This is a genomic window from Streptomyces sp. NPDC050674 (genome assembly GCF_040654575.1).
GTDB lineage: Bacteria > Actinomycetota > Actinomycetes > Streptomycetales > Streptomycetaceae > Streptomyces.
In genome coordinates this window covers 171,828-229,498 of record NZ_JBFAIG010000006.1, presented here as the reverse complement: position 1 = coordinate 229,498, position 57,671 = coordinate 171,828, and the positions used below count along the sequence as shown (strand labels likewise).

48 protein-coding genes and 2 tRNA genes (2 of these 50 cut by a window edge) are annotated in these 57,671 nt (G+C 70.3%); 39 read left to right on the top strand and 11 right to left on the bottom strand.

From position 1 onward, the window contains the following. Together AB0I06_RS13065 and AB0I06_RS13060 are read right to left on the bottom strand one after the other, a co-directional pair. Positions 1 to 665, bottom strand: partial view of an ABC transporter substrate-binding protein gene (locus AB0I06_RS13065; protein ID WP_363118819.1) — the 5' portion only. Its footprint begins 391 nt before the window's first position; only the first 665 of its 1,056 coding nucleotides appear in the window; its start codon is at positions 663 to 665; its stop codon lies beyond the left edge, outside the window. Between the two features lie 244 nt (positions 666 to 909). After that, on the bottom strand, positions 910 to 2,109 hold the full coding sequence (locus AB0I06_RS13060) for an ROK family protein (protein ID WP_363118818.1): 1,200 nt from the start codon (positions 2,107 to 2,109) through the stop codon (positions 910 to 912). A 448-nt stretch (positions 2,110 to 2,557) separates the two neighbouring features. Between AB0I06_RS13060 and AB0I06_RS13055 the strand changes: the two genes are divergently transcribed. Beyond that, the gene (locus AB0I06_RS13055) at positions 2,558 to 3,217 is read left to right on the top strand and encodes a biotin transporter BioY (RefSeq protein ID WP_363118817.1); all 660 of its coding nucleotides are present in this window, start codon (positions 2,558 to 2,560) and stop codon (positions 3,215 to 3,217) included. An 84-nt stretch (positions 3,218 to 3,301) separates the two neighbouring features. On the opposite strand, the gene AB0I06_RS13050 is transcribed toward AB0I06_RS13055, so the two are convergent. Beyond that, complete coding sequence (locus AB0I06_RS13050; protein ID WP_363118816.1) at positions 3,302 to 4,027, bottom strand: hypothetical protein; 726 nt, start codon at positions 4,025 to 4,027, stop codon at positions 3,302 to 3,304. Between the two features lie 194 nt (positions 4,028 to 4,221). Here AB0I06_RS13050 and AB0I06_RS13045 point away from each other — a divergent pair, with 194 nt between their 5' ends. Next, entirely contained in the window at positions 4,222 to 6,243 is a 2,022-nt protein-coding gene (locus tag AB0I06_RS13045; protein WP_363118815.1) for a serine/threonine-protein kinase, read from the top strand. An 86-nt stretch (positions 6,244 to 6,329) separates the two neighbouring features. Here AB0I06_RS13045 and AB0I06_RS13040 read toward each other — a convergent pair whose 3' ends face one another. Further along, entirely contained in the window at positions 6,330 to 7,823 is a 1,494-nt protein-coding gene (locus tag AB0I06_RS13040) for an amino acid permease (protein ID WP_363118814.1), read from the bottom strand. 279 nt (positions 7,824 to 8,102) lie between these two features. Between AB0I06_RS13040 and AB0I06_RS13035 the strand changes: the two genes are divergently transcribed. Then, the gene (locus tag AB0I06_RS13035; protein WP_363118813.1) at positions 8,103 to 8,588 is read left to right on the top strand and encodes a ribose-5-phosphate isomerase; all 486 of its coding nucleotides are present in this window, start codon (positions 8,103 to 8,105) and stop codon (positions 8,586 to 8,588) included. 187 nt (positions 8,589 to 8,775) lie between these two features. Then, the gene (locus AB0I06_RS13030; RefSeq protein WP_363118812.1) at positions 8,776 to 9,585 is read left to right on the top strand and encodes a DNA-formamidopyrimidine glycosylase family protein; all 810 of its coding nucleotides are present in this window, start codon (positions 8,776 to 8,778) and stop codon (positions 9,583 to 9,585) included. 13 nt (positions 9,586 to 9,598) lie between these two features. On the opposite strand, the gene AB0I06_RS13025 is transcribed toward AB0I06_RS13030, so the two are convergent. Then, on the bottom strand, positions 9,599 to 10,849 hold the full coding sequence (locus AB0I06_RS13025; RefSeq protein WP_363118811.1) for a GNAT family N-acetyltransferase: 1,251 nt from the start codon (positions 10,847 to 10,849) through the stop codon (positions 9,599 to 9,601). 162 nt (positions 10,850 to 11,011) lie between these two features. Between AB0I06_RS13025 and AB0I06_RS13020 the strand changes: the two genes are divergently transcribed. Then, entirely contained in the window at positions 11,012 to 12,190 is a 1,179-nt protein-coding gene (locus tag AB0I06_RS13020; RefSeq protein WP_363118810.1) for a PP2C family protein-serine/threonine phosphatase, read from the top strand. A 39-nt stretch (positions 12,191 to 12,229) separates the two neighbouring features. Then, positions 12,230 to 12,667, top strand: coding sequence for an HD domain-containing protein (locus tag AB0I06_RS13015; RefSeq protein ID WP_363118923.1), 438 nt, complete (start codon positions 12,230 to 12,232; stop codon positions 12,665 to 12,667). A 15-nt stretch (positions 12,668 to 12,682) separates the two neighbouring features. Here the strand turns inward: AB0I06_RS13015 and AB0I06_RS13010 are convergent, their stop codons facing one another. Beyond that, positions 12,683 to 13,873: an acyltransferase family protein gene (locus AB0I06_RS13010; RefSeq protein WP_363118809.1), complete on the bottom strand. Its 1,191-nt coding sequence runs from the start codon at positions 13,871 to 13,873 to the stop codon at positions 12,683 to 12,685. A 621-nt stretch (positions 13,874 to 14,494) separates the two neighbouring features. Here AB0I06_RS13010 and AB0I06_RS13005 point away from each other — a divergent pair. Beyond that, positions 14,495 to 14,689, top strand: coding sequence for a hypothetical protein (locus tag AB0I06_RS13005; protein WP_010041885.1), 195 nt, complete (start codon positions 14,495 to 14,497; stop codon positions 14,687 to 14,689). Positions 14,690 to 15,177: 488 nt separating this feature from the next. Continuing rightward, positions 15,178 to 15,408 carry a hypothetical protein gene (locus tag AB0I06_RS13000; protein ID WP_363118808.1) on the top strand — a complete coding sequence of 77 codons (231 nt, stop codon included), beginning with the start codon at positions 15,178 to 15,180 and terminating at the stop codon, positions 15,406 to 15,408. A gap of 100 nt (positions 15,409 to 15,508) precedes the next feature. Here the strand turns inward: AB0I06_RS13000 and AB0I06_RS12995 are convergent. Then, positions 15,509 to 15,582 (bottom strand) — tRNA-Gly (locus AB0I06_RS12995). A 164-nt stretch (positions 15,583 to 15,746) separates the two neighbouring features. Between AB0I06_RS12995 and AB0I06_RS12990 the strand changes: the two genes are divergently transcribed. From AB0I06_RS12990 to clpX, 5 genes are all read left to right on the top strand, one after another. Continuing rightward, positions 15,747 to 15,823, top strand: a tRNA-Pro gene (locus AB0I06_RS12990). Between the two features lie 194 nt (positions 15,824 to 16,017). Beyond that, positions 16,018 to 17,406 (top strand): trigger factor, encoded by a 1,389-nt coding sequence (gene tig, locus AB0I06_RS12985; RefSeq protein WP_363118807.1) that lies wholly within the window; start codon positions 16,018 to 16,020, stop codon positions 17,404 to 17,406. A gap of 334 nt (positions 17,407 to 17,740) precedes the next feature. Beyond that, positions 17,741 to 18,346 carry an ATP-dependent Clp protease proteolytic subunit gene (locus tag AB0I06_RS12980; RefSeq protein ID WP_192234658.1) on the top strand — a complete coding sequence of 202 codons (606 nt, stop codon included), beginning with the start codon at positions 17,741 to 17,743 and terminating at the stop codon, positions 18,344 to 18,346. A gap of 145 nt (positions 18,347 to 18,491) precedes the next feature. Next, entirely contained in the window at positions 18,492 to 19,163 is a 672-nt protein-coding gene (locus AB0I06_RS12975) for an ATP-dependent Clp protease proteolytic subunit (RefSeq protein WP_363118922.1), read from the top strand. Positions 19,164 to 19,343: 180 nt separating this feature from the next. Beyond that, a complete protein-coding gene (gene clpX / locus AB0I06_RS12970) occupies positions 19,344 to 20,630 on the top strand; it encodes an ATP-dependent Clp protease ATP-binding subunit ClpX (protein WP_086603933.1) in 1,287 nt (428 codons plus the stop codon). A gap of 60 nt (positions 20,631 to 20,690) precedes the next feature. Here the strand turns inward: clpX and AB0I06_RS12965 are convergent, their stop codons facing one another. Continuing rightward, positions 20,691 to 21,653, bottom strand: a complete 963-nt coding sequence (locus AB0I06_RS12965; protein ID WP_363118806.1) for a hypothetical protein — start codon at positions 21,651 to 21,653, stop codon at positions 20,691 to 20,693. A 138-nt stretch (positions 21,654 to 21,791) separates the two neighbouring features. On the opposite strand from AB0I06_RS12965, the gene AB0I06_RS12960 reads away from it, so the two are divergent. The 12 genes from AB0I06_RS12960 (at position 21,792) to AB0I06_RS12905 (ending at position 37,882) form a co-directional block, all read left to right on the top strand. Further along, positions 21,792 to 24,422 (top strand): valine--tRNA ligase, encoded by a 2,631-nt coding sequence (locus AB0I06_RS12960; protein WP_363118805.1) that lies wholly within the window; start codon positions 21,792 to 21,794, stop codon positions 24,420 to 24,422. A 177-nt stretch (positions 24,423 to 24,599) separates the two neighbouring features. Next, positions 24,600 to 26,123: a cyanophycin synthetase gene (locus AB0I06_RS12955; protein WP_363118804.1), complete on the top strand. Its 1,524-nt coding sequence runs from the start codon at positions 24,600 to 24,602 to the stop codon at positions 26,121 to 26,123. A gap of 5 nt (positions 26,124 to 26,128) precedes the next feature. Further along, entirely contained in the window at positions 26,129 to 26,485 is a 357-nt protein-coding gene (locus AB0I06_RS12950) for a DUF4233 domain-containing protein (RefSeq protein WP_363118803.1), read from the top strand. Positions 26,486 to 26,550: 65 nt separating this feature from the next. Further along, positions 26,551 to 26,964 carry a nucleoside-diphosphate kinase gene (gene ndk / locus AB0I06_RS12945; RefSeq protein ID WP_363118802.1) on the top strand — a complete coding sequence of 138 codons (414 nt, stop codon included), beginning with the start codon at positions 26,551 to 26,553 and terminating at the stop codon, positions 26,962 to 26,964. A gap of 274 nt (positions 26,965 to 27,238) precedes the next feature. After that, positions 27,239 to 28,258 (top strand): rod shape-determining protein, encoded by a 1,020-nt coding sequence (locus tag AB0I06_RS12940; protein ID WP_006133575.1) that lies wholly within the window; start codon positions 27,239 to 27,241, stop codon positions 28,256 to 28,258. 144 nt (positions 28,259 to 28,402) lie between these two features. Next, on the top strand, positions 28,403 to 29,350 hold the full coding sequence (gene mreC, locus AB0I06_RS12935) for a rod shape-determining protein MreC (protein ID WP_363118801.1): 948 nt from the start codon (positions 28,403 to 28,405) through the stop codon (positions 29,348 to 29,350). A gap of 13 nt (positions 29,351 to 29,363) precedes the next feature. Then, positions 29,364 to 30,035: a rod shape-determining protein MreD gene (mreD, locus tag AB0I06_RS12930; RefSeq protein ID WP_363118800.1), complete on the top strand. Its 672-nt coding sequence runs from the start codon at positions 29,364 to 29,366 to the stop codon at positions 30,033 to 30,035. A 148-nt stretch (positions 30,036 to 30,183) separates the two neighbouring features. Continuing rightward, positions 30,184 to 32,430: a penicillin-binding protein 2 gene (gene mrdA, locus AB0I06_RS12925; RefSeq protein WP_363118799.1), complete on the top strand. Its 2,247-nt coding sequence runs from the start codon at positions 30,184 to 30,186 to the stop codon at positions 32,428 to 32,430. Next, positions 32,427 to 33,629, top strand: a complete 1,203-nt coding sequence (gene rodA, locus AB0I06_RS12920; RefSeq protein WP_363118798.1) for a rod shape-determining protein RodA — start codon at positions 32,427 to 32,429, stop codon at positions 33,627 to 33,629. The genes mrdA and rodA overlap by 4 nt, the downstream gene beginning before the upstream one ends. A 22-nt stretch (positions 33,630 to 33,651) precedes the next feature. Then, a complete protein-coding gene (locus AB0I06_RS12915; RefSeq protein WP_363118797.1) occupies positions 33,652 to 34,260 on the top strand; it encodes a hypothetical protein in 609 nt (202 codons plus the stop codon). A gap of 64 nt (positions 34,261 to 34,324) precedes the next feature. Then, complete coding sequence (locus AB0I06_RS12910) at positions 34,325 to 35,830, top strand: CYTH and CHAD domain-containing protein (protein ID WP_363118796.1); 1,506 nt, start codon at positions 34,325 to 34,327, stop codon at positions 35,828 to 35,830. A gap of 87 nt (positions 35,831 to 35,917) precedes the next feature. Then, entirely contained in the window at positions 35,918 to 37,882 is a 1,965-nt protein-coding gene (locus tag AB0I06_RS12905; protein WP_363118795.1) for a TIGR03960 family B12-binding radical SAM protein, read from the top strand. Positions 37,883 to 37,985: 103 nt separating this feature from the next. On the opposite strand, the gene AB0I06_RS12900 is transcribed toward AB0I06_RS12905, so the two are convergent. Next, entirely contained in the window at positions 37,986 to 38,165 is a 180-nt protein-coding gene (locus AB0I06_RS12900) for a DUF3767 domain-containing protein (RefSeq protein WP_363118794.1), read from the bottom strand. A gap of 389 nt (positions 38,166 to 38,554) precedes the next feature. Here AB0I06_RS12900 and AB0I06_RS12895 point away from each other — a divergent pair, with 389 nt between their 5' ends. Then, positions 38,555 to 38,839, top strand: a complete 285-nt coding sequence (locus tag AB0I06_RS12895; protein WP_363118793.1) for a DUF397 domain-containing protein — start codon at positions 38,555 to 38,557, stop codon at positions 38,837 to 38,839. Here AB0I06_RS12895 and AB0I06_RS12890 read toward each other — a convergent pair. Together AB0I06_RS12890 and AB0I06_RS12885 are read right to left on the bottom strand one after the other, a co-directional pair. After that, positions 38,824 to 39,681, bottom strand: a complete 858-nt coding sequence (locus AB0I06_RS12890; RefSeq protein WP_363118792.1) for a helix-turn-helix transcriptional regulator — start codon at positions 39,679 to 39,681, stop codon at positions 38,824 to 38,826. The two genes, AB0I06_RS12895 and AB0I06_RS12890, sit on opposite strands and share 16 nt — an antisense overlap. A gap of 453 nt (positions 39,682 to 40,134) precedes the next feature. Next, positions 40,135 to 40,824, bottom strand: coding sequence for a GAF and ANTAR domain-containing protein (locus tag AB0I06_RS12885; RefSeq protein WP_363118791.1), 690 nt, complete (start codon positions 40,822 to 40,824; stop codon positions 40,135 to 40,137). 172 nt (positions 40,825 to 40,996) lie between these two features. Here AB0I06_RS12885 and AB0I06_RS12880 point away from each other — a divergent pair, with 172 nt between their 5' ends. From AB0I06_RS12880 to AB0I06_RS12820, 13 genes are all read left to right on the top strand, one after another. After that, the gene (locus AB0I06_RS12880; RefSeq protein WP_363118790.1) at positions 40,997 to 41,494 is read left to right on the top strand and encodes a DUF2975 domain-containing protein; all 498 of its coding nucleotides are present in this window, start codon (positions 40,997 to 40,999) and stop codon (positions 41,492 to 41,494) included. Continuing rightward, positions 41,494 to 41,724: a helix-turn-helix transcriptional regulator gene (locus AB0I06_RS12875; protein ID WP_363118789.1), complete on the top strand. Its 231-nt coding sequence runs from the start codon at positions 41,494 to 41,496 to the stop codon at positions 41,722 to 41,724. The genes AB0I06_RS12880 and AB0I06_RS12875 overlap by 1 nt, the downstream gene beginning before the upstream one ends. After that, positions 41,724 to 42,191, top strand: coding sequence for a GNAT family N-acetyltransferase (locus tag AB0I06_RS12870; protein WP_363118788.1), 468 nt, complete (start codon positions 41,724 to 41,726; stop codon positions 42,189 to 42,191). The genes AB0I06_RS12875 and AB0I06_RS12870 overlap by 1 nt, the downstream gene beginning before the upstream one ends. Positions 42,192 to 42,286: 95 nt before the next feature. Then, positions 42,287 to 43,492, top strand: a complete 1,206-nt coding sequence (locus AB0I06_RS12865) for a hypothetical protein (RefSeq protein ID WP_363118787.1) — start codon at positions 42,287 to 42,289, stop codon at positions 43,490 to 43,492. 48 nt (positions 43,493 to 43,540) lie between these two features. Then, entirely contained in the window at positions 43,541 to 44,323 is a 783-nt protein-coding gene (locus tag AB0I06_RS12860) for a TIGR03936 family radical SAM-associated protein (protein WP_363118786.1), read from the top strand. 260 nt (positions 44,324 to 44,583) lie between these two features. Continuing rightward, positions 44,584 to 48,729: an Rne/Rng family ribonuclease gene (locus tag AB0I06_RS12855; protein WP_363118785.1), complete on the top strand. Its 4,146-nt coding sequence runs from the start codon at positions 44,584 to 44,586 to the stop codon at positions 48,727 to 48,729. Positions 48,730 to 48,995: 266 nt separating this feature from the next. Then, positions 48,996 to 49,316, top strand: coding sequence for a 50S ribosomal protein L21 (gene rplU, locus AB0I06_RS12850; protein WP_004931419.1), 321 nt, complete (start codon positions 48,996 to 48,998; stop codon positions 49,314 to 49,316). Positions 49,317 to 49,330: 14 nt separating this feature from the next. After that, entirely contained in the window at positions 49,331 to 49,585 is a 255-nt protein-coding gene (gene rpmA / locus AB0I06_RS12845; protein WP_003990207.1) for a 50S ribosomal protein L27, read from the top strand. Positions 49,586 to 49,688: 103 nt separating this feature from the next. After that, positions 49,689 to 51,125, top strand: a complete 1,437-nt coding sequence (obgE, locus tag AB0I06_RS12840) for a GTPase ObgE (protein WP_363118784.1) — start codon at positions 49,689 to 49,691, stop codon at positions 51,123 to 51,125. Between the two features lie 140 nt (positions 51,126 to 51,265). Then, complete coding sequence (locus AB0I06_RS12835) at positions 51,266 to 52,759, top strand: VCBS repeat-containing protein (protein ID WP_363118783.1); 1,494 nt, start codon at positions 51,266 to 51,268, stop codon at positions 52,757 to 52,759. A 167-nt stretch (positions 52,760 to 52,926) separates the two neighbouring features. Further along, complete coding sequence (locus AB0I06_RS12830; RefSeq protein ID WP_363118782.1) at positions 52,927 to 54,477, top strand: alkaline phosphatase D family protein; 1,551 nt, start codon at positions 52,927 to 52,929, stop codon at positions 54,475 to 54,477. Between the two features lie 572 nt (positions 54,478 to 55,049). Continuing rightward, complete coding sequence (locus tag AB0I06_RS12825; RefSeq protein ID WP_363118781.1) at positions 55,050 to 56,546, top strand: bifunctional cytidylyltransferase/SDR family oxidoreductase; 1,497 nt, start codon at positions 55,050 to 55,052, stop codon at positions 56,544 to 56,546. 206 nt (positions 56,547 to 56,752) lie between these two features. Further along, a protein-coding gene (locus tag AB0I06_RS12820) for a hypothetical protein (protein WP_363118921.1) crosses the window boundary here: on the top strand, positions 56,753 to 57,671 show its start. 1,160 nt of this gene lie beyond the right edge of the window; 919 of the gene's 2,079 nt are visible here — the first part of the coding sequence; its start codon is at positions 56,753 to 56,755; its stop codon lies off the right edge, out of view.

Here is a 57,671-nt window from a genome sequence, read left to right as displayed (position 1 = left end):
CGGGCGGACTTGTACTGCGTGAGGTACGCGGGCGCCTGTGTGTTGGCGAGCGGCGCGATGTCCACCTGCCCGGACTGCAGGGCGGTGAGGAACTGGTTGCTGGTCAGCGGCACCAGCTCCACGTCGTCGTAGGCCAGCCCGGCCTTCTTCAGCGCCCGCAGCAGGACGACGCCCTGAGCCTGGCCCTGGGAGAAGGCGAGCCGCTTGCCCTTGAAACCGGCGACGGTACGGATGTCGCTGCCCGGCTTGGTGGCGAAGAGGTAGTTGGGCTTGCGGGTGATGTTGATCGCCACGATCTTCGCGTCGAAGCCCTGGTAATGCGCCTGGATGGGCGGAATCCCGGCGTTGTTGGCCACGTCCAGGGACTTCGCGCGGAAGGCGTTGATGACATCGGGTCCCGCGCCGATGTTCAGCCAGCTGGACACCTTGAACGGCAGATCGCGGAACCCCGCGAGCTTGAACTGGAGTTGCTGCGCGTTCTGGTACGAGGAGATCTTCAGGCTCGTCCCCGCGGGCACCTTGGTGGCCAGGGGAGCGTCGGAGGCCGCCTCGGCTGCGGCGCTGTTGTCCGCGCAGCCGCTCAGTCCGGCCGCCGCGGCCGTCACGCCGAGCAGCGAGGTCAGGAACAGACGCCGGTCGAGACCGGGAACGGGGGGCGAGGACATGGTGGGGCTCCCTGGGTGTGGAAGGCGGCACAGCATGCGGAATTCAAGGCAGGAACAGGCCCAGGAAAAGGCCTGCAAAGGGAATTCACGCGAATGTCACAAAGAAAGGAGAAGGCGCTCCGTGAAGGGGCGCCGGGGGCGCGTCAACGGGTCAGCAACAGAAGGTGCGACAGCTCGTGAGCGGGCTCATGAACAGGATGTTCCTGGTCGGCGCCCGGCTCTGTCAACATTCCGAGTTTCTGAATTAAATAGCCTCAGGTGACGCGGCCAGCGGATCCCGGTAGAGAACGTCGAGAGCCACCGCGCCACCCGCCACGGCCAGTGCGGAATCCGGAAAACTGAGGGGTGAGACGGTCGCGGCGCGTGCGGGCCCCACCTCGTCGCGCAGCGCGGCGAGACAGTCCTCGCGGTGCATGGCCCCGATCTCCGTCACGACGACCCGCTCGGGATTGAGCACGTCGAGCAGCAGCCCCACCGCACGACCCACCTGCCGCGAGCGCTCCCGCAGCAGCCGCACGGCCACCGGGTCACCGGCCGCCGCCGCGCCGAGCACATGCATCGGGTTCGTCCCGTCGGAGACGCCCGCCGCGCGGGCCCGCCGGCACAGCGTCCGTTCGCTCAACTCGGCCTGGAGGCAGCCCGTCCGGCCGCACGCGCAGGGCTCCGTGCCGCCCGGCACCGGCAGATGGGCGATCCTCCCGGCCTGGGAACGCGGCCCGTGGTGCACCTCGTCGTGGGTGGTGAACGCGGCGTCGACCATGTTGCCCGCGAACAGGTGCAGCACACTGCCGCTGCCCCGCGCGCCCCCGAACAGCCGCTCCGCGTTCACCAACGCCCGCGCGTGACCGTCCACATGGACCGGCAGCCCGGTGCGTGTCCCGAGCACCTCACGCACCGCCACCTCGCGCCAGCCCAGCAGCGGATGCTCCACGACGGTGCCCGAGTCCCGGTCCACCCAGCCGCCCGCGGCGAACCCGACGCCCAGCACCCTGGCGGCCTCGGCCCCGGCGAGCAGCGCCGCCAGCGCGTCCGCGGCCCGGGCCAGCACCCGCACGGGGTCGGTGCCCTCGTGCTTCACCTCGCCGCGGGCCACCACCCGCCCGCGCAGGTCCAGCAGCGCGACCGTGGTGTACGGCACCGCCACATGCACGCCGCCCACCACGAACCGGGAGTCGTCCAGGTCGACCGGAAGATGCGGCCGCCCCACGCCCTTGGACCGCCGCGGCACGGCGGACTCGCGGATGAGCCCCCGCTCGGCGAACCGGGCGCAGTAGTCGGTCACCGACGCCGGCGACAGGCCGGTCAGCCGGGCGATGGTGCTGCGGGCGACGGGCCCGTGCTCCAGCACGGACCGCAGGACGACGCTCGCACTGGTGCGGCGGCGGTCGCTGTCGGCGACACGGGGGATGGGGGACGTCAGAAGGGGAGCCGCGGTACGGGGCATGGGAATCTTCCTGGAGGCCGGTCCGACACTGCGCCGTCTCGTGCGGCGAGCCGGATCCCTCCGCCCCGCCTCACACCGGGCGGCGACAGGTGGCCGTGCCCTGGCGTCGCAGGTCGACGTAGCGACGCGACGAGAAGTACCGGGCCTGGGCAACCATGTGCGTGACGCTAGCAAAACGGCCCGGGGCTGCCCAGACGGCGACCGACGGGCGAGACGGCGACGCGGAGCCTTTGGGGGAAACCTACAGACGCCCGACGACCCGGCCGCGTGGCACGCGCCATCTCATCACCGTGACCGGCATCACGCCGCCCTCGGTGTAACCGGCATCCTTTGTCAGGAGTCGACCATCCGCCGGTCCACGCCTTTGTCGGGCGCTGACGGTGATCACAGCGCGGGCGCTGGGATAGCGTCACGGAGTCCCACCGGCCCTCACCTTCGCGGAGTCCCCATGAGCACCGCTGCCGCCCCACCCGCCCTCCCCCAAGAGCTCGACTCCGCTCGTTCAGGGGGGACCCCCATCGGGCAGGTCCTCGCCGACCTGCTCCCCTCCCCCAAGCTCTCGGCGGCGCTCGAGCGGGGCGGTGCCGCCACCCGTGTCCGGGACGCGGCCCTCGTGCTCGGCGGCGCCGCGCTCACCGGTCTCGCCGCCCAGATCTCCGTGCCCGTGCCGGGCTCCCCGGTGCCGGTGACGGGCCAGACCTTCGCCGCGCTGCTCGTCGGCACGTCCCTCGGTGCCGGCCGCGGCTTCCTCGCGCTGGCGCTGTACGCCGTCGCGGGCATCGCCGGCATGCCGTGGTTCGCCGGCGCCTCCTCCGGCGTCGCCCCCTCCTTCGGCTACATCCTCGGCATGATCCTCGCCTCCACCGTCGTCGGCGCCCTTGCCCGCCGCGGGGCCGACCGCTCGATGCTGCGCATGGCGGGCGCGATGCTGGTGGGCGAGGCGATCATCTACGCCATCGGCGTGCCCTACCTGGCCCTCGCCACCGGCATGTCCGCCACCGCCGCGATCGCGGCCGGCCTGACGCCGTTCCTCGTCGGCGACGTGCTGAAGGCGGCGCTGGCGATGGGCCTGCTCCCGACGGCCTGGAAGTTCGCGAACAAGCGCTGACCGCACAGGAGTCGCGCAGAGGCCCGCCGGGGCGATGCCCCCGGCGGGCCTCTGCGCGTTCCGCACGGCGCGACAGCGGCTGGTTCAGGCCTCCTGAGCCCCCGGCCGCCGTCGCTGCGACCACCACATTCCGGCCACGCCCGCCCCGAGCAGCGACGCACCGGCCGCGCCCAGCGGCAGCAGATCACGGGCCGGGCCGGTCTTCGGCAGCTCCTTGCGGCCCGGGCCCGCCGGCTTGTTGTCCGTCCCGAGCAGCAGCGGCGTGGCCGGGGCGTCGGGCGAGGGGTTGCTCGTACCGAAGGGCACCGGGCCCTGCTGCCAGAAGGTCTTCTTCCCGTCGCCCGTCTGCACGGGCAGACAGATCTTCCCGGTCTTGCCGAGGTCGAACGTCGCGTCCACGGCGTACGACTTCGACTCACCGGCCGCGAGATTGTCGATCGGGCATGCGAATCCGCTGTTCGAACCTTCCGGAAGTGCGTTCCCGGGTATCGCCGTGCAGCCCTCGACGCCCTTGACGGCGAGCCCGTCGAATCCGACGACCAACAGCCTGATCTTCCCGCTGTCCTTGCTCCCCTCGTTCTTCACCGTGGCGGTAATCGCCGTCTTTTCCGAGTCGTTGTCGACCGAGATCTTCGCCGGCAGCAGTGTCGTGAGCTTCACTCCCGCCGGCGCCTCGTCAACCGCCTTTCCCCCCTTGCCGCTGGGCGGTCCTTCATCCTCCGCACCGGCCGTGCCGGAAAGGATCATCACCGCCGAGAAAGATGCCACGACCAGCGATCCCGTGACCGCCGCCCTACGACGAGAACTCATGTTCGGCCCCCCTTGCGTCCCCCTGGACTGCGCCTGAATTCGCAGCAATGAAAGAGGTACCACAAGATTTCACCGCCCTATCCTGGTACGGCGCGAAGTGTGACCGTTGTGTTTCACTGGAGTCGGTCACGGGGGCGTGGAGGGGGTGCAGCGGATTGCCGGGCAATGCGAACAGCGGCGGTGTTCCAGGGAAATTGGTGACGGGACGCTATCGGTTGGTCGAGAGTATCGGCCAGGGGGGAATGGGGCGGGTGTGGCGAGCCGCCGACGAAATACTCGACCGGCAGGTCGCCGTCAAGGAAATGCGGATCGACGGACTCGACGCGGAGGACAGCGGGACCCGGCGCGAACGCACCCTGCGGGAGGCCCGGGCCACGGCCCGCATCGACCACCCCAACGTCGTACGGGTCTACGACGTGGTCGACGAAGGCGAACGCCTGTGGATCGTGATGGAGTTGGTGGCGGGCCGCTCACTCGAACGGATCCTCGCGCAGACGGGCCCCCTGAGCCCCGGCGAGACCGCCCGCATCGGTCTCGGGCTGGTCGCGGCGCTGCGGCAGGTGCATGAACGGGGCGTACTGCACCGCGACATCAAGCCCGGAAACGTACTCGTGGAGCACGCGGACGGGGTGGCCGGATCCGTACGCGCCGACGGCCACGGTTCCGGCCGCGCACGACGGGTCGTCCTCACGGACTTCGGCATCGCGGCGATCCAGGACGCCAAGGCACTCACGATGGTCGGCATGCTGGTCGGCTCGCCCGACTACATGGCCCCCGAGCGCATCTCCGGCCACCCCCAGGGGCCGCCGTCCGACATCTGGTCCCTCGGCGCGACCCTCTGCGCGGCCCTGGGCGGCCGCTCCCCGTTCTCCCGCGACACCACACTCGCGACGCTGCACGCGGTCCTGTACGAGGAGCCGGAACTGCCCGTCGCCGCGGGCCCGTTGCGGACCCTTCTCGCCGCCCTGCTGGCCAAGGAACCGTCGGCCCGCCCGGATCTGGAGACCCTGGAAGCGGCCCTGGAACCGGTGGCGTTCCCGACCCCGACACCCACGATCGCGGAGATACCGCGGGCCCCGGAACCGACGGCGTCGGAGGGGGAGCGGGAAGGGGGATGGCAGCGGGAGCGGGAGCCAGAAGGCAAGCCGGAGCCGGCGCGGGAACGCCAAGAGGATCCGGAGCCCCGACGGGAGCCGGAGCCGCGACGGGATCCGGAGCCCCGACGGGAGCCCGGAGCGGAGTCGGCGTCGGGCGCGGGCGGCGCGTCCGCCCCGGGGCCGGGACCGGCATCCGCCCCTGATCTCGACACCACCCTCGGCGGGCGACCACCGGCACCGAACCCGCAGCCGCAACGGCCGCCGTCGCCGTCGCAGTCGCAGTCGCCGGGCCTCTTCCCCACGCCCCTGCAGGAGTCACCCACCCCCGCGGAAGCCACCGCCAAAACCCCACCCGCCACAGCCCGTTCCGGCAATCGGTCCGGAACCCCCCACCGCCCGAACCCCGTTTCCCTCTCCCGCGCACAGGCGCCGACCGAGCACCGGCCGGCCGTCCCGGCCACACCCCACTCCCACCCCCACACCCGCCCCCGTACTCGCGCACACCGCCGTACGGTGATCACCGCCGCTGCCGCTCTCGCCACCGCCGCCACCGTCACGGGCATCCTGCTGGCGACGTCCCCGGCCTCACCCGGTGGCGACGACGACCCCCGCGCGGGATCCTCGGCGTCCGCACCGGCCACCACCGGCGACCCCACTCCCTCGCCCACCGTCGAGGGCACCACCAGGCCGCAGACCCTGCCGCCCGGCGCGCACCGGGAGGCCGGCGGCTTCGCCTGGGCGACGCCCGAGGGCTGGCGGCGGGACGTGCAGACGGGCGCGGAGGTGCACTACACCTCCCCGGACGGCTCCCAGGAACTGGTCGGCAAATCCTCCCTCGCCCGCGGCGACCTGCTGGAGACCTGGCAGACCTCGGAGCGCAACGCCCAGCAGGGGCAGGACTACCTCAAGATCCGCCTGGAGGAGACGACGTTCCGCGGCCACCCGGCGGTGGTCTGGGAGTACGCGTTCACGCTGAAGGGCGTCCACTGGCACGCCCGTCTGCTCGGCTTCAACGTGACCGGCAAGTCGTACCAGGTCAACACCTGGTACGAGGAGGGGATCGAGCAGGAGGCGCTCGGCATGTACGAGAAGGTCAAGGACAGCTTCACGGTGCTGTAGGCAGACGAAAGGGGCCCGTGGCACGTGCGCCGCACGTCCCACGGGCCCCCGGTTTCACCGCATGCGAACGGTGACGGCCGGATGGATCAGCCGGCCGAGACCTCGCTCCGCTCCGTGTCCCGCGCCTGCGGGGCGTCGTCGAGGGCGGACCGGCCACGGCCGAGCTTCTGCCGGACGACGGCGATGACGAGCACCACCGCGGCGACGAGCAGCGACAGCAGGATGGTCTGGCGCCCGTCGTGCTCGGTGTCGGTGAGCATGTAGCCGAGGATGAACACGATCAGCGCGGCGGTCGCCCAGGTCAGATACGGGTACAGCCACATCTTCACCACGAGCTTCTCGGGCGCCTCGGCCTTGATGATCTTCCGCATGCGCAGCTGGGAGAAGCAGATCACCAGCCACACGAACAGGGCGACGGCGCCACTGGAGTTCACGAGGAAGAGGAAGACGGAGTCCGGGAACTTGTAGTTGAAGAAGACCGCGACGAAGCCGAAGGCGACGGACGCGAGGATCGCCGTGCGCGGCACGCCGTTGGAGGTCGTGCGGGCGAAGGCCTTCGGCGCGTCACCGCGCTGGCCGAGGGAGAAGGCCATGCGGGAGGCCGTGTACAGGCCGGAGTTGAGGCAGGACAGCACCGAGGTCAGCACGATGAAGTTCATGATCTGACCGGCGTGCGCGATGCCGAGGGAGTCGAGCGCGGCGACGTAGGAGCCGTCCTTGGTGATGGACTTGCTGTCCCACGGCAGCAGGCACACGACGACGGCGATCGAACCGAGGTAGAAGACGGCGACACGCCAGATGATGCTGTTGGTGGCCTTGGTGACGGCCTGCCGCGGGTTCTCGGACTCACCGGCCGCCAGGGTGGCGATCTCGCTGCCCATGAAGGAGAAGACGACGAGCAGCACACCGGTGAGGATGGCGCCGGCCCCGTGGGGCAGGAAGCCGCCGTGCGCGGTGAGGTTGCCGACCCCGGCCTGCTCGCTGTCCACGCCGGGCAGCAGCCCGAAGACGGCCAGTCCGCCGATGACGATGAACGCGGCGATCGCGACGACCTTGATGCCGGCGAACCAGAACTCGAACTCGCCGTAGGAGCCGACGGAGACGAGGTTGGTGGCGGTCAGCACCAGCATCACGATCAGGGCCCAGCCCCACTGCGGTACGGCCGGTATCCAGCCCTCCAGGATCACCGCGCCGGCGGTCGCCTCGACGGCCAGCACGACCACCCAGAAGAACCAGTACAGCCAGCCGATGGAGAACCCGGCCCACGGCCCGAGCGCCCGGTCGGCGTGCGCGGAGAAGGAACCCGAGGTCGGATTGGCGGCCGACATCTCACCGAGCATCCGCATCACCAGCACCACGAGCGTGCCGACGAGGGCGTACGACAGCAGGATGCCGGGTCCGGCGGTGGCGATACCGGAGCTGGACCCCACGAAGAGTCCGGCGCCGATGACACCGCCGATGGCGATCATCGAAAGATGCCGGTTCTTGAGTCCGGCCTGCAGCCCGGAGCCCTGGGCTCCGGGTTCTCCGTGCCCTCCGGGGTCGTTTCCGGGCTTGTTCATGGTCGGCTGCGAGGTCATGGAACGGATTTCCTTTGCGCCGGGGAGCTGTACTTCCGTACGAACCGCGCGAGCCGTGCGAACAGGGGTGTGTCGCGGCATGCCGGTGTACGGGGGGCTCGTACGAGCGGTGTACGGGCCGGTCCAGTGAATCGGAGGCGAACGGTGAGGAGAACCTTTGAATCCAGATTGTTACTTGAGGTTTTCCTGAGCTTCCGTAATGGGGCTCACATTTTCCTCGGGTTTTCCTGAGCGCCACCCCGCGCGCCTTCCCCGAAACACCCATGTCACACTCGTCCCATGCGCGTGTACCTCGGCTCGGACCATGCGGGCTACGAACTCAAGAACCACCTCGTCGAATGGCTGAAGGAGGCGGGTCACGACCCCGTCGACTGCGGCCCGCACATCTACGACGCCCAGGACGACTACCCGCCCTTCTGCCTCCGGGCGGCGGAGCGCACGGCTGCCGACCCCGACGCCCTCGGTGTCGTCATCGGTGGCTCGGGCAACGGCGAGCAGATCGCGGCGAACAAGGTCAAGGGCGTCCGCGCGGCCCTCGCCTGGAGCGAGGAGACGGCCTCCCTGGGCCGTCAGCACAACAACGCGAACGTCATCGCCGTGGGCGCGCGCATGCACTCGCAGGACGAGGCGACGAAGTTCGTGGAGACCTTCCTCGCCACCCCGTTCTCCGGTGACGAACGTCACATCCGCCGGATCGACATGCTCTCGGCCTACGAAACGACCGGCGACCTGCCCCCGATCCCGCCGCACCACCCGCAGCAGTAAGCCGCGGGGCGGCCCCCCGGGGCCGCTCGTGCGCGGGCCGACCCGTCCGCCGCGTCCGCGGGGCTCAGTGCCCGAGCCCCGCGCACGGGGAGGGCCGGAGCCCCTGACCTTTTGATCTCGGCTTCCCGAGGTGACGAAGCGAGCAGGGCGGCCGGCCGGCGAGAGGGCGACGATCACAGGAGAACCCATGCCGGAAGGCCACACCATTCACCGGCTGGCCCAGGACTACGGCACCGCCTTCCTCGGCACGAGACCGCGCGTCACCAGCCCCCAGGGCAAGTTCGCCCCCGCCGCCGATCTCCTCACCGGCACGGAGCTCACCCGCACGGAAGCCCACGGCAAGCACCTCTTCCTCGGCTTCCGCGACACCGACTGGATCCACATCCACCTCGGCCTCTTCGGCAAGGTCACCTTCGGCCCGGCCCCCGCACCGCCCCCCACCGACACCGTCCGCCTCCGCCTGGCGAACGACACCACCTACGTGGACCTCCGCGGTCCGACCACCTGCGCCCTCATCACACCCCCGGAGAAGCGGGCGATACACGACCGCCTCGGCCCGGACCCGCTGCGCGACGACGCCGACCCGGACACCGCGTACCGCCGCATCAGCCGCAGCCGCACCACGATCGCGGCCCTGCTCATGGACCAGAAGGTCATCGCCGGCGTCGGGAACGTCTACCGCGCGGAGGTCCTGTTCCGGCACCGCATCGACCCGTACCGGGCCGGCAAGGACATCACCCCCGCCGAGTGGCACGCCATCTGGACCGACCTCGTGGAGCTCATGCACGAGGGCGTGCGCAACAACCGCATCGACACCGTCCGCCCGGAGCACACCCCGGAGGCGATGGGCCGCCCGCCCCGCGTGGACGACCACGGCGGCGAGGTGTACGTCTACCGCAGGGCCAACCTGCCCTGCCACCTCTGCGGAGGCGAGATCCGCACCGCCGGTCTCGCCGCCCGCAACCTCTTCTGGTGCCCGGCCTGCCAACGTCCCTGAGCACGCCCGGACATCAGAACCCGTGGGGCAGCCACGGCGGCACCCCCACCCCGAACCCGAGCGACGCCTCCGCCAGCGCCCCGCGCCGCAGCTCCCGCACCCGCCCCGCCGCCCCCAGCGAGGCCAGCGACACCCCGCCGAGATACGCCGCGCCCAACTCCCGCACGGACAGGGCGACATCGGCCGGATCCGCCGTACGCTCGCAGGACGCCCCCTTGGTGTCCCCGCTCAGCCGCCAACGCCCCGCGTTCCAGGGGCAGAACGCGTCCTCCACCTCGAACACCACATCCACCGGGGCCTGATACGTCCGCGCCTGCAACGCGGCCCCCACCTCCACCGGCCGCACGTACAGGGCGTCCCGCAGCCGCACATTGCACCGCCGCAGGTCGGACACCAGGTACTGCCACGTGTCGTCCACCGGCCGGCCCCGCACGGTGAGCGTCGAGGTCAGGTCGATCCCGAACAGGAACCGCCACAGCGCCGCGTCCGCCGCCGGGTCCAGCGCGGCCGAATCCTCCAGGATCACCGAGCCGTTGGGCCCGGAGGGCTCCCAGCTCGGCTTCACGCGGAAGCGCGCGAACCCGACCGTCTCCCCGTCCCGCTCGGCGAGGACACACTGAAGGGGCGACGCCCCGCCCCGCTCGCTCTCCGGATCGAGCACGCCGAGCCGCTCCCACCCGGGCCGCCGCTCCAGCATTCCCGGCCGCTGCGGGACCAGCCGGGCGTACAGCGCCTCGCACACGTCGAGCACATCGGCCGGCGCCGCGTACCGCACCCGTACCTCGTCCGTGCCCTCCGGTACCGACAGCCGCACCCGGCTCGTGTCGATCTCGGCCTGCACCGAAGAGGTCGCGCCGCCGTACCCGAACCGCCCGTAGATCGCCGGCTCGGACGCCGTCAGCACGGCCAGCGGCTCACCCCACGCGCGCACGTCGTCCAGTTGCCGGCGCATCATCGAGGTCAGGATCCCCCGCCTGCGATGCGTGGCGGCCACGCTGACCATCGTGACGCCCGCGGCCGGCAGGGACGCGCCGCCGGGCACGGTCAGCCGGAAGCTGAACGCCCCGGCCGTCCCCACGCACTCGTCCCCGTCCCAGACGCCGAGCGAACGGTCGAACTCGGTCAGGGAGTTCCACAACTCCCGCTCCTCGGCGGCCTCCGGCACCCCTCCGAACCCGCGGACCAGGGTGTCGTACCACTTGTCCCAATCATCCCGCCGAAGGACCCGCAGGCCGGTCGGAGTGCCGTTCGCGTGAGTCGCCATGAGCCATGCCTACCAGGGCGTTGCGGGACGGGCGAGGCAATTTCTCCCGGGCGGCGACGGGAGGGCGCGCGGTGAAGTTCACTGTGAAGTCGGCCCTCGGACGGGGGACAAGTGGGACCTCCCGTGCCAAGGGGCTGGTCCGATGGATAGGGTCCCGAACTAATGGCATCAGGACGAGAGCGGCGCTCGGCAGCCGACACGTTCACGGCCCGGTTGAAGAAGCAGTGGCACCGGGTCCGCGTCGGCGTGCGCCGAGCCGCCGTGGACTACTTCCGGGGCAACGGCTCCGACTGGATCGCCCTGGCCGGTCTGCTCCTGATGGTTCCCGTGATCGCGGCCGCGACACTGGCGAACTCGGTGTGGTTCTCACCCGCCGCGCTGGTCCTGCCCGTCGTCGTCGGCGGCCTGCTGCTGCGCCCGGCGAGCCTGCTCGGCCTGTACGCGGCGGCGGCGACGGCGCTGATCGTGGAGTCGGTGCGGCTCGGCCCGTACACCGAGGGCCCGTCCCGGGTCACCCCGGGCACCGTGCTCGTGGTCGCCGCCTGCGGCTTCTTCGGGCTGCTCCTGGCCCAGTTCCGCAGCCGGGTCGGTGTTCCCTGGCGGCGTGGCGGCACCATGCTCTTCGACCTGCGCGAACGCATCCGGGTGCAGAGCAAGCTGCCCGACCTGCCGGACGGCTGGCACCGCGAGATGGCGCTGCGCCCGGCGGGCGGCCAGTCCTTCTCGGGCGACTTCGTGGTGGCGGCGCGCACCAACGGCGGCCGCACGCTCGAAGTCGTCCTCACCGACGTCTCCGGCAAGGGAATGGACGCGGGCTCCCGCGCCCTGCTGCTGTCCGGCGCGTTCGGCGGCCTCCTCGGCTCCCTCCCGCCGCACGCCTTCCTCCCGGCCGCGAACGGCTATCTGCTCCGTCAGGACTGGGACGAGGGCTTCGCCACCTCCATCCACCTGGTCCTCGACCTGGACTCCGGGGACTACGAGCTCTACACCGCCGGCCATCCGCCGGGGCTCCAGCTCAGCGCCGGCAGCGGCCGCTGGGAGGAGAAGGCGGCCGAGGGACCGCTCCTCGGGGTGTACGACGGGGCCCAGTTCGACCCGGTGAAGGGGTCACTGCGCCCGGGCGACGTGCTGATGCTGTTCACCGACGGCCTGGTGGAGACCGCCGACCGCGACATCGTCGAGGGCATCGACCGCCTCACCGGCGAGGCCGACCGCTATGTCGCCGGCGGCTTCCACGGCGCCGCCTGGCACCTCATCGAGGCCGTGGCCAAGGACGTCAACGACGACCGGGCGCTGCTGCTCATCTGCCGCGAGGGCCCGACGGCCGCCGCGGCCCGCTGAGGCACCCGGCACACTGGAGCAGTGACCGAGACACCCCGCATGACCTTGGACCAGGTGGAGACCACCGCCCGCGCTGCGCACAACGGCCAGAGGGACAAGGCGGGACGGCCCTACACCGAACACCTCCGGGCCGTTGCGGAGGGCGTGCGGGCCCGGGGCGGCGACGAGGAGCAGATCGCGGCGGCCTGGCTGCACGACGCGGTCGAGGACGACGCCCTCAGCGCGCAGTGGCTGCGCGACGCCGCGCTGAGCAGCCGTACCAAGGACATCGTCCTGGCGGTCACCAAGCGCGCGGGCGAGCCGCCCGAGGCGTACGCCGCGCGGATCCTCGCCACGCCCGGCGCGCTGCTGGTGAAGGAGGCGGACCTGGCGCACAACGCGGACCCGGCCCGCCTCGCGGTCCTCGACGAGGCGACCCGCACACGACTGACCGAGAAGTACGCGCGGATGCGCGCCCTTCTCGGTCTCGTCGGATGAACCCTGTCCCGTGGGTCAGGCGTTGACCTTCTCGCGCTCGCGCTCGCGCTCGCGCCGCTCGGCGCCCTGGCGTTCGCGGGCCACCTCGGCGGCGTCCCGCTTGAAGGCCCATTCCATCTTCGGCTCCATCGCGAACCGGAAGACGCGCCGCACGGGCGCGGTGCACAGCACCGTCACGACGGCGGCGGCCAGGAGGGTCACGAAGATTTCACCGGCCGGGTGGTGCAGCCAGGACGCCTCGAACCAGCCCTGGTAGTCGCCGGCCTTCACCAGGAAGCCGTGCAGCAGGTAGCCGTAGAGCGTGCCGGCGCCGAGAGCGGTGAACCACATCTGACGGCGCGGCACCCAGGCGAAGAAGCAGGCGGTCAGCACCAGCGAGCAGCCGAACATCGCGAGCACCATGACCGGACCGGTCCACCACGGGGCACCCAGCTCCTGCGCGGCGTCACGGTGGTAGAACCACGCGGTGTTCATGCGCGGCACCGCCCACCAGCTGAAGGCCAGCGCGACGGCGAACACGGGCACCGACGCGATACGCACCGCACGCGTGCGCACCATGTGGAAGTGCTCGGGCTTCATCACCAGGCCCAGCACGAAGAACGGCAGGAACTGCAGGACGCGCTGGAGGTCCAGGTCGTCGCCGATCTCCGGGGTGACGGTCGCCAGCATGGCCAGACCCAGCGCCAGGGGGAGCGGCCGGCGCACCAGGTTCCAGATGGGGGTGGTCAGACGCCAGATGAACAGCGCGACCAGGAACCAGGTCAGGTACCACGGGTCGAGGAGGCTGATCTCCTGGTGCGGGTCGTTGTCGATGACCCGCTTGAAGAGCGGATAGGCCGTCTCGAAGATGATGTACGGCACGGCGACGCCGGTGATCAGGCGCTTGAGCCGGTCGGGCCGCATGTCGAAACTGCGTGAGAAGTAACCGGAGATGATGATGAACGCCGGCATGTGGAACGCGTAGACGACCTGGTACGCCGCCTCGAGTATCCGGCTGTCGCCCTTGAGGGGCTCCCAGGCGTGGCCCATGGCCACCAGCACGATCGCGAGGTACTTGGCGTTGTCGAAGAACGCGTCGCGCTGTCTGCCGTTCTGCTTCTTCTGCGTGCTCTGCGGCGAGCGCGGGCTCGGCACTCCGTCGGCCGGCGACTGTGCCGGGGGAAGTGGCGCCCTGCGGTCGCCGTTCGGTCGCAGCGAGTTCGTCACAGACCCTCCCACCAGGAGCTGGGGGAGACGATCCGGGACCTCGCTGCGCGTACGGGGGACGAGGCAGCGTGGAACATCTGAGGCACCCTAGCGTTCCCAGCAGCTATTCGTAAAACGCCGGAAGTGATTCCTGGCTATTCGCTGCGGGTACCCCGGATTACGGGTAGTTGGCGTCACTGTCGGCGTGATGGCCAACACATGGTCCGATGGCGGATTGTGTGCACCGCCTGGGCCCCGCTTGTCATGACACTTCCGGACTAAGCGGCGCATAAGACCAGCAGGCGACTCCAGCGGATTGTCCGCTTCGCCCCTCTTCGGCGGCTGCCTGTAGGTGTGTTGGTGAGGCTGTGGCGACAATTCGAATTAGCTGCGAACGCGTTGTGTGGAGACGGAAACGATACCGCCGAATTCCCTGTGCGGGTGGCTCGTCGAATTGCCGTGCGACTGGCCGCCGTTGGCTCCGGGCGCACGGGCGGCGCGGACGACCGGGGGCGACACGGGTGTAGTCGATGTGTCACCGGCCGCATAGGCGGGCCACGTTGGTGGCACGATGGTTCTGGCGGGGGCGCGGGGTCGCGTCCCCGGGCCGGGAGTGCGGACCGACCGAGGGTGTGATCAGTTGTGGCCATTTCACTGTCTGTGGTGCTGCTGTTGGCGATCATCCTTGTGGTGTTGCTGAGAGGGGGATCCATCAAGGCAGGACCGGCGATCGTGGCCATCCTCTTCGGCTTCTTCCTCGCCTCCACCGGCATGGCCCCGTCCATCAACCGGTTCCTGAACTCGATAGCGGAGACGATCAACTCCATCAGCTTCTGACCGGCCGGCCCACGAGCCCCGGGCTCGGCGCACAGGCGGTGGAAGCGGGGCAGGCCCGCCTCCTCGCGATCGGCGCGCGCCCGGGCAGTGAAGGCGTCCGAGGCCTCCACGCCCCGTCGCCGGCGCGCCGCACCCCGGGCGTCCGCGCTCTCCCGGCCCGAAGCGGCCCCCGGACCCACGTTCAGGCGCACGCCCCGCCGAGAACGCCCGGGGACCGGCACCGCCACCTCCCGCACCGCCACCCGCCGCGCCCCCTTCGCCGTCCCGGCCCGATGCGAGACGGCCCCACTCGTCGCCGGGACCGAGCCGGACCGGCAGCACGCCGACGCTCCCCGTTGCCCCTCGCGCTCGCCCTCCGGTCGGGGGCCGGGAGCGCCCGGTCTGCGGCGACAGCCGACTGGGTATGACCACCTGGGCGGTCTTCGGCGATGAGGCCGCAGGACGCGGGTCGTGATCAGCGGCCGGGGGCGGAAAACGGGGTGGAGACCATGGGCTACATGATGACGACTGTCATGGCGGTCGTGTCCGTGGTGGCGGCCGCGGTGATCGTGCTGGTGCGCCGCGATCGGCGCCGGATGGCTGCCGGCCCGGAAGCGCGGCGCATCGAGGCGGTGGCTACGAGAGGCCTTCGCGATGCCCGTCGCCAGGCGCATGCCCATCAGCACTTCAACGATGCCGGCGGCATCAGCGCCCTGCGGGACCGTGACTCCCGTTCGTAGGGCGCCGTCAAGCGTCAAGCCGGGACGAGCCGGCTTGGACTGCGCAGCGGAAACACTCAGGGCCAGGCGGAGGAATCATCCTCTGCCTGGCCCTGAGCCATGGAGCGGGCGACGGGAATCGAACCCGCGTAGCTAGTTTGGAAGACTAGGGCTCTACCATTGAGCTACGCCCGCACAGCACGCGCCGCGGGTCGGATGACCGCGGCACTGAAGGCATCGTAGCGGGTCGTCCGCCTCCGCCGCACACCGCATTCCCGTCGCGGGCGACGCGGCACACAGCCTGTGGAAATGCGGCGGCCGCACCGTCGTGCGGCATGTACCCTACGTGTCGCACCAGACGGGGTGTGGCGCAGCTTGGTAGCGCGTCCGCTTTGGGAGCGGAAGGCCGTGGGTTCAAATCCCGCCACCCCGACCAGCCACCCGATCACCTCGTGTGATCGCCCATCCGATCGCTTCCGTGATCGCCTTTTGGGCGGTGTAGTCGCTGCCGTTACTATGCAAGCTGCACGCCCGTGTGTCTCATCGTCTGAAGTCCTCCGGGCGGCGAAATCCGCCGGGCCGCTCTGGCCCCGGCAGAAACCAAGAAGTCAGCCACAAGGAGACCGAACCGTGAAGAGCGCCGTGGAGACCCTGAACCCGACTCGGGTTCGGCTCACTGTCGAGGTGCCCTTCGAGGAGCTCAAGGACAGCCTCGACGCGGCGTACAAGAAGATCAACCAGCAGGTCACGGTGAAGGGCTTCCGCAAGGGCAAGGTCCCGGCCCGGGTCATCGACCAGCGGTTCGGCCGCGGTGCGGTTCTGGAGGAGGCGGTCAACGACGCGCTTCCCAAGTTCTACACCGACGCCGTCAACGAGGCCGAGCTCAGCGTGCTGGGCCAGCCCGAGGTCGACATCACGGAGCTGAAGGACGGCGAGACGCTGAACTTCACCGCCGAGGTCGACATCCGCCCGTCCATCGAGATCCCGGACTTCTCCGGGATCGAGGTCGAGGTCGACGCGGTCGAGGTCACCGACGAGGACGTCGACAAGGCCGTCGAGGAGCTGCGCGAGCGCTTCGCCTCCACCGCCCCGGTCGAGCGTGCCGCCGAGGACGGCGACGTCGTGACCATCGACCTGCGCGCCAAGGTCGACGGCGAGGTCCTCGAGGACGGAGTCGCCGACGGTGTCTCCTACACCATCGGCTCCGGCGAGCTGCTGGACGGCATCGACGACGCCGTGAAGGGCCTGGAGGCCGGTGGCGAGGCCACCTTCACCTCCGAGCTCAAGGGCGGTTCCGCCGCCGGCAAGGAGGCCGAGGTCACCGTCAAGGTCACCCAGGTCGCCAAGCGTGAACTGCCCGAGCTGGACGACGAGTTCGCGCAGCTCGCCTCCGAGTTCGACACCCTCGAGGAGCTGCGCGCGGACAGCCGCAAGCGCCTGGAGAACATGAAGCAGTACGACCAGGCCACGCAGGCCCAGGAGCGCGTCCTGGAGAAGCTGCTCGAGCTGGTCGAGGTCCCGGTCCCCGAGAAGCTGCTCGAGGACGAGATCAACACCCGCAAGCACAACCTCGAGCACCACCAGCTCGGCCAGATGGGCCTCGACCTCGCGAAGTACCTGGAGATCCAGGGCAAGAGCGAGGAGGAGTTCGACGCCGAGACCAAGGAAGCCGCGGTCAAGGGCATCAAGACCCAGTTCGTCCTCGACGAGCTGGTCAAGCAGGAGAAGCTGAACGTCAACCAGGAGGAGCTCACCGAGCACCTCATGCGGCGCGCGGCCTCCTCCGGCATGTCCCCCGACCAGTTCGCCCAGGCGGTCGTCGAGGGCGGCCAGGTTCCGCTCCTGGTCGGCGAGGTGGCTCGTGGCAAGGCCCTGGCCGTCGTGGTCGAGAAGGCCACGGTCAAGGACACCAACGGCGAGATCATCGACCTCGACGACGAAGAGGACGAGACCGAGTCCGCTGAGGCCTCCGCGGAGGAGACCCCGGCGGAGTCCGCCGAGGAGAAGACCGAGGGCTGAGCCCCGGTCGCGGTGAGTTCGTGAGAAGACCCTGGGGCACGCCCCAGGGTCTTCTTGTCATGGGCGGGGGGCAGCGCACCCCAGGGGCGCGGGGAACCGCGCGGGCGACCACGACGCGCCCGCAGCCGCCGATGGACGGAACCACCCCGCCGCAGCCGCGCGGCGCTACGCCCCCGGCGAACACTCCCATCTCCGGGATTCCCCGAAGGGACCCGCGCGTTAGGGTCCATGAATACGAGGGCAGTGGAGTCCCCGAACGGCTCCTAGCCCCTAGGGAAACGTGAGACGGCCCGGCGCCGTCGTAAGACGAGCAGGTGGATACGTGACGAATCTGATGCCTTCAGCCGCCGGCGAGCCTTCCATCGGTGGTGGCCTCGGCGACCAGGTCTACAACCGGCTGCTCAACGAGCGGATCATCTTCCTCGGCCAGCCGGTCGACGACGACATCGCGAACAAGATCACCGCACAGCTGCTGCTCCTTGCCGCCGACCCGGACAAGGACATCTACCTGTACATCAACAGCCCCGGCGGTTCGATCACGGCCGGCATGGCGATCTACGACACCATGCAGTTCATCAAGAACGACGTGGTGACCATCGCCATGGGCCTCGCGGCCTCGATGGGCCAGTTCCTGCTCAGCGCGGGTACCCCCGGCAAGCGCTTCGCGCTGCCGAACGCCGAGATTCTGATCCACCAGCCTTCCGCCGGCCTCGCCGGTTCGGCCTCGGACATCAAGATCCACGCCGAGCGGCTGCTGCACACCAAGAAGCGCATGGCCGAGCTGACCTCGCAGCACACCGGCCAGACGGTCGAGCAGATCACTCGCGACTCGGACCGCGACCGCTGGTTCGACGCCTTCGAGGCCAAGGAGTACGGCCTCATCGACGACGTCATCCCCACGGCCGCCGGCATGCCGGGCGGCGGCGGCACCGGGGCCTGAGCGGTCCCCACGGGGCCCGTGGCGCCCCGTGAGGCCCACGGAGCCCTCCCGGGCCCCAGCGACCCCTGACAGCCCCAGCCGACCGCCTCAGCCCCTTTCAGGAGACACCGTGAACCAGTTCCCCGGCAGTGGGATCTACGACCGTATGCACGCCGTGCAGGACATGAACGCCTCGCAGGGCCGCTACACCGGCCCGCAGGCCGAGTCCCGCTACGTCATCCCCCGCTTCGTCGAGCGCACCTCGCAGGGCATCCGCGAGTACGACCCGTACGCGAAGCTCTTCGAAGAGCGCGTGATCTTCCTCGGCGTCCAGATCGACGACGCCTCCGCCAACGACGTCATGGCGCAGCTGCTGTGCCTGGAGTCGATGGACCCCGACCGTGACATCTCGGTCTACATCAACAGCCCCGGCGGCTCCTTCACCGCGCTCACGGCCATCTACGACACGATGCAGTACGTGAAGCCGGACATCCAGACGGTCTGCATGGGCCAGGCCGCCTCCGCCGCCGCCATCCTGCTGGCCGCCGGTACGCCGGGCAAGCGCATGGCCCTGCCGAACGCGCGCGTGCTGATCCACCAGCCGTACAGCGAGACCGGCCGCGGTCAGGTCTCCGACCTGGAGATCGCCGCCAACGAGATCCTGCGGATGCGCGCGCAGCTGGAGGAGATGCTGGCCAAGCACTCCACCACGCCGGTCGAGAAGATCCGCGAGGACATCGAGCGCGACAAGATCCTCACGGCCGAGGACGCGCTGAGCTACGGCCTGATCGACCAGATCATCACCACCCGGAAGATGGACAACTCGAGCCTGCGCTGACGCGAGAGGCTGTAACGTCTGCCGCCCCTTGGCACGGTTTGGCTCGGTTCACGTCAAAGCGAACCGCGCCAAGGGGGGCCCGAACGGGGGGCCCGGCAAGGTACCGTCGGACATAAGGCAGCACCAGGAGTCCGCTGGACGTCGCGTCCAGGAGTCTCCCAGGCGAAGGGGAAGCACACCGTGGCACGCATCGGTGACGGCGGCGATCTGCTCAAGTGCTCGTTCTGCGGCAAGAGCCAGAAGCAGGTCAAGAAGCTCATCGCAGGGCCCGGTGTCTACATCTGCGACGAGTGCATCGACCTCTGCAACGAGATCATCGAGGAAGAACTCGCGGAGACCAGTGAGGTCCGCTGGGAGGAACTCCCGAAGCCGCGCGAGATCTACGAGTTCCTCGAGGGCTACGTGGTCGGCCAGGAGGCCGCCAAGAAAGCCCTCTCCGTAGCGGTCTACAACCACTACAAGCGCGTCCAGGCCGGCGAGAACGGCGGAGGGAGCGGCCGCGACGACGCCATCGAGTTGGCGAAGTCCAACATCCTGCTCCTCGGCCCCACGGGCTCCGGCAAGACCCTCCTCGCGCAGACCCTCGCGCGCATGCTGAACGTCCCCTTCGCGATCGCCGACGCCACGGCGCTGACCGAGGCCGGGTACGTCGGCGAGGACGTCGAGAACATCCTTCTCAAGCTGATCCAGGCGGCCGACTACGACGTCAAGAAGGCCGAGACCGGGATCATCTACATCGACGAGATCGACAAGGTCGCGAGGAAGAGTGAAAACCCCTCGATCACGCGCGACGTGTCGGGCGAGGGCGTCCAGCAGGCCCTGCTGAAGATCCTGGAGGGCACCACGGCCTCGGTCCCGCCGCAGGGCGGCCGCAAGCACCCCCACCAGGAGTTCATCCAGATCGACACGACGAACGTGCTGTTCATCGTGGGCGGTGCCTTCGCCGGACTGGAGAAGATCATCGAGTCCCGGGCCGGCGCCAAGGGCATCGGCTTCGGCGCGCAGATCCGCTCCAAGCGCGAGATGGAGTCCAAGGACCAGTTTCAGGAGGTCATGCCGGAGGACCTGGTCAAGTTCGGCATGATCCCCGAGTTCATCGGCCGCCTGCCGGTCATCACCTCGGTCCACAACCTCGACCGCGAGGCCCTGCTCCAGATCCTCGTCGAGCCGCGCAACGCGCTGGTGAAGCAGTACCAGCGCCTGTTCGAACTCGACGGCGTCGAGCTGGACTTCGAGCGTGAGGCCCTGGAAGCCATCGCCGACCAGGCCATCCTCCGCCAGACCGGAGCGCGCGGCCTGCGCGCCATCATGGAGGAAGTCCTCCAGGGCGTGATGTACGAGGTCCCGTCCCGCAAGGACGTGGCCCGGGTCGTCATCACGGCGGACGTCGTCCAGTCGAACGTCAACCCGACGCTGATCCCGCGGGATGCGCGGGGGCGGGGGCCGGGGGAGCAGAAGACGGCCTGATCACTCACTGCATGCGAAGGCGCCCGGCACTCCCGCCGGGCGCCTTTGTCGTGGCCGCCGTCAGGCCGCGACGCGGATCTCCTTGCGGACCTTGGTCGTGAGGTCGATGGCCACGTCCTTGGTGACGCCCTGCGCCACCTCACCCGGCGACACGATGGCGAGGGTGCTGTAGTCGGCCCACGCGCAGAACCAGTTGACCTTCTCCTTCTTGGAGAGCCGGTCCTGGCCCTTGACCGACTGGCACTTCATGACCGCACCGTCGAGGTCGGCCGCCTCGGGCTCGCCCACCAGTTCGGGCTTGCCCGACCCGGTGGCGGACTCCTTGTCGGCCGACTTCTTGAAGTTGGCGAAGAAGAGGTCCAGCGTCGTCTCGGGGTCGGAGATCTCGCCGTAAGCACCGGCCACTGTAAGAGTCTTGGCCGTCGCCAGCTTCCCCGCCGACGCCGGGTCGTTCGGGTCGTAGTCGCTCATGTCCAGCGTGTTGTAGAGACCCGCCACGGACTTGGCGTTCTTCACGCCGCTCTTCTCCACCTCCGAGGTGGAGTCGCTGCCGGCGGTCGCTCCCTCCTTCGTGGTGCGCTTGTACTCGCTGAGCACCGTCGCCGGAGTCGTCAGCTTGTGCGGCCCGTCGTCCTCCAGGGAACCCGCGCCACCGCCCCCGCCGATCACGAAGTACGCGCCGACGCCGATCGCCGCCACGACCGCGACCGCGCCGATGATGAGGCCGGTCTTCTTCCCGCCGCCACCCGGCGCGGGCGGCTGGGGAACGCCGTACTGCGGCTGCTGGCCATAGGGAGGCTGCTGGCCGTACGGGGGCTGCTGGCCGTAAGGGGCCTGCTGCGGCGGGACGCCCTGCGGGGGCTGCTGCGGGTAGCCGTAGCCGGGCTGGGGCGGAGGGGCCTGCTGGGGATAGCCGTAGCCGGGCTGGGGCGCCAGCGGCGGCTGGCCGTACGGGCCCGGCTGGCCGTACGGACCTGGCTGCTGGGGCTGCCCGCCGTACGGGCCCGGCTGGTTGTAACTCATGTTCTGGGTTCCCCTCCAGATGCTTATGTGTTCCGGACATCCTGGCGCAGACCCGCCGTGTGCATGGCATCGGGGCCCCCACCGTTACAAAGGAAACGCGTTTCGGGACGGGGTGGTGACACCTCTAAACTGACCCCCGTGACCGAGAACGCTCAGCAGCAGCCACCAGCGCCCAGCACCGACCTGCCGACCCAGTACGCGCCGGCCGACGTAGAGGGGCCGCTGTACGAGCGCTGGGTAGAGCGGGGTTACTTCGAGGCGGACGAGAAGAGCGAGAAGCCGCCCTACACCATCGTCATCCCGCCGCCGAACGTCACGGGCAGCCTGCACCTCGGGCACGCCTTCGAGCACACGCTCATCGACGCCCTGACCCGCCGCAAGCGCATGCAGGGCTACGAGACGCTGTGGCAGCCGGGCATGGACCACGCCGGTATCGCCACGCAGAACGTCGTCGAGCGGGAGCTGGCGAAGGAGGGCAAGTCCCGGCACGACCTGGGCCGGGAGGCGTTCGTCGAGCGCATCTGGCAGTGGAAGGGCGAGTCCGGCGGGCAGATCAGCGGACAGATGCGGCGGCTGGGCGACGGTGTCGCCTGGTCGCGCGAGCGCTTCACCATGGACGAGGGCCTGTCCCAGGCCGTCCAGACCATCTTCAAGCGGCTCTACGACGACGAGCTGATCTACCGCGCCGAGCGCATCATCAACTGGTGCCCCCGGTGTCTGACGGCCATCTCGGACATCGAGGTCGAGTACCAGGACGACGACGGCGAGCTCGTCTCCATGAAGTACGGCGACGGGGACGAGACGATCGTCGTCGCCACCACCCGCGCCGAGACGATGCTCGGTGACACGGCCGTCGCCGTCCACCCCGAGGACGAGCGCTACAAGCACCTGGTCGGCAAGCAGGTCAAGCTGCCGCTCACCGACCGCTCCATCCCGGTCGTCGCGGACGAGCACGTCGACCCCGAGTTCGGCACGGGAGCCGTCAAGGTCACCCCGGCGCACGACCCGAACGACTTCGAGATCGGCCAGCGCCACGACCTCCCGGCCCTGACGATCATGGACGAGCACGCCGTGATCACCGCCCATGGCCCCTTCCAGGGCTTGGACCGGCTGGAGGCCCGCTCGGCGATCGTCGCCGCGCTGCGCGCCGAGGGCCGCATCGTCGCCGAGAAGCGGCCGTACGTCCACTCGGTCGGCCACTGCTCGCGTTGCAAGACCACCATCGAGCCGCGTTTGTCGATGCAGTGGTGGGTCAAGGTCGGCCCGCTCGCGAAGGCCGCCGGTGACGCGGTCCGCGAGGGCAAGGTCAAGATCCATCCGCAGGAGATGGAGAAGCGCTACTTCGACTGGGTCGACAACCTCCACGACTGGTGCATCTCGCGGCAGTTGTGGTGGGGCCACCGCATTCCGGTCTGGTACGGCCCGAACGGCGAGATCGTCTGCGTCGGCCCCGACGAGGAACCGCCCGGGACCGAGGCGGAGGGCTGGCGCCAGGACACCGACGTCCTCGACACCTGGTTCTCCTCCGGCCTGTGGCCGTTCTCCACGCTCGGCTGGCCCGAACAGAGCGATTCGCTCGCGAAGTTCTATCCGAACTCCGTCCTGGTCACCGGCTACGACATCCTCTTCTTCTGGGTCGCCCGGATGATGATGTTCGGCCTGTACGCGATGGACGGCACCCCGCCGTTCCACACCATCGCCCTGCACGGCATGGTCCGCGACCAGTTCGGCAAGAAGATGTCGAAGTCCTTCGGCAACGCGGTCAACCCGCTGGACTGGATGGACAAGTACGGCTCCGACGCGCTCCGGTTCACTCTCGCGCGCGGCGCCAACCCCGGGGTCGACGTCCCCATCGGCGAGGACTGGGTCCAGGGCTCCCGCAACTTCGCCAACAAGATCTGGAACGCGACCCGCTTCGCGATGATGAACGGCGCGACGATCGAGGGCCCGCTGCCGGACGCCTCGAAGCTGTCGCCGACCGACCGCTGGATCCTCTCCCGCCTGAACTCGGTGGTCGCCGAGGTCGACGCGTTCTACGAGGACTACCAGTTCGCGAAGCTCTCCGACGCCCTGTTCCACTTCGCGTGGGACGAGGTCTTCGACTGGTACGTCGAGCTGTCCAAGACGACGTTCCAGGCGGGCGGCGAGGCGGCCGAGGTGTCCAAGCGGGTCCTCGGTGAGGTTCTCGACGTGACCCTGAAGCTGCTCCACCCGGTGGTCCCGTTCGTCACCGAGACCCTCTGGACCACGCTCACCGGCGGCGAGTCGGTCGTCATCGCCGACTGGCCGAAGGACAGTGGCTTCCGGGACGCCGACGCCGAGCGCGAGATCGAGTCCCTGCAGTCGGTCATCACCGAGGTCCGCCGCTTCCGCGCCGACCAGGGCCTCCAGCCCGGCCAGCGGGTTCCGGCCCGTCTGACCCTGGACGGCACACGGTTCGCACCCCACGAGCCCGCCATCCGCCAGCTGCTGCGTCTCCAGCCGGAGGGCGACGGCTTCACGGCCACCGCGACCCTCCCGGTCGCCGGCGCGGAGGTCGCGCTCGACCTCTCCGGCACGATCGACGTCGCGGCGGAGCGCAAGCGCCTGGCCAAGGACCTCGCCGCGGCCGAGAAGGAGAAGGCCCAGGCGAACGCCAAGCTCGGCAACGAGGCGTTCCTCGCGAAGGCCCCCGACCACGTCGTGGACAAGATCCGCACCCGCCTCGCCAAGGCGGAGGAGGACATCGCCCGCATCCAGGCCCAGCTGGAGCGCCTGCCGCAGGGTTAAGGGTTCGTACGGCGTAAGAGGCCCCGGGAGCTGTCAGTCCCGGGGCCTCTTACGTGGCCCAGGGGCACGTACCTCAGGGGCGCGGGGAACTGCGCGACAAGCCACCATGAACCCGCACACACGCGACGACACAAACCACCCCCCACCGATGTCACCCCCGCTCCGTAGACTGGCCCCGTGAGCGAGCTCCCTCCAGACCACAACGCCGACGACCAGCCCGACCCCCTCGACAGCTTCGACGAGATCATCGCCGAGGAAACCACCCGCGACCCCGACCTCGCGGTCATCGAGGCAGGCAGCCGAACCCTGCGCACCCAGGGCGGCCCGCCCGACGCCGACATCCCCACCCGGCCGGCCGACCCCGAGGTCGACAAGGCCCTGCGCGAGGTCGAGACCGAGCTCGCCACCCGCTGGGGCGAGACCAAGCTGGAGCCCTCCGTCAGCCGAATCGCCGCGCTGATGGACGTGCTGGGGGAGCCCCAGCGGTCGTACCCCTCGATCCACATCACGGGGACGAACGGCAAGACCTCCACGGCCCGCATGATCGAGGCCCTGCTCGGCGCCTTCGAGCTGCGCACCGGGCGCTACACCTCGCCGCACGTGCAGTCGATCACCGAGCGCATCAGTCTCGACGGCGCCCCGATCGCGCCCGAGCGGTTCATCGAGACGTACCAGGACATCAAGCCGTACGTGGAGATGGTCGACGCCGCGCAGGAGTACCGGCTGTCCTTCTTCGAGGTGCTCACCGGCATGGCGTACGCGGCGTTCGCCGACGCGCCCGTGGACGTCGGTGTCGTCGAGGTCGGCATGGGCGGCTCCTGGGACGCCACGAACGTGATCGACGGGGACGTCGCCGTCGTCACGCCCATAGACCTCGACCACACCGACCGGCTCGGCTCCACACACGCCGAGATCGCCACCGAGAAGGCCGGCATCATCAAGCAGGGTGCGACGGTCATCATGGCGCAGCAGCCGGTCGACGCCGCTCAGGTGCTGCTGAAGAAGGCCGTCGAGGTGGACGCGACCGTGGCCCGGGAGGGGCTGGAGTTCGGTGTCGTGGAGCGGCAGGTGGCCGTCGGCGGGCAGCTGGCGACGCTGCGCGGGCTCGGCGGCGAGTACCCCGAGGTGTATCTGCCGCTGCACGGCGCGCACCAGGCGCACAACGCGGCCGTCGCGCTCGCCGCCGTCGAGGCGTTCTTCGGCGTCGGCGCGCAGCGGGCCGAAGCGCTGGACCTGGACACGGTCCGCAAGGCCTTCGCCGCCGTCGCCTCGCCGGGCCGGCTGGAGGTCGTGCGCAGGTCGCCGACGGTCGTGCTGGACGCCGCCCACAACCCGGCGGGCGCCCGGGCGGCGGCCGAGGCGATCGGGGAGGCCTTCCAGTTCAGCCGCCTCATCGGCGTGGTCGGCGCGAGCGGCGACAAGAACGTACGGGGGCTCCTGGAGGCCTTCGAGCCGGTGTTCGCCGAGGTCGTGGTCACGCAGAACTCCAGCCACCGGGCGATGGACGCCGACGAGCTCGCCGGTATCGCCGTGGAGGTGTTCGGCGAGGAGCGCGTCCAGGTCGAGCCACGGCTGCCCGACGCGCTGGAGGCCGCCATCACCCTGGCCGAGGAGGAGGGCGAGTTCTCCGGCGGCGGCGTGCTCGTCACCGGTTCCGTCATCACCGTCGGCGAGGCCCGACTGCTGCTGGGGAGGGGCTGAGTCCCGTGCGCACGCTCTGTTCTTCGACCCTGATCGGCGAGTTCTTCGTCATCGGGTTCGCCGGTCTGGTCGCCATGAAGAACCCCGACCTGTCCATGACGACCGTGTGGACGGTCAGCGGCATCGCGATGTTCCTGTGCCTGGTGCTATGCGGCCTGGTGACGCGTCCGGGCGGGGTCGTCCTGGGCTGGGCGCTGCAGATCGCGCTCATCGCGTCGGGGTTCATCGTGCCGACCATGTTCTTCCTGGGCGCGATCTTCGCGGCGCTGTGGTGGGCGTCCGTGCACTACGGGCGGAAGGTGGACGAGGCGAAGGCGAGGTTCGCGGCCCAGGCGGGTTCCTCCACACCTGACGCTGCGTAACAGGGGCCCCGACACGCCGGGTAATCTCGTTCCACCGCAAGACCTTCACCCACAAGGAGCCCGTCGTGAGCCAGCGCACCCTCGTCCTCCTCAAGCCCGACGCCGTCCGTCGCGGCCTGACCGGCGAGATCATCAGCCGCATCGAGCGCAAGGCGGGCTGGACGATCACCGCGCTGGAGCTGCGCACCCTGGACCAGGACACGCTGGAGCAGCACTACGGCGAGCACAAGGGCAAGCCCTTCTACGAGCCGCTGGTGGAGTTCATGTCCTCCGGTCCGGTCGTGGCGCTGATCGTCGAGGGTGAGCGGGTCATCGAGGGTGTGCGCGCGCTCGCCGGCCCGACCGACCCGATCGCCGCGGCGCCCGGGTCGATCCGCGGTGACTTCGGTGTGATCGTCCGGGAGAACCTGATCCACGCCTCCGACTCCGAGGAGTCCGCCGAGCGCGAGGTGAAGATTTTCTTCCCCGGCCGGGCGTAGTCTCCGCACCTCACCAGCACATACCGCGGGTCCGGGGGCCAGGCCCCTGGGCTTTGCGGCATATGCGTGGCGATCGAGGGAACGATGGGCCCCGAACGCCCGTCTCCAGAAGCGAATGCGGTCGGCTTCTGCTGACAATGGCGGAGACCCTCCCGCAGTGTTCGCGAAGGCGCGTCTACGATGGAACCCTTCACGTCACAGCACCCACCTTTGCCTACCTGAAAAGCCCTCAAAAGCTACTGGGAAGGCCAGACGAATCCTGATGGGGAACTCAATGTCGTTCATCGGCCGTGACATGGCTGTCGACCTCGGGACCGCCAACACGCTGGTGTACGTCAGGGGTCGCGGGATCGTACTCAACGAGCCGTCCGTCGTCGCGATCAACACCAACACCGGTGGCATCCTCGCGGTCGGCGCCGAAGCGAAGAAGATGATCGGGCGCACGCCCGGCAACATCGTTGCCGTGCGTCCGTTGAAGGACGGCGTGATCGCCGACTTCGAGATCACCGAGCGGATGCTCCGCTACTTCATCCTGAAGATCCACAAGCGGAGGTATCTGGCTCGTCCGCGGGTCGTCGTCTGTGTGCCCTCGGGCATCACGGGCGTCGAGCGCCGCGCCGTCATCGAGGCGTCGTCCCAGGCCGGCGCCCGTCAGGTGCACATCATCGAGGAGCCCATGGCAGCGGCCATCGGCTCCGGCCTGCCGGTCCACGAGGCCACGGGCAACATGGTGGTGGACATCGGCGGCGGCACCACGGAGGTCGCGGTCATCTCCCTCGGCGGCATCGTCACCGCCCAGTCCATCCGTGTCGCGGGCGACGAACTGGACAACGCGATCATCCAGCACATCAAGAAGGAGTACTCCCTCCTGCTGGGTGAGCGCACGGCCGAGCAGATCAAGATCACGATCGGTTCGGCGTACGACCTCGACACCGACGAGCACACCGAAATCCGCGGCCGGGACCTCGTCTCCGGACTGCCGAAGACCGTGGTCATCTCCGCCGCCGAAGTCCGCAAGGCGATCGAGGAGCCGGTCAACGCGATCGTCGACGCCGTCAAGACGACCCTCGACAAGTGCCCGCCGGAGCTGTCCGGCGACATCATGGACCGAGGAATCGTTCTGACCGGCGGCGGAGCTCTGCTGCGCGGTCTCGACGAGCGGCTGCGCCGGGAGACCGGCATGCCGATTCACATCGCCGAGGACCCGCTCGACAGCGTGGCGCTCGGATCCGGAAAGTGCGTCGAGGAGTTCGAGGCGCTCCAGCAGGTGCTGGACGCGCAGCCGCGCAGATGACATCACTCTTCGATTCCGCCGTACGGGACGATCTCCTCTCGTACGGCGGATCGTTGATATAGAGGCATAAGCTCCCACAAAGCAGCCCCTCGGGTTTCCCTGGGGCTTCCCGAATTCCTATGAGGAAGGGCACGGCCGCCGCACGTGAGGGACACACGAGAGAGCCGGCTGCTCCTGGTGCTGCTGATCGCCGTCGCATTCGCGTTGATCACGGTGGACATCCGCGGTGGGGAGGACTCGCCCGTCGACGGCGCCCGGCAGGGCGCGGCGACGGTCTTCGGCCCGATCGAGAGCGGCGTCTCGGCCGCGGTCGACCCGGTCGGCAACGCGGTCTCCGCCATCCGCGACTCCGGCGAACGGCACGACCGGCTCGCCACGCTGGAAAAGGAGAACGCGGCCCTGAAGGCGCGGCTCGGCAGCGACGACCGCAGCCGCAGCCGTCTCAAGCAGCTCGACAAGATGCTGAAGATCGCCGGCCAGGGCCAGTACGGCATCAAGGGCGCCGAGGTCATCGCCATCGGGGCCGCACAGGGCTTCTCCTGGACGATCACCATCGACGTCGGCGCCAAGGACGGCATCAAGCGCGACATGACCGTGCTGAACGGGGAGGGGCTCGTCGGCCGGGTCACCACCGTCGGCCCGAACACCGCCACGGTCCTGCTGGCCAGCGACCCCGACTTCACCGTCGGCACCCGCATGGAGTCCGGCGACGAGCTCGGCTTCGCCTCCGGACAGGGCGACCGGCCGCTGCGCGTCGAACTCCTCAACGGCAAGGCCGAGGTGAAGAAGGGCGACCGCCTGGTCACCTTCGGCTCGCAGGCCGACCGGCCCTTCGTGCCCGGCGTGCCCGTCGGCGTGGTCTCCCGCGTCGATCCCTCCGGCGGCGGCCTGACCCGCACGCTCTACGTCACTCCGTACGTCGGTTTCACCAAGCTCGACATCGTCGGTGTCGTCGTCGAGGCGCCGAAGAAGGACCCGCGTGACACGGTCCTCCCGCCCAAGCCCAAGCCGACCCCACGGCCGACGGTGACGGTGACCGTGACGCCGTCGGCCGAGGCGCCCGTGGACGGCCAGAATCAGCAAGAGCAGTAGGAGCTGTCACCCCATGCGCGTCAACCGGATCCTGCTCTCCTCCGCCCTGGTCGTCGTCGCCCTGGTGATCCAGGTGAGCGTCCTCGCCCGCCTCCACCTGCCGGGCGCCGTGCCCGACCTGCTGCTGCTCACCGTGCTCGGCCTCGCGCTGGTGTACGGGCATGTGGGCGGCGCGCTGGTCGGCTTCGGGGCGGGTCTGCTCGCCGACCTGGCCCCGCCCGCCGACCACGCCGCCGGGCGCTACGCCCTCGTGCTGTGCGTCATCGGCTACCTCGCGGGCCTCGTGAAGCCCGAGACCGGGCAGCTGAAGTCCGCGACCGGCCCCATGGTCGTGGTGGTCGCCGCCGCGATCGGCTCCACCCTGCTGTACGCCGGGGTCGGCGCCCTCGTCGGTGACACCGCCGCCCGCCACGTCGGCCTCGGCAGCCTGTTGTTCACGGCCGCCCTGTACGACCTGCTGCTCGCCCCGTTCGTCGTACCCGGGATCATGGCCCTGGCCCGGCGCGCGGAGAACGATCCGCTCGCCGAGACCGGCTCCGCCGGCAAGGCCACCGACATCTCCTCCGGCTGGCTCTCCGGCGGCACCGGTCTGCGGATCGGCGGCCAGCGCAACGGGCTGCGTGTGAAGGCGGCCCGGGCACGGATGGCGCGGGCCGGGCGCATCAAGGGGGTCAAGCGGCTGTGACCGCAGGGAAGTTCACCCGAACGGACCGGTCCGGTAGGAACGCCGGCTCGGGGGCCCTTCGTTCCCCCCTCGTATCCGCACATCCGTACCCGGACACACCGTCACATCCGCACAGCCGTACGCGCACCGAGAGGAGGAGGCAGCCGCAGTGACCAACATTCCCGAGACCGGCCGGAATCCACGGGTCCAGATCCGGCTCGTCGTCATCCAGGTCCTCGTCCTCTCCCTCCTGCTCACCCTCGGCGGGCGCCTGTGGTACCTCCAGATCCGTGAGGGCGCGGCCTACGCCAAGGAGGCGTCGGGCAACCACGTCCAGCAGGTCGTCGAGCCGGCCGTGCGCGGCTCCATCCTGGACGCGCGCGGTGTGGCCCTCGCGGACAACGAGACGCGGCTGGTGGTCTCCGCCTCCCGCACCGACCTGCTGAAGATGAAGGACGACGGCAAGGAAGTCCTCACCAAGCTCGCCGGGGTCCTGGGCATGACGCCCAAGGAGGTCCAGGAGAAGGTCCGGCTGTGCGACGCCAAGACGCCGCAGCCCTGCTGGAACGGCTCGCCCTACCAGCCCATCCCCATCACCGACGAGGCCACCGCCAAGCAGGCCCTTCAGATCCGCGAGCGCGCCGAGGACTTCCCCGGCATCACCGCCGAGCCGGAAGCCGTGCGCCGCTACCCGAGCCCGGGCAAGGCCAACACCGCCCAGGTCCTCGGCTACCTCTCGCCGGTCACCGACGAGGAGATCAAGAAGGCGCAGAACACCAACTCGCCGTACCTGCGCTCCGACCAGGTCGGCCGCTCCGGCCTGGAGCGCCAGTACGACAAGGCCCTGCGCGGCAAGGCCGGCGTCACCCGCTACGAGGTCGACAACCTCGGCCGCGTCATCGGCCAGGCCGAGGCCGACCCCGCCCACCCCGGCGACAACCTCGTGACCAGCATCGACGCCCGCGTCCAGCGCATCGCCGAGTACCAGCTGAACGAGGCCATGAAGGAGGCCCGCCGACAGCACGACCGCAACACGGGCACGAACTACAAGGCGGACTCCGGAGCCGTCGTCGTCATGGAGGCCAAGACCGGCCGCGTCGTCGCCATGGCGTCGAACCCGACCTACGACCCGAACGCCTGGGTCGGCGGCATCTCCGCCAAGGACTACGCCAGGCTCACCGGCAAGAAGTCCAACTACCCGTTGCTCAACCGCGCCATCCAGGGCCAGTCGGCGCCCGGCTCCATCTTCAAGGTCATCCCGACGGCCGCCGCGGTCAACGCCGGGTACTCCTTCAACGGCCCCTACAACTGCTCCAGCTCGTACTCCATCGGCGGCCAGGTCTTCAAGAACTTCGAGTCCCAGAGCCACGGCCCCATCAGCCTCGGCCGCGCCCTGGAGGTCTCCTGCGACACCGTCTTCTACCGGCTCTCCCACGAGGAGTGGAAGAAGGACGGCGGCACCAAGCCGAAGAAGAACGCCCACGACTGGTTCTACAAGACCGCCCACCAGTTCGGCCTCGGCAAGGAGACCGGCATCGACCTCCCCAACGAGGTCACCGGCCGCGTCCCCGACCGCCAGTGGAAGCTGAACTACTGGAAGGCCAACAAGGACGCCTGGTGCCGCACCGGCAAGCGCAGCGGCAGCTACGCCGAGAAGATCGCCTACGAGAACTGCCTCGAGGGCAACCGCCTGCGCGCCGGTGACTCCGTCAACTACTCCATCGGACAGGGCGACACGCTCGTCACGCCCATCCAGATGGCCACCATCTACTCGGCCATCTCCAACGGCGGCACCCTCTACAACCCCTCCGTCGGCAAGGCCGTCATCAGCGCCGACGGCAAGACCGTCACGCCGATCAAGCCCGAGTCGCACGGCAAGCTGCCCATGACGCGGAAGACGCGCGACGAGATAGACGAAGCCCTCGCGGGAGTCGCCACCCGCGGTACGGCCGCCTGGAGGTTCGGCGGCTGGCCGCAGGACAAGATCCCGATGCACGCCAAGACGGGTACGGCGGAGGTCTACGGCAAGCAGACGACCTCCTGGTTCGCCACGTACACCAAGGACTACTCGATCGTCATGACGATCTCCCAGGGTGGTACGGGCTCCGGTGCCTCCGGCCCCGCCGTGCGCAACATCTACAACGCGCTGTACGGCGTCTCCGAAGACGGCGCCATCGACTCCAAGAAGGCCCTCCTGCCGGCCCCGCAGAAGACCCTGCCGAAGATCAAGACGGACGGCACCATCACCTCCCCGAAGGTCTCCAAGGACCCGGCCAAGGACCAGAAGGCCGACAAGAAGGACCCGAACGCCCCGGCCGACCCGCTCCAGCCCGCGACGACGGCCCCGCCGACGCCGGAGAACCGTGACACCCGAAGGCGGCGCCGCCGCCGGGGAAGCCGGAGGTGGCCGGCATGACCGGCGGCGTGAACAGTTTCCAGGTCTCCGGCTACGGGCCCGAGCGCTCCGGCTGGACGCGACTGCTGGCCCGGGACTCGGTGGCGCGGCGGCTCGACTGGCCGATCGTGCTGTCGGCGCTGGCCCTGTCGCTGCTCGGCACGCTCCTGGTCTACTCCGCGACCCGCAACCGCACGGAGCTCAACCAGGGCGACCCGTACTTCTTCCTCGTCCGGCACCTGCTGAACACCGGCATCGGCCTGGCCCTGATGGCCGGCACGATCTGGCTCGGCCACCGCGGCCTGCGCACGGCCGTGCCGGTCCTGTACGGCTTCTCGCTGCTGCTGATCCTGCTGGTGCTGACCCCGCTCGGTTCCACGATCAACGGCGCCCACTCCTGGATCCAGCTGCCCGGCGGCTTCTCGCTCCAGCCCTCGGAGTTCGTGAAGGTCACGATCATCCTGGGCATGGCGATGCTGCTGGCGGCCCGGGTCGACGCGGGCGACAAGCAGTACCCCGACCACCGCACGGTCGTGCAGGCGCTGGGCCTGGCCGCCGTACCGATGCTGATCGTGATGCTGATGCCCGACCTGGGGTCGGTCATGGTGATGGTCATCATCGTGCTCGGCGTGCTGCTCGCCTCCGGGGCGTCCAACCGGTGGGTGTTCGGCCTGCTCGGCACGGGCACCCTCGGCGCGGTCACCGTCTGGCAGCTCGGGATCCTCGACGAGTACCAGATCAACCGCTTCGCCGCCTTCGCCAACCCCGAGCTCGACCCGGCCGGCGTCGGCTACAACACCAACCAGGCCCGGATCGCCATCGGGTCCGGCGGGCTGACCGGCTCCGGCCTCTTCCACGGCTCGCAGACCACCGGCCAGTTCGTGCCCGAGCAGCAGACGGACTTCGTCTTCACGGTGGCGGGGGAGGAGCTGGGCTTCCTCGGCGGCGGCCTGATCATCGTGCTCCTCGGCATCGTCCTGTGGCGGGCCTGCCGTATCGCCCGGGAGACCACCGACCTGTACGGCACGATCGTGGCCGCGGGCATCGTCGCCTGGTTCGCCTTCCAGACGTTCGAGAACATCGGCATGACCCTCGGCATCATGCCGGTCACCGGTCTGCCGCTGCCGTTCGTGTCGTACGGCGGATCATCGATGTTCGCCGTGTGGATAGCGGTCGGGTTGTTGCAGTCGATCCGGGTGCAACGGCCGATGTCGGCCTAGCGGCCGGGACGGGGGGAGCGGAATGTCCGGCGAATACGTCGCCCATTGCCCGGTGAGCGAGGAGATGGTGGGTCATCTCCTCGCTCTGGCGGAGCTTGATCTGACCGACGGCGGCGCCATCGAGGCGCGGATGCGCGAGGTCGGCTGGCCCGACTGGTCGCAGGCGGTGGGGGGACCGGCGTACCAGGACGCCCCCGATGTCCCTGACGCCACCCACATCACCCCGCAGGGCCACTTCGTCACGTGCGACGGCGACGGCTCGCTCCATCTGCCGTTCGCCTATCTCTACAGCGTCGACGGCGGTCTGCTCGACGAGGACTGCTGGGGCGTGCTGCCCGGCTGGACCAGCGAGCAGGGCGCCTGGCGACCGGAGTTCGACGCCCACTTCGCCACCGTGGTGGGGCGCTTCACCGAGCGCCTGGGTCTGCCGGACCACGACATCCGGCAGCCGAAATACGACACCCGGTACGTCAGCTGGCGCCGGGAGCACAACGTGCTGATCGTCGGCCAGGGCCCGGAGCCGCTGTCGTACCACCAGTTCGAGGACGCCCATGTGTACCTCGTCTCCCGGACGGCGAAGGACGCGCCGTTCCCGGACGGCGAGCAGCTGCGGACCCTGCTGACGACCTGAGAGCCGGTCCCCCTCGGGGCGCTCACCTCTGCTGTCCGGGCCGGTAGGCCACTAAATTTGACGCATGGCGGAGACGAAACGCGAGATCGAGCGCAAGTACGAATCCGTTGAGGGCGGGCTTCCCGACCTGACCGGAGCGGCCGGGGTCGCGGCCGTTGCCGACAGGGGTGTGTCCCACCTCGACGCCACCTACTACGACACCGCTGACGAACGCCTCGCCGCGTCGTCCGTCACCCTGCGCCGCCGCACCGGCGGTTCCGACGCGGGCTGGCACCTGAAGTTCCCGGTCGCCCCGGATGTCCGCGAGGAGATCCACGCCCCCCTCTCCGACACCCTCCCCGGCGAACTCGCCGCGCTGGTCCGCTCCCGCGTCCGCGACCGCGAACTGCTTCCGCTGGTCCGGCTGCGCTCCGACCGCGACGTCCGCCATCTGCTCGACGCCGACGGCCGGCTGCTCGCCGAGATGAGCGTGGACACCGTGCACGCCGAGCGGCTCACGGGCCGCGGCGGCACGTCGCGCTGGACGGAGATCGAGGTGGAGCTCGCCGACGGGACGGACCCGGCCGTGCTCGACAAGCTGGACAAGCGGCTGCGCAAGGCGGGCGTACGGCCCTCGGCGGCGGCGTCGAAGCTGGCCCGGGCCCTCCAGGAGACGGCACCGGTGCAGCGGCGGGTGCCCCCGTCCGCCGGGCGGCCGGTGACCGCCGGGGACCATGTGCTCGCCTATGTGCGCGCGCAGCGCGACGCGATCGTGGAGCTCGACCCCGCCGTCCGCCGGGACGCCGAGGACTCCGTGCACAGCATGCGCGTGGCCACCCGCCGGCTGCGCAGCACGTTCAAGTCGTTCGGGGACGTCCTCGACCGGGAGGTCACCGGCCCCCTCGCCGACGAGCTGAAGTGGCTCGCCGGCGAGCTCGGCCTGGACCGGGACCGCGAGGTGCTGGCCGAGCGGCTGACGGCGGCCGTCGACGAGGTGCCCGCGGGCCTGGTCCGCGGCCCGGTCGCCGAGCGCCTGCGCTCCTGGTCGAGCGCCGAGCACGGCGGGGCACGCGGCCGCCTCCTGGGCGTGCTGGACTCCCGCCGCTACCTCGCCCTGCTCGACACCCTGGACGCGTTGATCGCGGACCCGCCGCTGCTGAAGGCGGCCGGAAAGAATCCCCGCAAGCCGATGGCCAAGGCCGTGCGGAAGGACTTCCGCAAGGTGTCCCGGCTGATCGGGCACGCGGCCGGCCTGGAGCCCGGCACCGACCGGGACGTCGCCCTGCACGAGGCGCGCAAGAAGGCCAAGCGCACCCGCTACGCGGCGGAGGCGGCCGAAGGAGTCCTCGGCAAACCGGCCAAGGCCCTGGTCAAGTCCATGAAAGCGCTCCAGGACCTGCTCGGCGAACACCAGGACAGCGTGATGGCCCGGCAGACCCTCCGCGAGCTCTCGGCGGTCGCCCACGCGGCGGGGGAGAGCGCCTTCACCTACGGCCTCCTCCACGAGCGTCAGGAGCAGCGGGCGGTGCGCGCGGAGGCCGAACTGCCCGGGTTCTGGGACGCGATCAAGGACGGTGCGGCGGACCTCTGACCTTCCGGCGTACGGAGGCCCCCCGCGATCGCGTTAGTCTGGATGGTCACCCCTGTCAGTTCAGTCCAGCTCACGAAGGTGCGCGACATGCCTGCCGAAGTCGCTGCGTCGGTCTTCCCGCAGCTCGAAGCTCTGCTCCCGCATGTGCAGAAGCCGATCCAGTACGTCGGCGGAGAGCTCAACTCCACGGTCAAGGACTGGGACTCCTGTGATGTCCGCTGGGCGCTCATGTACCCGGACGCCTACGAGGTCGGTCTGCCCAACCAGGGCGTCATGATCCTCTACGAGGTGCTCAACGAGCAGCAGGGCGTCCTCGCCGAGCGCACGTACAGCGTGTGGCCCGACCTCGAGGAGCTCATGCGGGAGCACCACGTCCCGCAGTTCACGGTGGACAGCCACCGGCCGGTGAAGGCCTTCGACGTGTTCGGCCTGTCCTTCTCCACGGAGCTGGGCTACACCAACATGCTGGCCGCCCTCGACCTGGCCGGCATCCCGCTGGAGGCCAAGGACCGCGGCCTGGACGACCCGATCGTCCTGGCCGGCGGCCACGCGGCGTTCAACCCCGAGCCGATCGCCGACTTCATCGACTGCGCCGTGATCGGCGACGGCGAGCAGGCGGTCCTGGAGATCACCGCGATCGTGCGCGCCTGGAAGGCCGAGGGCCGTCCCGGAGGCCGCGAGGAGCTCCTGTTCCGTCTCGCGAAGACGGGCGGGGTGTACGTCCCCGGCTTCTACGACGTGGAGTACCTGCCGGACGGCCGTATCGCCCGTGTAGTGCCGAAGCGCAGCGGCGTGCCGTGGCGGGTCTCCAAGCACACCGTCATGGACCTCGACGAGTGGCCCTACCCCAAGCAGCCGCTCGTGCCGCTGGCCGAGACGGTCCACGAGCGCATGTCCGTGGAGATCTTCCGCGGCTGCACCCGCGGCTGCCGTTTCTGCCAGGCCGGCATGATCACGCGCCCGGTGCGTGAACGCTCCATCACCGGCATCGGCGACATGGTCGAGCAGGGCCTGAAGGCGACGGGCTTCGAGGAGGTCGGCCTGCTGTCGCTGTCCTCCGCGGACCACACGGAGATCGGCGACATCGCCAAGGGCCTCGCGGACCGCTACGAGGACGACAAGATCGGCCTGTCGCTGCCGTCCACCCGCGTGGATGCCTTCAACATCGACCTGGCGAACGAGCTGACCAGGAACGGCCGGCGTTCGGGTCTCACCTTCGCCCCCGAGGGCGGCTCGGAGCGCATCCGCAAGGTCATCAACAAGATGGTCTCGGAAGAGGACCTGATCCGCACGGTCGCCACGGCGTACGGCAACGGCTGGCGCCAGGTGAAGCTGTACTTCATGTGCGGCCTGCCGACGGAGACCGACGACGACGTCCTCCAGATCGCCGACATGGCGACGAAGGTCATCGCCAAGGGCCGCGAGGTCTCCCGGTCCAACGACATCCGCTGCACGGTCTCCATCGGCGGCTTCGTCCCCAAGCCCCACACGCCCTTCCAGTGGGCCCCGCAGCTCTCCGCCGAAGAGACGGACGCCCGGCTTCAGAAGCTGCGGGACAAGATCCGCGGCGACAAGAAGTACGGCCGTTCCATCGGCTTCCGTTACCACGACGGCAAGCCCGGCATCGTCGAGGGCCTGCTCTCCCGGGGCGACCGCCGCATCGGCGCGGTCATCCGCGCGGTGTACGACGACGGCGGCCGCTTCGACGGCTGGCGCGAGCACTTCTCGTACGACCGTTGGATGAGTTGCGCCGACAAGGCCCTGGCCCCCTTCGGCGTCGACGTCGACTGGTACACCACCCGCGAGCGCACCTACGAGGAGGTCCTCCCCTGGGACCACCTCGACTCGGGCCTGGACAAGGACTGGCTCTGGGAGGACTGGCAGGACGCCCTCGACGAGACCGAGGTCGACGACTGCCGCTGGACGCCGTGCTTCGACTGCGGGGTGTGCCCGCAGATGGACACCCAGATCCAGATCGGCCCGACGGGCAAGAAGCTGCTGCCCCTGACGGTGAAGAACGCGGCGCCCGCGCCGAGCGGGCACCAGCACTGAGTGAGTGACGCCCCCGGCGAGTGACCACCCACGCCCCTGCTGAGGCAGTGGCGCCACTGCGGTCACTCGCCCGCGAGCGGCAGTGAGGTCGGTCAGCGGTCGCTCAGCGCAACAGTTCGCAGATCTTGAACAGCAGCATCGTGACGGCGACGAAGGTGCCCCCGGCCCAGGTCGCCGCACTGAGGATCGTCGCGTGCAGCACGACGGCCAGGACGCCCGCCCCGAGGCCGGTGAGCAGGCCGATCAGCAAGGCGATGACGATCAGCAGAGCTCGCTGCGACACTCCTCCGGCAGGAGGGGGTGACCCCTGCGTCATGACCTGCCTCCCCGCGCGCTCGCTATTCGCGCAGACCCTCCACGGGCGCCTCGGAGGTCCGCGGTGCGGTGGGGCGGCGGGCCGACGAGGAATGCGCGGCCGTGGGCCTGGCCGATGACACGACTCGCGTTACTATCTGCCATGAGGCTTCCTGGTTGATTCGAGTGGACGAGGGCGCTTCGCGGTGGGGGAGTTCTCGGACGATGCTTGCCGGCTGACCGAGCGCTCCCCTTCCTGCTGTCGAAAACCTTCAGCAGCAATGGCCGGAAAGATTCTTGCCGCTGTGCGGGACACCATGTTCACGGTCAGCTTTCCATGACCATCTCCTTCTTCGATGTCCGGATCATCGATATTCGGTGGCCTTGGCAGTCACGGCCCCTGCCGTCATACTGGGCGGCCAGGGCCTGACTTGTGCCGTCGGTACTGCAGTGTGGGTTGGGGGAGCTGTGACCTTGGCGGATCCGGCATCGAAGTGGCGGAAGAGTTCGGCCAGTGCGCCGGAAAACTGTGTCGAGGTCGCTTTGGGGATCCCCGTCCTGGTCAGGGATTCGAAATTCTCCGAAGGGCCCTGCTTTGCCGTCGGTTCCGCGGCGTGGAAATCGTTCCTTGATTCCCTTTCTCTCCGTTATGCCGCGAGCTGAGGAAGATTCTCGCTCCACTCGGTGATGGATTGGGCGTAACGGTTCTCGACGTCCCAGAAGGATTCGAGATAATCTTCGACACTGCGTTGCACGCCGACGATCGCCTTGTTGTTGATGATGACGCTTCCGTCGGGATTCTCGAGGTACACCACTCGTTCCTGATCGGCCTTGGCGAACTCGAAGATCACGTACGGTGAACGCAGCAGTGGATACAGACCGCAGCTGAAGGGAACCACCCCGATGCTCACGTGATCCAGGGTGCTCAGGCGCTGGAGATGCCGGATCTGGGCTTCCATCAGATCGCTGCCGCCCACGACGCGCCTCAGCGCCGCCTCGTCGATCAGGAACCGCAGCTCGGTGTTCGACGACGCGTCCAGCATGCGTTCCTGCCGTTTCATGCGCAGGTCGAGCAGTTCCTCCTTCTCCGGGACCACAGACTGCTGGAGGGCGACGCGCGCGTAATCCTCCGTCTGCAACAGGCCGGGGACGAACAGCGCCTCGAAGTTGCGGATCACGGACGCGGACGCCTCGTAGCCCAGGTAGGACTGAAAACTCTCCGACAGCAGGGCCCGGTATTCGTACCACCAGGGCTGCCGTCGTGCCTCTTCCGCGGCGCGACGCAGTTTCTCCGCACTCTCGGGCGACAGCTCGTAGAAGCTGATCAATGCCTTGAGGTCGGTCATGGAGATCTTCACCCTGCCCGACTCCAGGCGCATGACTTTCGAAAGGGACCATCCCGTCTCTCGCGCAACATCAGGCTGCGAATACCCCGCCTTTTTACGCGCTTCCTGAAGCTGTGAGCTCAGGTGATGACGGTAGAACATCGGGTCGGCATCGGGCATGAAAAGCTCCTTCTGGTGCCACAGGTCGTACCGCCGCCAGGCACTCCGACCGTGTTCAGGACGACCAGTTTCGCAAGGCTACGCGGATTTCTGCCACCTGTCACTATGCCTCAAGGCTCTTCACCTGCGCCGTCGACTCTGAAGAGATGCACGGGAAGAGTGGGAAAGAATGAAACGCCGATACGGTTTATGGGAATGCGCGATCGATATATTCACTCACAGGAGTGACTTCTGTTCGGCGGTCCCCGGAAATAGCCGGGCGTACTCCCGCGGCTCACGCCCATGGCCTGGCAACGCGGGCCCCTGCGCCCCCGTCGCGCCTCACATGCGGCGCCCGGGAGGTGAGAGGCCCGTTCTGTGGGGGACCCGCTGAACAGGCCGGGTTGGTGACGCTCCCCCGGGGGGCCGACCCGGTCAGGTTCCCCCAGTTCAGACTGTGTGCTGGGGGAACCGTCAGATCAGGCGGCCCTCCTCGCAGACCCGCCGGGCCACCTCACGGAGCTTGACGTTGTTCTCCTGCGAGTAGCGGCGCAGCACGTCGAAGGCCTGCTCCTCGGTGAGGCGATGGCCGCCCATGAGGATGCCCATGGCCTCGCCGATGACGTGGCGCGTGCTCATGGCCTGCTGCATCTGGGCGTGGCTGCGGGCGCTGGAGAAGGCGACCGCCGCGTGCGAGGCCAGCAGCCAGCCGGCGGTCTCGCTGTCCTCGGTGAAGGACCCCGGGTGGCGCGAGTAGAGGTCGAGCGCGCCGAGATCCTCGTCCTCGGTGTAGAGCAGGAAGCCCATCATGCTGCCCACGCCCAGGTCCTGGGCCTCGCGGGCGTACGCGGGCCAGCGGGGCTGCTCGGCACTGAAGTCGGCGATGCGGAACACGCGCTCCGCGGTGTCCGAGCGGGCCGCGTCGAAGCAGGGGCCCTCCCCGAGGCGCTCCTGGAGCCGGTCGCTCTCGAGGACCAGGTCGTGGGTGGGTGCCAGGGTCTCCACGCGCGTGCCGTGCAGCAGGAGGATGCCGGCCGCGTCGCACCCGGCCACGTGCTCCGTGGCGGCCCGGGTGATGTGCTCGAGCGTGGCGCCGACCGAGTCCTGGGCGAGCAGGGCACGCGCCATGGAGGCCATCTCCTGTGCGAACTCGCGCCAGTCCACTGTCGTCCTCCTCGGTCCGGGGGGCCGGGCATGGGTTCCTTCTGCCACGGTGCCACGGGTCGCACACCCCGGGTCTCCTCACATCGCGGGCTTCGGCCAGGTGAGCCACGCCCCTTGTGGCTCCTATCGAATCTCGATAGATTTCCATCGTGAGTCGATTGAAGGAGTGGTGATGGGGAAGCTGGCCGTGGGGGCTTTGCGCGGGGTGCTCGTGGTGCTGCTCGCGGGGTCGTTGTTCGTCCAGGGGGTGATGGTGCCGCTGCTGGCCGTCGACATGAACGGCCTCAAACCGGAGTACGCGTATCTGCGCACCCCGATCCTCGTGATCATCGTCCTCGGCGTCGGGACCGCCCAGGTCGTCGTGGTGTGCGTGTGGCGGCTGGTGACGATGGTGCGCCGCGGGACGGTGTTCTCCACCGCCGCCTTCCGTTACGTGCACATCGTCATCGGCGCGTTCGTGGCGGCCGCCCTGCTGGTCTTCGCGCTGGCGGTCGTGCTCGCGCCGGGCGAGGCCGTGGCCCCGGGGGTGGTCCTGCTGCTGTGCGGGGTCGTCGTGGCCGTGCTGGGCGTCGCGCTGATCGTGCTCGTGCTGCGGATGCTGCTGGCGCAGGCCGTGGCACGCGACATCGAGGCGGCCCGGATGCGGGCCGAGCTGGAAGAGGTCATCTGATGCCGATCGCCGTCGACATCGACGTGATGCTGGCCAAACGGAAGATGTCCGTGGGGGAACTGGCGGAACGCGTCGGCATCACCCCCGCCAACCTGGCGGTCCTCAAGAACGGCCGCGCCAAGGCGGTCCGCTTCTCCACCCTCGCCGCGCTGTGCGAGGTGCTGGAGTGCCAGCCGGGGGATCTGCTGCGCTGGGAGTCCGGCGGGGCGCCGGACGCGACAATGCCCTGATGGACAACGTCAGCATCCGCCCGGCCCGCCCGGCCGAACTGGCCGCCGTGGCCGCCCTGAGGTGGCAGTGGCTCGTCGAGAACGGCTCCGAGGACGCCGGCGAACGCGAGGTCTTCTTGAGGCACTTCGTCACCTGGGCGGAGGAGAACGCCGGATCCCACCGCTGCGTGGTCCTCGTCCGCGACGAACGGGTCATCGGCATGGCCTGGCTCGCGGTCGTGCAGCGGGTGCCCACGCCCCGCGCGCCGCGGCGCGCCTCCGGTGACCTGCAGTGCGTGTACGTCGTACCCGAGGCGCGCGACGGCGGCCTGGGCGGGCGGCTCATCCGGGCCGTCCTGGAGGGAGCCCGCGAGCTGGGTCTGGAACGGGTGACCGTGCACTCCAGCCCGCGTGCCGTCCCCGCGTACGCCCGCAGCGGCTTCCAGGGGTCGCCCCGGCTGCTCCAGGCGCAGGTCCCGAGGGTGTGAGCCGTACGGTCACGGCCGAGCGGAGAAGTGCGGAAGAACGGGGCGGGACTGTGCGGGGCTGCATCCGGACGGGGCGCTGAGGCGTCTACGACGGTATGGATCTGGAGAAGCACCCCCGCGAGAGTTCCGGCACGCGGGCCGATCAGTACCCGCGGCGGGACCAGCCGCCTGTCCCGCGGGAGCCCGAGGCGCCAGGGGGATGCCTCGCCGTCGCGATCCGGATCCCCGTGCGGATCATCGTGCTCGTGCTCGTCGTCCCCGTGCGGATGCTGTGGGACGCGCTCGTCGTGGCCGGGCGGTTCCTGAACGACGCGCTGCTCCGGCCGCTCGGCCGCGCCCTGCTGTGGCTCGCCCGGGCGGTGTTCGTCTGGCCGTTCGTCGGGCTGTGGCGCTACGTCGTCGTCCCGGTGGGCAAGGCCCTCGGATGGCTCGGCCACGTCCTCGTCGTCGTGCCGCTGGTGTGGCTCCACCGGTGTGTGCTGACCCCCGTGGGGCACGCGATCGCATGGGCCGCCCGGGGCGTCGGCGCCGCGCTCGGCTGGATCGCGGGGGGCGTCGCAGCCGCGCTCGGCTGGGTGTACGCGAGCCTGCTCACGCCCGTCGGGCACGCGCTGAGGTGGGTCCTGAAGGCACTCGGTGGAGGTCTCGCCGCGCTCGGCATCGGCGTCTGGACGGTGGTGGCGTGGCTCGTGAAGTACCTCGCCGTCGTCCCCGCCCTCTGGCTGTACACCTGGGTGCTCACACCCGTCGGCCGCGCGGTCGCCTGGTGCGTCAAGGGGCTCGTGTGGCTGGTCAGCACGGTGATCACGGCAATCGGCACGGCCCTCTACTGGACCGCCCGCCTCCTGCTGGTCCTGCCCGCGCTCGCCCTCTGGCGCTGGGTCCTGACCCCCGTCGGACGCGTGCTCGCCGTCATCGGCCGGGAGCTGTGGGACGCCCTCGGCCACGCCTGGCGGGTCGCCGGGCACCTCTCGCTCGTGGTCGGGCGCTTCCTGGGCACCCTCCTGCGGTGGATCTTCGTCGAGCCGGTCCGCTGGGTGTACCGCACCGTGCTGACGCCCGTCGGCCACGCCGTGCGGGACACCGTGCTGCGGCCCGCCGCCGAAGCCGCGCGCGGCGCGGGGCGGGCCGCCCGGCAGGCCCTGGCCGCCGCCCGCGAGTCCGTGCGGCAGGCCCGTGCCGACGTCCGGCGGATGCTCTTCGGCGAGCCGCGACAGCCCCGGCCGGTCGACCGGAGGGAACCATCGCGGCACGAGGCACGTACTCTTGGTAGCAGTACGACCGCTCTCACGAAGGACTGAACGACACTGGGCAAGCGACAGCCCGAAGGCCCGCCGCCCGCACCCGCGGTGCAGCGCATCCGACTGCGTTACACCAAGCGCGGCCGCCTCCGGTTCACCAGCCACCGTGACTTCCAGCGCGCCTTCGAGCGTGCGTTGCGCCGTGCCGAGGTGCCGATGGCCTACTCGGCGGGCTTCACACCGCACCCGAAGGTGTCGTACGCCAATGCCGCACCCACCGGCACGGGCAGTGAGGCGGAATACCTGGAGATCGCGCTCACCGCGCCGCGCGACCCGGAGCAGCTCAGGGCCCTCCTCGACGACTCGCTGCCCACCGGGCTCGACATCATCGAGGCGGTCGAGGCCCGCACCTCGGGACTCGCCGACCGGCTGACGGCTTCCGTCTGGGAGCTCCGGCTGGACGGGGTGCCGCAGGAGGAGGCCCGCCGCGCGGCGGACGCCTTCAACGCGGCTGAGACCGTCGAGGTCCAGCGCCTCGCCAAGAACGGCATACGCACGTTCGACGCCCGCTCCGCCGTCGCGAGCCTGGAGGTTCGCGGCCTCGAGGAAACGCACAGTTCGCAGGCTGATAGGCCGACCGACCAGCCCTGTGCGATACTGCGGCTGGTTGTTCGGCACGTGACGCCTGCCGTACGACCCGACGACGTCCTGTCCGGTCTCCGCGCCGTGGCCGACCTGGCGCCGCCGGTCCCCGCAGCGGTGACCAGGCTGGCGCAGGGGCTGTTCGATGAAGAGACCGGCACGGTGACCGACCCGCTCGCGCCCGACCGCGAGGCAGTCGAGGCCGACACAACGGCCGAACCGACTGCCACCGCGACGGCGCCGGCGTAAGGAAGGTCCCGCGAAGGGACGGACGTCGTAGCGCCGCCCTCGGACTCGGGAGCCACCTGGGTCGGGCAGCGCACCGACCAGAAGACTTTCGCCAGGCCGTGCGCATTCGGTGTACGGAACCGGCGAGACAGGACACAGAGAGCTCCCGTGCGGCGCCCGCGCCCCGGACGGCGGCGAACGCGCACAGCGCGCGCCGCGGACGTCACCGGCATCGCCGGACCAGGCGCGGCGCCCGGGAGCCTGACGGGAGACACGCCCGCATGCTCGAACCGACCGAACCCACAGAGTCCTCCACGGGCTCCGAACAGAACACCCCCAGCGACACGCTGCCGCCGCGCCGACGGCGCCGTGCCGCGTCCCGCCCGGCGGGCCCGCCCGCCGGTGCCTCCCCGGACGCGCCGGCGGAGACCGTCGCGCCGGCCATACCGGCCGCCGAGGCGGACGAACTCGCGGCTGACGCCGCAGCGGCCGACGAGGCCGAGGAAGCCACCGCCCCGACCCCCGAGGCCGTGGAGAGCGCCGCACCCGCCGGGCGCCCGCGGCGTCGCGCCGTGCGCCGTGCTTCCGCGCCGGCCGGCGCTCCGGCGGCCGCCGAGGCCGCCGAGACCGTGGTCCCGGCGACCGCGGCCGACCCCGCCGCCTCCGAGGCGACCGACACGGCCGCTCCCGCCGAGCCGGCCGAGGCCGCCGCCCCCAAGCGCACCCGGCGCCGCGCCACCCGCACCGTCACCTCGCCCGTCGAGGCTTCGGCCGAGGCTGCCGAGGCGCCCGCCGCACCCGCCGAGGCCCGCGACCCGGAGCCGGCGGCCGTGACCGACGCCGCCGCCGAGGGCACCGAGGCCGCCGAAGAGGCCGCTCCGCGTCGGACTCGCCGACGTGCCTCACGACGGGCGTCCGCGCCCGCCGGGGCGCCTTCCGCCGTGGACGCGGCCGAGGGCAACGCCGAGGAGGCGAAGGCACCCGTGACCGAGAACCCCGCGGCCGAGCCCGCCCGCGCGCCCGAAGCCGCCGCTTCCGAGGCCCCCGCCGTGGAGACCGCTCCCGCCGACGAGGCCGCCGAACCGGCCGAAGAAGCCGGTCCGCGGCGCCGTCGCCGGGTCGTGCGCCGCGCCGCCGGCGGCTTCGCCGAGCCCGCCCAGCCCGCCAAGGGCACGCGGGCCTCCAAGGCCGCCGCCCGGTCCGCGAGCGAGACCGACGGCGACAGCGAGCCGCCCTCGCGCCCGAGGCGGCCCGCCGTCGCGCTGTTCCAGGCGCCCGTCTTCACCGAGCCCCAGTTCCAGACGCCGGAGCGCGCCGCCGCCGCGGCGGCCGCCGAGGCCGCGGGAACGGTGGAGCCGCAGGAGCCGGAGGAGACCGAGGAGCCCGCGCCGATCGAGGTCCAGCGCGAGGAGCCGGCCGCCGGTTCGCGCCGCCGTCGCCGGCGCCGCGGAGCGAGCGACGAGCCCGAGGCCCCGGCCCCCGAGGCCGCCGACGACACCCCCGCCGACGAGGCCGAGGACGCCGACGAGTCCGCAGAGGACCAGGCCGACGGCGACGACCAGGACGAGTCCGACGGCAGCGGCTCGCGCCGCCGCCGTCGCCGGGGCGGTCGCCGCCGCAGGCGTGGCGAGTCGGCCGAGTCCGACGGCGAGGGCGGCGAGGACACCGAGTCCGAGCCGAGCGACGCGCAGGACACCGAGGACGGCGCCGAGGAGGACGACGAGGACTCCGAGGACGCCACCGACCGCGACGAGTCCGGTGGGGGCGGCTCCAGCAGCAGCCGCCGTCGCCGTCGCCGCCGTCGCCGTGCCGGTGACTCCGGCACCGAGGCCGAGCCCTCCGACGACGACCCCGAGCGCACGGTCGTCAAGGTCCGCGAGCCCCGCCCCAAGGCCGAGCCGTCCGACGAGGTGCAGTCCATCAAGGGCTCGACCCGTCTGGAGGCCAAGAAGCAGCGCCGCCGCGAAGGCCGCGAGCAGGGCCGCCGGCGCGTGCCGATCATCACCGAGGCCGAGTTCCTGGCCCGCCGCGAGGCCGTCGAGCGCGTGATGGTCGTCCGCCAGCACGGCGACCGCACGCAGATCGGCGTCCTGGAGGACGGCGTGCTCGTCGAGCACTACGTCAACAAGGAGCAGTCGACCTCGTACGTCGGCAACGTCTACCTCGGCAAGGTGCAGAACGTGCTGCCGTCGATGGAGGCCGCCTTCATCGACATCGGCAAGGGCCGCAACGCCGTGCTGTACGCCGGTGAGGTCAACTTCGAGGCGCTCGGCATGGCCAACGGGCCGCGCCGCATCGAGTCGGCCCTGAAGTCCGGGCAGTCCGTGCTCGTGCAGGTCACCAAGGACCCCATCGGGCACAAGGGCGCCCGACTGACCAGCCAGGTCTCCCTGCCGGGCCGCTACCTCGTGTACGTGCCCGAGGGCTCCATGACCGGCATCAGCCGCAAGCTGCCCGACACCGAACGGGCCCGGCTGAAGACGATCCTCAAGAAGATCGTCCCCGAGGACGCGGGCGTCATCGTGCGCACCGCCGCCGAGGGCGCGAGCGAGGACGAGCTGCGCCGGGACGTCGAGCGGTTGCAGCAGCAGTGGGAGGACATCCAGAAGAAGGCCAAGAGCGGCGGCAGCTCGAATGCGCCGTCGCTGCTGTACGGCGAGCCGGACATGACCGTCCGGGTCGTGCGCGACATCTTCAACGAGGACTTCTCCAAGGTCGTCGTCAGCGGTGACGAGGCCTGGTCGACGATCCACGGATACGTGTCGCACGTCGCGCCGGACCTCGCCGAGCGGCTGTCGAAGTGGACCTCCGAGGTCGACGTCTTCGCCACCTACCGGATCGACGAGCAGCTCGCCAAGGCCCTCGACCGCAAGGTGTGGCTGCCCAGCGGCGGCTCGCTGGTGATCGACCGGACCGAGGCGATGGTCGTCGTCGACGTCAACACCGGAAAGTTCACCGGCCAGGGCGGCAACCTCGAGGAGACCGTCACCAGGAACAACCTGGAGGCGGCCGAGGAGATCGTGCGCCAGCTGCGGCTGCGCGACCTCGGCGGCATCATCGTCATCGACTTCATCGACATGGTGCTGGAGTCCAACCGGGACCTGGTGCTGCGGCGCCTGCTGGAGTGCCTGGGCCGGGACCGTACCAAGCACCAGGTCGCCGAGGTGACCTCGCTGGGGCTCGTACAGATGACCCGCAAGCGGGTCGGGCAGGGGCTGCTCGAGTCCTTCTCCGAGACCTGCGTCCACTGCAACGGGCGCGGTGTCATCGTGCACATGGAGCAGCCGACGGCCCCCGGTGGCGGCGGCAAGCGCAAGAAGCGCGCGCGTGCCGGTGCCACCGAGCCGCACCTCCACGAGGCCGCCGTCGAGACCGCCGAGGAGGAGGCCGAGACCGAGGCCGAGGTCGGAGCCGAGGTCGCCGAGCCGATCGCGCTGCCCGAGCCCTCCTTCGAGCCGGACGAGGAGCTGTACAGCAGCGCCGCCGAGGCGGAGGCCGCGGCCGGCCGCGGGCGGTCGCGTCGCCGGACGAGCCGGCGGGCGTCGGCTCCGGCGGGCTCCCCGCGCGGTGAGGCCGACGAGCCGAAGGCCGAGCAGGGCAGGGACAGGACCCGGCGCGGCAGGGGCAGGGCCGAGCAGGCCGAGGCCGAGGTGCCGACGGCCCAGGACGTGACCGCCGAGCAGGAGGTCGCCCGTCCGGTGCAGCCGGAACCGGCCGCCGAGGCGCAGGCCGAGCCGATGGCCGTGGAGGACCCGGTGGTCGAGGCGGCGCAGGCCGCTCCGAGCGCACCGGCCGCTCCGGCTGCTCCGGCCGAGGACGCCGCGCCGAAGGGCCGTACCCGGCGGCGGGCCACCCGCAAGGCGTCCGCTCCGGCCGGTTCCCCGGCGGGTGCCGAGGCGGCGGTGGTGACGGTCGCCGAGACCGCGCCCGCGGTGTCCGAGGCCCCCGTGGTGCCCGAGCCGGCCGCACCGGCCGAGCCGGTCGCCGAGGCACCCGCCGAGAGCGCCGCCCCGGCCCGTCCGAGGCGCCGTGCCGTGCGCAAGCCCACGGTGTCCACGGCGTCCGAGGAGACGGCCGTCGTGGTCGTCCCGTCGGCCGCGTCCGGGACGGTCTCCGAGGAGGCCGTGCCGGCGGAGGCCGCGCAGGCGCCCGCGTCCGACGGCGTCGTCACGGAGGAGGCCGCCGAGGAGTCGGCCCCCGCCAAGAAGACGGCCCGCAAGACGGCGAAGAAGGCCACGGCGAAGAAGGCCGCGACCACCAAGAAGACGACGGCGAAGAAGACCGCCGCCAAGAAGACGACGACGGCCAAGAAGGCGGCGAAGACCACCAAGACCGCCGCCAAGAAGACCGCGTCGAAGAAGACCGTGGCGGCGGAGCAGTCGGCGTCCTCGACGTCGGCCGTCTCGGCCTCCACCGACGAGGGCTGACCGGCCTCGACGTTCCCGGGGCGTGCGCGGACACCGCGTTCGCCCCGGGAACGCGACCGGCGTGACCGGTCGCACAGGTGGCGGGCCCGGCTCGGTTTGACCCCTTCGGCCGCGGCCCCGTAACCTTGACCGTCGGCGTGTCGACTGACACGTCACATCCCCGTAAACCTCATCCTCCGGGCGCCGGGCGCCCAGGAGAGGCCGCTCGCTGAGTCGGGCGGCTGGCCTGCGGGGGTGCCGTTTCCCGAGCGAGAGAGTGAGTCCGCGTGTACGCCATCGTGCGCAGCGGTGGTCGCCAGCACAAGGTTGCTGTCGGCGACATCGTTGAGGTTGACAAGATTTCCACTGCCAAGGTTGGCGACACGGTCGAGCTCTCGACCCTGCTCGTTGTCGACGGCGACGCCGTGACCAGCGACCCGTGGGTGCTGGCCGGCATCAAGGTCCAGGCCGAGGTCGTGGACCACCACAAGGGCCAGAAGATCGACATTCTGCGCTACAAGAACAAGACCGGTTACCGCCGGCGTCAGGGCCACCGCCAGCAGTACACGGCGATCAAGGTCACTGAGATCCCCGCGGCTGCGAAGTAAGGGACTGAGGAGAGATGGCACACAAGAAGGGCGCATCGTCCACCCGTAACGGTCGTGACTCCAACGCTCAGCGCCTCGGCGTGAAGCGCTTCGGCGGTCAGGTCGTCAACGCGGGTGAGATCCTGGTCCGCCAGCGTGGCACCCACTTCCACCCGGGCGCCGGTGTCGGCCGCGGCGGCGACGACACGCTGTTCGCCCTGGAGGCCGGTTCGGTGCAGTTCGGCACCCACCGTGGCCGTAAGGTCGTGAACATCGTTCCGGTCGCCTGATCGGAAGCTTTCGCGAGGCGGACCTCACTTCCCCCAGGGGAAGCGGGTCCGCCTTTCGCGTGTTACCCAAGAGACATTCCCGTAGTAACTGGAGGCACATCCCATGACCACCTTCGTGGACCGCGTCGAGCTGCATGTCGCCGCGGGTAGCGGAGGCCACGGCTGTGCCTCCGTCCACCGTGAGAAGTTCAAGCCGCTGGGCGGGCCGGACGGCGGCAACGGCGGGCGCGGCGGTGACGTGATCCTCACCGTCGACCAGTCGGTCACCACGCTGCTGGACTACCACCACTCCCCGCACCGCAAGGCCACCAACGGCAAGCCCGGCGAGGGCGGCAACCGCTCCGGCAAGGACGGCCAGGACCTCGTCCTGCCGGTGCCGGACGGCACGGTCGTGCTGGACAAGGCGGGCAACGTCCTCGCCGACCTGGTCGGACACGGCACCTCCTACGTTGCCGCACAGGGCGGCCGGGGCGGCCTCGGCAACGCGGCGCTGGCCTCCGCGCGGCGCAAGGCGCCCGGGTTCGCGCTGCTCGGCGAGCCGGGAGACCTCCAGGAGGTCGTCCTGGAGCTGAAGACCGTCGCCGACGTGGCGCTCGTGGGGTACCCGAGCGCGGGCAAGTCGTCGCTGATCTCCGTGCTGAGCGCCGCCAAGCCGAAGATCGCCGACTACCCCTTCACCACGCTCGTGCCGAACCTCGGTGTCGTCACGGCCGGATCGACGGTCTACACGATCGCCGACGTGCCCGGGCTCATCCCCGGGGCGAGCCAGGGCAAGGGTCTGGGCCTGGAGTTCCTGCGGCATGTGGAGCGGTGCAGCGTACTCGTGCACGTCCTGGACACCGCCACGCTGGAGTCGGACCGCGACCCGGTCTCCGACCTCGACATCATCGAGGAGGAGCTGCGGCAGTACGGCGGGCTGGACAGGCGGCCGCGGGTCGTCGTCCTGAACAAGATCGACGTACCGGACGGCAAGGACCTGGCCGAGATGGTGCGGCCCGACCTGGAGGCGCGCGGCTACCGCGTGTTCGAGGTGTCGGCCGTGGCGCACATGGGCCTGAAGGAGCTGTCGTACGCGCTCGCCGAGCTCGTGGCGCAGTCGCGGGCCGCGAAGCCGAAGGAAGAGGCCACCCGGATCGTGATCCGGCCCAAGGCCGTGGACGACACCGGCTTCACCGTGACGCAGGAGGCCGACGGCCTGTTCCGGGTGCGCGGCGAGAAGCCCGAACGCTGGGTGCGGCAGACCGACTTCAACAACGACGAGGCCGTCGGCTACCTCGCGGACCGGCTCAACCGGCTCGGTGTCGAGGAGGCGTTGATGAAGGCCGGCGCCCGCAGCGGCGACGGCGTCGCCATCGGCCCCGAGGAGAACGCGGTCGTCTTCGACTGGGAGCCGTCCGTCATGGCCGGGGCCGAGATGCTCGGCCGGCGTGGCGAGGACCACCGCCTCGAGGAGGCGCGGCCGGCCGCGCAGCGCCGCCGGGACCGGCAGGCCGAACGGGACGAGGCGCAGCAGGAGTTCGACGACTTCGAGCCGTTCTGAGCGGTTTGAGTTAACGGAAAGCAAACGCGCAACGGACTTCGGTGCAACCAAGTGACCCGCAGGTGAGTCGTAAGGGGCGGGACGGAACGGATCTTGTTCCTTTCCGCCCCGGAACTGCCCCGCGAATCACCGGAGTTCTCGTGTCCCAGTCCCTGAGCAAGCGCAGGCTCGGCCGAACGGCCGCGGCGGCCGTCGCCGTCGTCGCGGCCGTCATCACCCCGACGGCCGCGCATGCCGCCCCCGTCGCCGGGCCCGCGGCGGCGGGACTCCATGACGACTTCAACGCAGACGGTTACGCCGACCTCGCGGTGGCCGCCCCGAGCGCGAGCGTCGGCGGCCGGAAGGGCGCCGGCTACGTCGCCGTCGTCTACGGCTCGAAGAACGGGCTGGACGTCACGACGCGTCAGGTCCTCACCCAGAGCACGGTCGGCGTGCCCGGCAGCCCGGAGGCGGACGACGCGTTCGGCAGCGCGCTGGCCACCGCCGACCTCGACCGTGACGGGTTCGCGGACCTGGTCGTCGGCGTGGGCGGCGAGGACACCGCCGACGGCGGCGCCGAGTCGGGTCTGGTCGAGGTGGTGTGGGGTGGTCCGAAGAGGCTGACCGGCGGCGCCGCCCTGGCCACCGGGAAGGCCTACGACGGGCTCGGCGGGCAGGGACGGCTGGCCGTGGGGGACGTCGGCGGCGACGGCGCCGAGGACCTGGTGACCGTGGAGAACCAGTTCAACCTGCGGGTGCTGAACGGGCCGTTCGCCCGGGACGGTGCCACGGGCCACGGCGAGCAGATCGTCAAGGACGAGTTCGACAGCCGCGTCCTCGACCTCGCCACCGGTGACCTCAACGGCGACGGGATCACCGACGTCGCCGCCACGGAGAACGACGGCGACGAGTACGACGCCCGCCGGGTGGTGTACTGGCCGGGCGGCAGGCAGGGGCTCTCCCCGTACACCACCGTGCAGGACGCCGACGGCGACCGGCTCCAGGGCGGTGAGAATCTCGCCATCGGCGACATCGACCGGGACGGCTTCGACGACATCGTGGTCGGCCGGGTCGTCGACGGGTACGACAGCGACCTCGACACGCCCGCCGCCAGGGGCGGACGCGTCACCTGGATACCGGGCGGGGCCGGCGGAGCCGACGGCACCCGGGCCAGGCACCTCAATCAGGACAGCCCCGGCGTGCCCGGCTCCGCGGAGAAGGGCGACGGCTTCGGGACGGACGTCCAGATCGCCGACATCACCGGTGACGGCCACCCGGACGTGGTGACCGGCCTGCCCGGCGAGGACCTGGGCACGGTGTCCGGGGCGGGCGCGGTCGTGGTGCTGCGTGGCACGGCGGGCGGGCTCACCGGCGCGGGCGCCCGGGTCGTCACGCAGAACACGCCCGACGTGCCGGGCGTCGCCGAGACGAACGACGCGTTCGGCAGGGCCGTGCACCTCGCGGACGCGAACGGGGACCGCCTGGCCGATCTGGCCGCCGGTGCGCCGGGGGAGAACGGCGACGCCGGAGTGGTGTGGTCCTTCAGGTCGGGCCCCACGACCGTCGTGAGCCCCGACGCCACCACGGCCTTCGGCAACACCCTGCTCGGCACGACCGCCACAGGCGCACGGCTGGGCACCGGCTTCGCTCACTGATCACCTGTCAGACTCGCCCCGGCAACGGCTTGTTCCGAGGCTGGCGGCGAGTCCCTCTTTGTCTGCTTAGTTGTCATGTACGTGAACCCCGGCGTTCAGCGGGCGGACCGCCCGCGAGCGTGAAGCTTCCCCGTGTCCAAGTGGCCAGCGAGGTAAGGGAGTCAGCGATGACCGGAGCAGCATCCCCCGAACGGCGCCGCTTTCTGACCGCCGGTGCCGCGGTGCTCGGCGCCGCGGCCTCCGCCCAGCTGTGGCTCCCGGCAGCCGCCCGCGCGGCCGAGACGCCGCTTCCGGACGGTGTGTTCAGCCTCGGCGTCTCCTCGGGCGATCCGCTGCCGGACGGCATCGTGCTGTGGACCAGACTCGCCCCCGACCCGCTGAACGGCGGCGGCATGCCCGACCGGGTCGTGCCGGTGGAGTGGCAGCTCGCGGAGGACTCCCGGTTCGGGAAGGTCGTGCGCCGGGGCACCGCCGAGGCCCGGCCCGAGTACGGGCACAGCGTTCACGTGGACGTACGCGGACTGCGCGCGGACCGCACATACTGGTACCGCTTCCGCACCAGCGGGCAGCTCTCGCCCGTCGGCCGCACCCGTACCGCGCCCCACCCGCACAGCTCCGGCGGCTCCCTGCGCCTGGCCCTCGCCTCCTGCCAGAACTGGCAGCACGGCTACTTCACGCCATACGCGGACATGCTCGACCAGGACCCGGACGTCGTGGTGTTCGTCGGCGACTACATCTACGAGTCCACCCCCTCCGCGACGGCCCTGCGGCGGCACGAGGGCACCGGCGAGCCGGTCAGCCTCGTCCAGTACCGCAACCGGTACGCCCAGTACCGCACCGACCCGGACCTCGCGGCGATGCACGCGAACGCGCCCTTCGTGGTGACCTTCGACGACCACGAGGTGGACAACGACTTCGCCGGCGAGATCCCGCAGGACCCGGACAAGCAGCCGCACGACGCCTTCGTGGCCCGCCTGACCGCTGCGTACCAGGCGTTCTACGAGCACATGCCGGTCCGTGCCACCGCCGTCCCGAACGGCCCGCACATCAGGATGTACCGCCGCCTGGAGTTCGGCCGCCTGGCCCGGCTCAACGTCCTGGACACCCGGCAGTACCGCAGCGATCAGGCCACCAGCCAGGCCGGCGCCGAGGATCCGTCGCTGACGATGCTCGGCGCACGGCAGAAGCGGTGGCTGCTGAACGGGCTCCAGGACTCGCCCGCCCGCTGGAACCTCATCGCCTCCCAGATCATGATGGCCGAGACGGACCTCAAGGTCGGCGAGGGCAAGCTCTGGTTCTACGACGCCTGGGACGGCTACCAGGCCGAACGCAACGCGTTCCTGGAGGAGTTCCGGCAGGTCCGCAACCCGGTGGTGCTCTCCGGGGACCGGCACCTGACGATGATCAGCGACCTCAAGGAGGACTACGCCGACCCGGACTCCGAGGTCGTCGGCGCCGAGTTCGTCGGCACCTCCATCTCCAGCAACGGCGACCAGGACCAGGAGGCCTTCCGCAAGGAGTGGGACCCGCGGCGCCCGGACAACCCGCACTGGAAGCTGCTCGACGCGCACCGCGGCTACCACCTCTTCGACGTCCGCCGCGACGGCATCGACGCGCAGGTCAGGGTGGTCGACACCGTGCGGCGGCCGACGGCGGCCCCGAGCACCCTGGCCCGGCTGAGAGTCGAGGCCGGCCGGCCGGGCGTCGAGGTCGTCTGACCCCGGCCCGCGAGGCACCCTCGAGCCCGGGACCCGGCCAGGTCCCGGGCTCTTCGCCGTCCAGGGGCGGGTGAGCGTGTGAGAAGTCCGACCCCGTCTCGCGGCGTATTGCTCCCGCCGAGACCGAAATGCTGCGCAATCTTGACCGGGAATTCCGCGGCAATGCGCGGCGGGGCGCGCCGTATTCACGGCTCGCCCCATGGAGAACGCCCGCGGTCCCGCGCCCCGCGAACGTGAAGATGGGCACATCACGGGCCTCGGACCCGGCGAGGCGGGGCAGGGCGTGGTGCGCCGCACACCGTCAAAGCGCGTACCGTGCACGGGACATCGTCCGAGGAACCCATGAGGGTCCGTGGTCACCGCTGCCCGAGCGCCTCCGCTGCCGCTGAGCTTCTGTGCAGTTACTCACAGCGCATTTCCCGGGGCACGCACAGCCGTCTCACCAATCCCCAGGAGGGGGAGGTGAATGACAGGTTGCGCGCACATATGCGGCGGAGGTCGCTCACCTTGCATTGCGGTAACCACAAGTGGGACCATTTCGAAGTTCCCTGTCGCCCCAAGGTAGGTCACCTGTGTCCCAGCACATAGCCAAGCCCCGTACCACCGCAGTGATCCTGGCCGGTGGCACCGGCCAGCGCGTGGGTCTGTCGATCCCCAAGCAGCTGCTGAAGATCGCCGGCAAGGCAGTCATCGAGCACACGCTGACCACCTTCGAGAACACCGACTCGATCGACGACATCATCGTGCTGATGGCGCCGGGTTACGTGCCCGACATCGAGAAGATCGTCGCGAAGGCCGGCTTCAAGAAGGTCTCGAAGGTCATCGAGGGCGGCTCCACGAGGAACGAGACCACCGAGCGCGCCATCGCCGCGCTGGGCGAGGGGCTGGCCGAGGGCGAGGACGCCAACGTCCTCTTCCACGACGCCGTGCGCCCGCTGCTGTCGCAGCGCGTCATCGACGACTGCGTCACCGCGCTGGAGCGCTACGAGGCCGTCGACGTGGCCATCCCGTCCGCCGACACCATCATCGTCACGCGCACGCACGGCCAGGACGGCGAGTTCATCACCGAGATCCCGGACCGCTCCCGGCTGCGCCGCGGCCAGACGCCGCAGGCCTTCAAGCTGTCCACGATCAAGCGGGCCTACGAGGTCGCCGCCGGCGACCCCAACTTCCAGGCCACCGACGACTGCTCCGTCGTGCTCAAGTACCTGCCGGACGTGCCGATCCACGTCGTCGCGGGTGACGAGTACAACATGAAGGTCACCCAGCCCGTCGACGTCTTCATCGCCGACAAGCTCTTCCAGCTCGCCTCCACGGCCGCGCCCGAGCAGGTCTCCGAGGAGGCCTACCGCGAGCTGCTGACCGGCAAGACCATGGTCGTCTTCGGCGGCAGCTACGGCATCGGCAAGGACATCGCCGAGCTCGCCGAGTCCTACGGCGCCAAGGTCTACGCGCTGGGCCGCTCCACCACCGGCACCCACGTGGAGAACCCGGAGGAGGTCGACGACGCCCTGTCCAAGGCGTACGCCGAGACCGGCCGCATCGACTACGTCGTCAACACCGCCGGCGTGCTGCGCATAGGCAAGCTCGCCGAGACCGACAACGCCACCATCGAGGAGGCGCTGAAGGTCAACTACCTGGCCCCGGTGCAGATCGCCCGGTCCTCGTACAAGTACCTGTCCGAGACCAAGGGCCAGCTGCTGCTCTACACCTCCAGCAGCTACACCCGCGGCCGCGCCGAGTACAGCCTGTACTCCTCCACGAAGGCCGCCATGGTGAACCTCACCCAGGCCCTGTCCGACGAGTGGGCCGGTGACGGCGTGCGCGTCAACTGCATCAACCCCGAGCGCACCGCGACGCCCATGCGCACCAAGGCCTTCGGCCAGGAGCCCGCGGGTTCCCTGCTGTCCTCCGAGGCCGTGGCCCGTACGTCGCTCGACGTGCTGCTCTCCGAGCTGACCGGCCACGTCATCGACGTCCGCCAGCAGGACCCGACGGCCGGCGCGGCCCGGGCCTCCGGCTTCGAGCAGGCCCTGGCCACGGTGCTGGACCGGCAGGACGGCGTGTAATAATTGGCGCCAAATAGACTCAGGTAATTCAGGCCTCTGCGCCCTCCTGTTCACGGCTTTTGTCGGTGACAGGAGTGTTCGCAGGGGCCTGAATCCATACCGTCTCGCGAATATTCACAGACCAGCCGCATTCTCGAACCAAGACCGGCACACCCCTCCCAAGAGCAGGTTTCTCCGTGATATCCACCGCTATTCGCGTCGCCCGGGTGGGCAGCGCGGCCGAGCTGGCCGCGGCGGTCCTCATGGTGGCGGGCTTCCCCGTCCTCATGCTGGCCGCGCTCGTCCCGAGCGTTCCCGCCTTCGCGGCAGCGGCCGCCGTGACGTACCTGGCGGACCACTATCTGCACCGCAAGGGCAGCTACCTGATCAACCGCCTCGGCAAGGTGCGGGCCGGCCTGTCGATCCGCTTCCTGATCCGCCAGCTGCTCCTCATCCTGCTGCTGGCGCGGCTGTCCCTCGCGGACAACCTGATCTACTACGGGGCGATCGCCTGCTTCATCGCCTTCTACGGTCTCCAGGCCCCGCACGGCGCGCTGGTCCAGCTCATCCGCAACCGGCGCCGCATGCCGGTCGCCACCCGCAACGTCGACCTGGCCTCCCGCATCCGCATCCCGGACGCCCCGCCGCGCAGGCTGCTGCACCGCTCCGCCGAGAAGATGCTCCACCTCGACCTCGCGGCGGTCGTCGGCATCCTGGTGGCCGCTCAGGTGAAGATGCCCCTGATCGGCTTCATCGGCATCGGCCTCACGGTGGCCCTCGCCACCCTGTACGTCCTGACGCTCGTGCCGTTCGTGCGCGGCGGGAGGATCCCGCCGAACGCCGAGAAGGTCCTGGCCGCCGTCGACGACTGGCTGGGCGAGTACAAGCCGGAGACGGTCCTGTACTTCTCCGGTTCGAAGGACTCCGCCTACCAGGTCAACATGTGGCTCGACACCATGGAGAAGCTGGAGTCCAAGCCACTGATCATCCTGCGCGAGCGGGCGATCCTGAACAACCTGGCGCCCACCACGGTCCCGGTCATCTGCGTGCCCGGAGGGGTGCACCTGATGAACATGGACCTGTCCACGGTGCGGGTCGCGCTCTACGCGGCCAACGTCGGCAAGAACATCCACATGCTGCGCGTGC

What these genes read in the sequence shown, in the direction of transcription:
- AB0I06_RS13060 (WP_363118818.1), bottom strand. Translation starts at nt 2,109, where the DNA reads ATGCCCCGTACCGCGGCTCCCCTTCTGACGTCCCCCATCCCCCGTGTC.
- AB0I06_RS13055 (WP_363118817.1), top strand. Translation starts at nt 2,558, where the DNA reads ATGAGCACCGCTGCCGCCCCACCCGCCCTCCCCCAAGAGCTCGACTCC.
- AB0I06_RS13050 (WP_363118816.1), bottom strand. Translation starts at nt 4,027, where the DNA reads ATGAGTTCTCGTCGTAGGGCGGCGGTCACGGGATCGCTGGTCGTGGCA.
- AB0I06_RS13040 (WP_363118814.1), bottom strand. Translation starts at nt 7,823, where the DNA reads ATGACCTCGCAGCCGACCATGAACAAGCCCGGAAACGACCCCGGAGGG.
- AB0I06_RS13035 (WP_363118813.1), top strand. Translation starts at nt 8,103, where the DNA reads ATGCGCGTGTACCTCGGCTCGGACCATGCGGGCTACGAACTCAAGAAC.
- AB0I06_RS13030 (WP_363118812.1), top strand. Translation starts at nt 8,776, where the DNA reads ATGCCGGAAGGCCACACCATTCACCGGCTGGCCCAGGACTACGGCACC.
- AB0I06_RS13025 (WP_363118811.1), bottom strand. Translation starts at nt 10,849, where the DNA reads ATGGCGACTCACGCGAACGGCACTCCGACCGGCCTGCGGGTCCTTCGG.
- AB0I06_RS13020 (WP_363118810.1), top strand. Translation starts at nt 11,012, where the DNA reads ATGGCATCAGGACGAGAGCGGCGCTCGGCAGCCGACACGTTCACGGCC.
- AB0I06_RS13015 (WP_363118923.1), top strand. Translation starts at nt 12,230, where the DNA reads ATGACCTTGGACCAGGTGGAGACCACCGCCCGCGCTGCGCACAACGGC.
- AB0I06_RS13000 (WP_363118808.1), top strand. Translation starts at nt 15,178, where the DNA reads ATGGGCTACATGATGACGACTGTCATGGCGGTCGTGTCCGTGGTGGCG.
- AB0I06_RS12980 (WP_192234658.1), top strand. Translation starts at nt 17,741, where the DNA reads ATGCCTTCAGCCGCCGGCGAGCCTTCCATCGGTGGTGGCCTCGGCGAC.
- AB0I06_RS12975 (WP_363118922.1), top strand. Translation starts at nt 18,492, where the DNA reads ATGCACGCCGTGCAGGACATGAACGCCTCGCAGGGCCGCTACACCGGC.
- AB0I06_RS12965 (WP_363118806.1), bottom strand. Translation starts at nt 21,653, where the DNA reads ATGAGTTACAACCAGCCGGGCCCGTACGGCGGGCAGCCCCAGCAGCCA.
- AB0I06_RS12940 (WP_006133575.1), top strand. Translation starts at nt 27,239, where the DNA reads ATGTCGTTCATCGGCCGTGACATGGCTGTCGACCTCGGGACCGCCAAC.
- mreD (WP_363118800.1), top strand. Translation starts at nt 29,364, where the DNA reads ATGCGCGTCAACCGGATCCTGCTCTCCTCCGCCCTGGTCGTCGTCGCC.
- rodA (WP_363118798.1), top strand. Translation starts at nt 32,427, where the DNA reads ATGACCGGCGGCGTGAACAGTTTCCAGGTCTCCGGCTACGGGCCCGAG.
- AB0I06_RS12915 (WP_363118797.1), top strand. Translation starts at nt 33,652, where the DNA reads ATGTCCGGCGAATACGTCGCCCATTGCCCGGTGAGCGAGGAGATGGTG.
- AB0I06_RS12910 (WP_363118796.1), top strand. Translation starts at nt 34,325, where the DNA reads ATGGCGGAGACGAAACGCGAGATCGAGCGCAAGTACGAATCCGTTGAG.
- AB0I06_RS12905 (WP_363118795.1), top strand. Translation starts at nt 35,918, where the DNA reads ATGCCTGCCGAAGTCGCTGCGTCGGTCTTCCCGCAGCTCGAAGCTCTG.
- AB0I06_RS12890 (WP_363118792.1), bottom strand. Translation starts at nt 39,681, where the DNA reads ATGCCCGATGCCGACCCGATGTTCTACCGTCATCACCTGAGCTCACAG.
- AB0I06_RS12880 (WP_363118790.1), top strand. Translation starts at nt 40,997, where the DNA reads ATGGGGAAGCTGGCCGTGGGGGCTTTGCGCGGGGTGCTCGTGGTGCTG.
- AB0I06_RS12875 (WP_363118789.1), top strand. Translation starts at nt 41,494, where the DNA reads ATGCCGATCGCCGTCGACATCGACGTGATGCTGGCCAAACGGAAGATG.
- AB0I06_RS12870 (WP_363118788.1), top strand. Translation starts at nt 41,724, where the DNA reads ATGGACAACGTCAGCATCCGCCCGGCCCGCCCGGCCGAACTGGCCGCC.
- AB0I06_RS12865 (WP_363118787.1), top strand. Translation starts at nt 42,287, where the DNA reads ATGGATCTGGAGAAGCACCCCCGCGAGAGTTCCGGCACGCGGGCCGAT.
- AB0I06_RS12855 (WP_363118785.1), top strand. Translation starts at nt 44,584, where the DNA reads ATGCTCGAACCGACCGAACCCACAGAGTCCTCCACGGGCTCCGAACAG.
- rpmA (WP_003990207.1), top strand. Translation starts at nt 49,331, where the DNA reads ATGGCACACAAGAAGGGCGCATCGTCCACCCGTAACGGTCGTGACTCC.
- obgE (WP_363118784.1), top strand. Translation starts at nt 49,689, where the DNA reads ATGACCACCTTCGTGGACCGCGTCGAGCTGCATGTCGCCGCGGGTAGC.
- AB0I06_RS12830 (WP_363118782.1), top strand. Translation starts at nt 52,927, where the DNA reads ATGACCGGAGCAGCATCCCCCGAACGGCGCCGCTTTCTGACCGCCGGT.